The sequence below is a fragment of the Legionella stuttgartensis genome (assembly GCF_977063405.2).
Genome location: NZ_CDRUHA020000093.1, coordinates 1 through 57,671, shown reverse-complemented (window position 1 = coordinate 57,671; position 57,671 = coordinate 1). Strand labels below are relative to the sequence as shown.

Genomic DNA, 57,671 nt, shown 5'->3' with positions numbered 1-57,671 from the left:
AAAGGATCCTTCTTGGCAAAACGGAAGTTATAAAAGTTCTCCTTATGGAATCAAGGCAGTGTGGCCTTTCGTAGCGATGATGGTGGATGGAGTACCACATATGCAACATACCCTGTCTAATGCAAAACAAACGACCAATTACATTCACTCAGCAATGGATGGGAGTACAAAACAAGATGCTAATGACATTATTTACGTTATGGAAGCATCAAGAGACTATAATCCAGAGCCCCACTTATCGACTATACAAACCAAAGTATTTGCACTGGATTTCACGGATGATGCTTTGGATTCACCTGAATTTTATCGAATGCCTCAATTAATTAAAAAAGTAAAACAGGGTCAATGGATTCTGCAAAAAGGAACAGCTGACTCGCATGGCCATTTCACTCTGCTTTACCCGGAATTATGGGTAAATCAAGCAAAGCGTTTTGTGCAATGGATTAATCAGGGTCAAACGCCAAACTCTGTCGAGTAGCCACCCCGCATTGTTATTAGAGGGCTGAATCAAAAGGTTAAACCTCGAATACACCGAACGCCGCTGGGATCACCTTTATTGCCTTGGACTTGTGTGCTGATGTCGCCGGAAGGCTTTGTTGCTTAACGGCAGAAAACTCCAAAAACCTAAAGTGTCATGATTTTATTACTGCACTATAACATCAATATGACTCGATTATCAGTGAGCAGGGTGTAAAACTATCAGGTGGCCAGCAGCAACGTATTGCAATTGCAAGGGCTATTTTAAAAAAAAGCCCCGATTCTATTGTTTGATGAGGCAACTTCCGCATTAGATTCGGCCACAGAACTTGCAATACAGGAGGCATTGAATACTTTGTTGGTTGATAAGACCGCTTTAATGGTTAGATTCCTTTTTAAGAACAAAAAAACTTTATTTTGATTTTCCCAGGATATGGTTTAAATCTAGACTCTCCTCTTCCTGATGAACAAAATACAGTACAAGTTTTTCATGATGCATCACCTAAAGTAGTTGTGTTCACAGATGGGCGACGGCCAATTAATCCTGGTAACTCTGGCGGCCCCTTATTGAACAGTGCTGGGCAGTTAGTTGGCATATACAATGATTTACTCTCCATCGGGTTCATCTGCTGGTATTGGTTTTGCTGTGCCAGCTGATGATATTGAACGTATCGTAACGCAAATTATTAAAAACGGGCGAGTGGTATGTCTGGCATAGGTATTCAAAGTGCTCCATCTACGATTGCACGTCAATTAGGTATAACTAAAGGGATCTTGATTGCAGATGTTTTACCTAATACCCCAGCTGCTGAGGCGCATTTAAGAGCTACTTATCGAGATGATTGGGGACGAATCGTAGTAGGTGATATTATCGTAGCACTTAATGGTCAACCAGTTCGTAACTATGATGCGTTATATAATATGCTTACGGAAATAAAAGTAGGGGATCAAGTCACTGTTTCCATTGTACGTGGTACTAAGCAAATGGATGTACAAATGAATACTATAGATATAGCGGGAGTTTAGGCTGTAAACGTACCCATTTTTTACAGCTTGTACACTATCTCTAAAACCGACGAGAGATCCTCGGTTTCTATGGTTTGCTCCCTAAAGGGCTATAGTCCGATCTAATAAGAACTAAGTTCGAAGTCAAAGCTTAATGTAGAAAACACTTAAAATTCGACCGTTTCTTTTGATTCATCAAATGAATCAAGGAAACCTTAATGTATTACATACTTGTTTTATCATATCAAAGAAAAGCTCCGGCCACTTAAAATTTGATTCATGGTGTATTTAGTTAATATCAATCTACATGGTATATAGGTCTAAAATAGGGTGCACAGGGATAATCGATTTAGGTCTAAATGAAACCATCACGACCCTATTTTTAGATGATCTCAAAACACGAGTCTAGGAGATGCTATGAATACCATACGAGCTGGGTCATATCAATTGTGCGCAATAAAAGGGGCTTGTGATGACGCTCAGTTGTAAATTCGTTATAAATCAATACATTGTGAAGTGTCAAATTCAATAGAACTGCCTAAAACTGCCTATTACAGCCACAGTGGAGACAAGTTTTTGTCACAGTTCAATAACTGTCTTTTTCTCGTCCATAAATGCTGCAGATTACTTTTTATGGATAAAATGGTTTGATATTAAAGGTAAAAATGCATAGGACAATCTGTCTGCTGGGCAAAGCTTTAATATATTAAAAACTAGTATAAATTATCGATGACGTCCGCGTGAGGTGTATTTCTCTTTGGCCATAGTTACTTTTAATGGACGGCCTTCCATCATTTTCCCATTCATATCTAAAGAGGATTGAGCTTCTTGTTGGGAACTAAAGGTTATAAAGCCAAAACCTTTGATGTGGCCAGTAAAGCGATCTTTGATTAAAAGAAGCTCGTCTATCTTTCCATATTTTGAAAATTCTGCTTGTAACGTTTCTTCAGTAACTCCAAAGTGTAAGTTGCCTACATAAACTTTATTTTGCCTCACCGTCGTTTCCTCAAAGTAACCACTACAAACTACAGAGAGATATAGTGGCTAAATAATATTAACTACTTAAATTAAAGAGCTATTATATTTTGTGCTTGAAGGCCTTTTGCTCCTTGTGTCACAATGAATTGTACTCGCTGACCTTCTGTGAGGGTTTTGAAGCCAGAACTTAAAATTTCTTTAAAGTGAGCAAATACATCTGGCCCGGAATCTTGCTCAATAAAACCAAACCCTTTTGATTCGTTAAACCATTTAACGATTCCGTTTACTGTTTTAGACATAAGTAATCCTTATATTTATTATAATGCCTGCATAGGCGAATTTAGCCGGAAACCGGTCAAGAATTAAAAACTACAGAGCGAGGGATTAAATGAATAAAACGACGATTTGGAGAGTATAAAATAGACATTTTCTAGCTGAGACTAGGTTACTACTCTTTAAGGTTAAAAGTCAATCTTATTTATGTTAAAGGAGTGCATAAACATTTTATTTTTATTCTTAATTGTTGTGCGCTTATACACTTTATATCGAGATAAAATGTTTACCTATACCGCAAAAATATATTTTGATGACATCAAAATTAAACGCTCCTGGGAATAATTTAGACCCTCTTTTTATTTGGTGCCAACCCAACACGATGGAGAATTTGGTAATTTCAATGGTCAAATTACTGACAACAAAACACATCTGATTGAAAAAGAATTTCGAACCAGTCCCTATTAGTGTGCTCTTAAATTACCTCAATCTTAAGGATGCTATTCCTCAACATATATAGGAATTTTTTGAGCGTTTTCTTTTACTACTTTTAAAAAAACCTGACGACTTTCTTTATCAGAGAAACTATTAATGCTAATTAATTTTTGAGTACATGATGCACAGAGATGATAGCAAAGGAATTTTCCATTTTTAGCTCGAGATTTACCTCTTAATGAAAAATCATTTTTAATTTCTAAACAATAATGGCACGTTTGGTAGCTCATAGATATCCTATAGAAATAGCTAATTGCTCCTAATGACTATGAGGTAATATAAAGAAATTGCAGGATAAAAATGAATTTCCCTTGATAGGCAATAAGAAGAAAATAGATGGAAAAAAAATATACCAATGAAGATGGTAACATTTTATTGACAAACAATATATATAATGAATATCTATAGGGACTAGGCAGTGCTTTTAGTCACTTCAGATTGGCTGATATAAAGCTCAAGAGCTATGCTTTTCAACTCAATTTTTCTTTATTATTATTTTTCCGAAGCACTGATAACTTAAAAAAATCTATCTCAACATAATTCCAGCTTATTGAGTTAAGATCGTCTAAGTTGTACCAGTCTTCCGCCCGTCCAGGTATTTAATTATACAATGATTAATCTGCATGAGTAGCTCAAAAATTGAATACAGAAAAACTGGTCTATCCTAATCAAAAATCAAATAAGTTTTATATCGACTTTATTGGGGTCAGTCCAAATATCATTTAATCCCCTATAACATTCTTTACTTGGGTGTAGTTGTCCTCGGTTTCTTCCAAAATTCGAAAAAATGTTTTGCTCCACTAATTTCACTCTAGCGTCCTCTTCATTATTAGCCCAAGTATCCTGGCCATTTTCAAGAAGGTTTTCATAACCACCGATATCTTTAATTATTTTTATTGTTTCCTTATCCATTACTCGTAATCTATAATGATTCATTTTTAGCTCCCTAAGGTTAATCTACTTCTCTTGTATTCTTCTATATTAGTTCATTTTTAGATGGGCTAGCACTTGATGAGCAGTTGGATAGATTTAGAAAAATAAAATTAAATGGCGCGCTCGGAGGGACTCGAACCCCCGACACCTTGGTTCGAAGCCTGATACTCAATAATAGAAAACATTATAAATCAACAACTTACGATGCATCAAATCATCGAATTACTGCCTAGAACTGCCACAAATACACTACAAACGGTCACTGTTACGGCACGATTTCGTCACTGTTGTGTCAGGCAGCGCTAGGCAGTCCCAATCAATATTTCCCTGTGCGACATACAGCCACATTAGAGTCCTATTGTTGATTATTAGTATTTTGATTAGACTGACTCTGAATGGTATAATCTCTTATTACCTGAGTTAATAAAAATACAAAACGCGTATTTGAATTTGAGAGTGGTTGCGCTATAATATGATTAACCATGCCCGTCACGCCTCTCAACGATGCGCACCACGACGGGTTATTTTTTTATGGCTGAAAAGAGTTATACGAAACCTGCACTTACTGTTAGTCAACAGCTGGAGTTTTTAATTTCTCAGGGTTTGCAGATTGAGGATCAAAAACTAGCTATTCGTGCATTGGAAACAGTAAGTTATTATCGCTTATCATCCTATCTTTTGCCTTTTAAGCAATCCCACAATGCAAAGAACCCTCGCCAATTTAAAGAAAACGCTACATTTGAACAAGTTTGGCAGCTTTATCAATTTGACAGAGAGCTAAGGTTACTTGTTGCTGATGCAATTGAAAAAATAGAGGTGGCATTTCGAGCGGCATTAACCAATGTGACAAGTATCCGATTTAATCCTTTTTGGTATGTAGAACGAAATTATTTTAAGGCTAAAGCTGGTGCAAATAGAGAAAGAGATTTTTTTGATGATTATCTAAAAACAATTAAAACGATTAGTACCAATAAGCAGGAACTATTTATTCAACATTATCATAAGAATTATGATAAACCATATTTTCCACCAATTTGGATGATGGTTGAGGCACTCTCCTTTGGTGTCTGTTCTAAGATGTTTAATAATATCCAGTCGAAAGATGTGCGTAATGAGATTGCTTCTTTTTTAGGTCAGCATACAACTGTAATTGAATCTTGGATAAAAAGTTTAACCTATACAAGGAACCTCTGTGCTCATCATTCAAGATTATGGAATAGATGGCTTGTTATTCCTCCGCTAATACCTAAGAATGCGCCTATTAAAACCCATATTGATGGTAACTATCGTTTTCAATTAATCGCTTTTATCATAGATCAATTATTAGAAACAATTGCACCTGAATCTAATTGGAAAATAAAGCTCTTTGAGCTATTTGAAAGAAATGAGCAGTTTCCAGGAATTGAAATGGGATTTATAAATAATTGGCGGGATGATCCAATATGGCATTGTTGAATAAATCAAAATTAGGCAACATTTCACCTAACCGGATTGGTTTTACTTCACTTTCACAGAGAATGGCATACCCAGTGAAGTGATTCGGTTTAAAGCACGCGTAGCAATCCCACCTTCTGTTTTTTGCTGAGGTAATTCCCTTGCTTTCATGGCTGTCCCCATGACTTTTTTGTAACGCAAAATAGCCAACTCTATATGGCTGCGCAAACCATAATTGTTTTTCTTTTGCCATACCATACACCCCACGTCCTGCAAAAGGCAAAAATGATCGTCGCGCTGAGTGTTCGCTTTCCAGCTAATCACGGCAACTGATGGAGGAGGAATGACGTTCTTTGCATCGGGCTGTTTCGTCAGTATAGCCTCATTAAAAGCAAAGCTTGTTTCTTTAATTGCTTTTCCAGGAGAATTATGAAATTCAGCATTATCTACAATCAAGCTCTTGTCTGTTCCTTGAAATCGACCCGCTTGAATCCATGCATCTGGAAATATTTTGGCTCTGTCCTTACCAAATAATATTAACCCTGAAACTGTAGGTACTTTTTTGCCTTGATAATCCATTAAGATAACGACCGTTTCTAGATCTTTCTTATTGATCTTCCTAATTTTTTCGAATTGCTCTAAAGCAGCTCTGAAGTCTATCGCTTCGGAGTTCAATGCAGTTAAGGGTTGCTCATCAAAAGTTTGATTGCTGACTATGCGATTTAACTCTTTAATCATTTCTGTGTCAGCTTTTCTATTTGTGGTTCCAGCACGAATATATACTCCTTCTTCTGGTCCTGATTTTTTTATAATAATGATGTCTAGTCTAGCTTGGGAAGACACGAACAATTAAAAGATAAATATCCCGCCATAGAATAGTATCTATTTCGGGAAAAATGTGTGGGGCAATTGATCGCTAATAAGAATGGCAACTTTTTCTCTGATGTTTTTTGTTCTAAAATAAAAACGTAGATACCAAAAAGCTTGTCCATTGAGTCAATTGGTATTTCGAGATCTCTGGATCTTCCAGTTCAACCGCTGTAAATCGACGTTCTATAAAGTCAAGAATAAAAACTTGAGGATTGAATCTTAGGGTGGTTTGTATTTGGGGCAAAATATAATTTGGATTTTCTATTAAGGAGGTGGTTTTTAAGCCACCCCTTAGAATAATTTATGCTGCACTACGTCCTTTATGGGTATCAACGACAGGAAAGTCGATGTCCGTCTTGAATGCTTCGTTGAAGTAGTTAGTGAAAGTGTTCATCGCTACATGCGCTAAAATTTCAACCATTTCTTCATCACTAAATCCAGCTTCACGGACAGTCTTGATGTCGAACTCACTCACCCCACCACGACGTTCAATCAGTTGAGTAGCAAAATTGAGAGCCACTTGTGTTTTCTTATCAGACGATTTTCCTGAGAGGTTTTCTTTAAGTTCATCTTTATTAATCCCTGCTTTTTCTCCAAGATAGGTATGAGCGGATGCGCAGTAGTTACAGCCATTATAACCTGCTGAGACCAATGCGATTTGTTCGCGTAGTTTAGGGTTAAGAGCACCTTTGCTAAGAGAGGTCATAATCCCAATGTAGGCTTCCAGTGCCGCTGGTGAGTTGGCAAATGTGCTGAATAGATTTAATTCAGTGCCCATAGCTTTTTTTGTGCCTTCTAGTAGCTCTTTGGCTTTGCCTTGTGCGTTAGCGATAGAGATTTTTTTAATACGTTGCACGATACTTCTCCTTATTTTTGGATAGATTGGAATACGACAGTATCCTCTTGCCCTTTATATTTGTAGCAGACCATATAACTTACGTCAAGGAAATTGACAGTTGTTCGGAATTCTGTTGTTCGGAATTCTGACTATACTTAAGATTAGAGCATTAATCAGTGAGAAACCACCATGAAGCGTATTATCAAAGGTTTGTTATTTTTTTTCATGAGTGTTGCCTCTTTGACAGCCTATGCAGAACAAGCCTATAAACGACCTTCAGATGCTGTCATCAAACAAAAATTATCAACAATTCAATATAATGTTACTCAACAACAGGGTACAGAATCCCCGTTTAATAATGCTTATTGGAATAATGAAGAGCAGGGTATTTATGTTGATGTTGTTACCGGTGAACCATTATTTATTTCGCTCGATAAATATGACTCTAAGACTGGCTGGCCGAGTTTTACCAAACCGCTAGAACCTGGAAACATAATATATAAAGATGATAGCAGCATGTTTACTAGTCGGACTGAAGTGATTTCCAAACATGGAAAATCACATTTGGGGCATGTTTTTGATGACGGCCCTCCGCCCACCAATAAACGTTTTTGCATGAATTCTGCGGCGCTGGAATTTATTCCAGTCAAGGATCTGCAGAAAAGAGGTTATGGTAAGTATTTGCCACTATTCAAAAATGCAGGAAAATAACGTGAAGTAATATGCCAAGTTTATGGCTCACAACAAGATTTGCCTTTGATAAACAGAGCTTAGGCAGTTGAGTGGTTTTGCCTGGTTTTTGCAATTTATCAATTAATCAGCTACCTTTAAGCTGGATAATATTATCAACAGGGAGCTTAAAATGGACAAGCGAAGTTTAATTATAGCAGCTGCAGCCGCGGCTTTATTTACCTCTGGCGTAAATGCAGCAGCAAGCCAAGAGACTAACTCAGGTAGTAATACTACTATGATGAAGTCAGAAAAAAACAGTTGTAAGGGGCATAATAGCTGTAAAGGCACTAACAAATGTAAAGGGACTAATAATTGTAAGGGTACAAATAAGTGTAAAACTAGCCATAATAGTTGTAAAGGCACTAATAAATGCAAGGGCACTAACAGTTGTAAGGGTACGAACAGCTGCAAAGGTAGTAGCAATTGTAAAAGCAACCACAAATGTAAATCATAATCTGTATTGATATAACTATTGATGTCTTGAATGAGGCATCAATACTCATAGGAACTACCGCCAGGATGGTACAATCGATGGAGAAGAGTCAAGAGGTTCGCATACCCTATCCACCTCTAGGTATGGGGCTTGGTCTTAGAACAGAACATTATCAATATATTTTAGAACATGTACCAACAATCGATTGGTTTGAAATTCTTACGGAAAATTACTTGGTTGATGGAGGAAATCCACTTTATTATTTAGATAAGATTCGCGAACATTATCCTATGGTTATGCATGGGGTTTCTTTATCAATCGGAAGTTCAGATCCACTAAATAGTGACTACTTAAGCAAAGTTAAAAAACTAGCTGACCGAATAGAGCCAAAATGGATTTCCGATCACTTGTGCTGGACTGGTGTACATCAACGAAATATGCATGATCTATTACCCCTTCCTTATACTGAGAAAATGATTAGCCATATTGTTGAACGGGTCAAAAGTGTACAAGATTTCTATCAACGGCAACTAGTATTAGAAAACGTTTCCAGCTATATCACTTATAAACAATCTGAAATGACTGAGTGGGAGTTTTTATCTGAAATAGCCAATCGAGCAGATTGTTTCATTTTATTGGATATTAATAATATCTATGTAAGCGCTTTTAATCATGGTTTTGATTCAGAAACTTATCTAAACCATATTCCAGTAAACCGGGTCCAACAATTTCATTTAGCAGGCCATATGAATTGTGGTGAATATATTATTGATACACACGATCACCCAGTTATCAAAGAAGTCTGGGAGCTATATGCTAAAGCGATTAACCGATTTGGTGATATTTCAACCATGATTGAACGAGATGACCATATTCCAACATTTGAAGAACTATGGCAGGAATTAGACTATGCAAAAAAAATCAAGCAAACAAGCTTGTCCAAAGCAAAAGTGAGCTTAGTGCATGAAACCATCTGATGATCTCTATATATTATTACAAAACTCTATTTTGAGCGATGAACCGCTTATTGAACCCTATTTACAACTGCCACCAAAAGGTTGTATTGCTGACAGAATAGCGATATACACTGATGGATTTTATAGCAGGCTTGAAGAAACACTATTAAGTGATTATCAAACGTTAGCAGTATTAATGGGTCAAGATGAGTTCAGTCAAATGTGTCAAGATTATGTGGGATTATACCCCTCATACAGCTATTCTCTTAATTTTTTTGGTCAACACCTAAGTAAATTTCTGTCTGAAAAACCACCCTATAATAAAAGGCCGCATTTAGGAGAAATTGCATCCTACGAATGGGCTGAAGCGCAGGCGTTTACAGCAGCTGACGCAACGCTACTTACAACAACGGAGTTACATCTTGTGCCTGGAAGCGAATGGCCTGACATGAAATTTTATCTTCATCCATCTTGTCATTTATTATCAATGCATTGGAACAGTTTTGACCTCATTAAAGCATCAAGAAATGGTTACAAGCATCCTCCTCGTCCTAAAAAAATGGCTCATTCACAATCTTTAGTCATTTGGCGCCGCCAACTTCAAATAAGATATTATCTACTGGATAAGTTAGAGCTAAATATGTTAAAGGCAATCCAAAACAAGGCTTCTTTCATAGAAATTTGTGAACAATTAATCTATGAAATGAAGGATGAGAAAGCGGCAAGCTATTTGGTAAAAAAATTGTATGTTTGGCTTGAGGAACAATTGTTTGTCCATCAATTGAATCCTTTTGTCTAAAACACTATTATGCCTCGTTTCTAGTCATTCATTAAAATCATTGGTTTTTTCTATCTGTATTTCTTTTTCTTAATGGAGGTAATAAGTAAATTATTTGCTCTAAAAGTAAAAAAGGACCATACTCAATTGGACAGCACAGAGAATTTATTTCGTGCTCCTACAAGGAAGGATACATGGACAAATCCTCAAAACCATCAGGCAAGCGCTCCATAAAAGCTGAAATGATTTAATTCAACTATTAATGCTTTTCTACTAATGGTCGCCAGGCTGCCTAAATGTGTGTAATTAAAAGTAGCATTGGATGGTTTATTATAAACAAGAGCCGCAATTTTTTTGCAACAAAAGCGCCGCTTTGTTTTGCGGCAGGTGCAAGTCCAGGGAAAGTTTTTCCGTGCCACTTCAATGTAAAAAGATTTAAATATGGTTAACACTTTTATAAGGATAGCAGCGATGAAAAAACTTAACTCATTGTATATAGCGCAATTAATATTTATTTTTATGATGCCAGTTCTTGCCTGGGCTTCAGATATTTCCTACAGTTTGGTGGGTATTCAGGGGTATGATCCTGTGTCTTATTTTCAACAAGGTGGGCCTGTACGTGGTAGCGGAAACTACACGGAATATTATGAAGGTGTGAGTTATATTTTTTCTAATCAAGAGAACAAAAAAACATTTCTTGCAAATCCTGAAAAATATCTTCCCGCTTATGGAGGATATTGCGCGTATGGCGTATCCGTTGGGAGCAAAATAGTGAGTGATCCTTTAGCTTGGAGAATTGTGGATGGAACACTGTATCTAAATTTAAACAGCAAAACACAAGATGTTTGGGCAAAAAATATACCTGGCAACATAAAGAAGGCAAATATTAATTGGCCAAAAATTAAAGGCATCGACCCTAAAGACTTATAATAAGTTGCACTGTTTTAATATAATCCTCCTCCCCACTTAGTTTGCATCCGGATTTGTTTTGCGGTTCGAATTAAGAAGTTTGGAAGGGGAAATGATGTAATGAGTATGTATTCATTAAGTAAAGATTCGGGAAATTGTGGTGATTAATACAGACTCTATAGCCTTTAAACAGACTACCGTCAGCGGTAAGCCAGTAATCGTGGCTGGGAAAGCCTTGACATCTTTTAATATTCACCTAAACTTTTCATTAAAACGTTGAGCTTAATATATCGATAATATCATGTTCATTAGCTGAAGAAGGAATATGAAAGAAAAAAAAAGGAGTAAAACAAGTAAATACCTTAGTAATTTAGTTTTAATTCTTGCTCTCTCCATGATGGTTAGCTCAGCTGTGATTTCATATTTCTTTATCAGACAAAATGAGCTGCTTATATCTTCTTTGAAAATGCAAGCGCAGAACAAACAAATTCTCATTAAAGATGTATGGAACAATATAGTAAAAAAAGAAACCAGAGCTGATATCGCGATACTTCTGTCTGTTTTACCTGTAAAAGATGAGGTCGAAGTTCAGGTCATTAAAAAAGACTATTTGAGAGACTTTTCTGAGTTAACAGGAACATCAAGTACAGCGGATATTGTCAAAGAGGTTAAAAAGGAAATTGAGCGTTATGGTGAATATATTGATAATTTATATCTTGATCAAGTGACTATTCAAAATAAAGCAACTGCAATCGAAGGTAGTAATAAATTGTATTCTGAAATAGCGTTCTTTCTACAAATATTTAGCGTTGTATTGATTATTTTAAGGAAGGATTTTACAGAATAATAATAGTCTCAACGATGGATCTTAATCCCAAGTTACTCCTTAACATGAAAATTTATAAACTTGTTTAACCTTGACAGCGAATTGATCGGTGCTACATTTAAAGGATAACATATCGGATAGTCCTGAAATAATATGATTATTTTCCAATACCATGTTATGTAACTGTTATATTAATAAAGGAGCATTAAAATGATAAAAAGCGGAATTTTTACAGCAGTTGCAGCAGCGATAACTTTAACAACTAGTGTTGCATTTGCTGAAGGTGAAATGGAGAAATGTAGCGTTGTTAAAGATGGCAAGGGATTAATTAAGGAAAACAAAGCAGATTGCAAAGGTTCTTCCCACTCCTGTGCTGGACAAAATAAAGCAGGTGATTCTGAATCGTGGATCTTAGTACCAAAAGGTCAATGTGATAAAATAAATGCGGGTGATTTTAGCGCTGTTGGGCAAGACATTAAAGATAAAATAGAAGTTGCAAATTAATCGATTCGTATATTATGACTTTGAACCCGCTAATAGGTATTGGACTTCGGTACCCTCATTACACACAAGTTCTAGAGGAGCGACCTTCGATTGGCTGGTTTGAAGTTCATAGCGAAAATTTCTTCTCCAACCGCGGAAATGAGATAAAAGCTCTTTTAAATATTTCCGAATATTATCCGATAAGCCTTCATGGTGTTGGGCTATCTTTGGGTTCATCCGATGGTATCTCCAAAGTCCATTTGGATCGTCTATCGAATCTTGTTCATCAGGTGCAGCCTAAATTTGTTTCTGAGCATCTTTCATGGGGACATGTTGGTGGCATACACATGCCTGATTTACTTCCAGTGCCTTATACAGAAGAAAGTTTTAACACCTTTAAGCGTAGTATATCGATAGCACAGGATTTTTTAAAACGAGAAATTCTTATTGAGAACCCATCTTCCTATATAGAATATAAGTCATCCAGGCTCCATGAATCCGATTTTTTGGTGGAGCTTTGCAATCAAACAGGTGCCAAGATTCTGCTCGATGTGAATAACCTATTCATCTCATCCTGGAATCACGGATGGAATACCAAAGAGTACATTGATTCTATTCCATTTAATTTAGTAAAAGAAATTCATATTGCTGGTCATTCCATAAAAGAATTGTCAAACGATAGTACTCTGCGTATAGATACTCACAATAATTATGTGTGTGATGAGGTGTGGGCTCTATACGATTATACTGTTCAAAGATTTGGCCCTATACCAACTTTACTTGAATGGGATGCAGACATCCCTTCTCTCAATATTTTAATTGAGGAAGCTTCAAAATGCGAGTCATACCTCTCGTCTTACAAAGTTAATAGGGGGGTAGCAAATGCATGAATTACTTAAGTTACAACAGTCTTTTTATCGAAATGTCTTTAAAAAAGACGATGATTTAAGTTTTATAAGCTCGGATTTCTCCCAAGAACGGCTAGATGTTTATCGTCAGACTATTTTTGAAAATATGATCAATGCTTTGAGGATTACTTATCCAGGCGTTTGGAAATTAATCGGCAATGAGTGTGCCAATAGTGTTGCCTATACTTATTGCAAAAAGGATAAGTACTTACCAAAGACAGGCTGGCTTGATGATTTTGGTGGAGATTTCCCTGACTTTCTATCCACATTACAGCAACTGTCTGAGTTGCCCTATTTAAGTGATTATGCCCACTATGAATGGCTCAAACATTTGGCGTATGGGGCTGTAGACTCTAAGTCCATTTCTCCTCAAGATTTAATGACCATCCCCGAAGAGGAAATAGATCATATCAAACTGAATTTTTGTCCTTCAGTTTGTATTTTTCAGTCCAAATACCCGTTGTTTGATATTCATGATACCATTGAGAATTGTAGTTCAAAAGCAATTACCCTTAAGACAGAAGCAGCTTATGGTGTTATTGGCTGTAAGGAAAACGAAATACATACCTATTGGATTGCCGAAGATCAGTGGCATTTCATAAAGAAATTATTTGAAGGTGCAAAGCTTTTAGAGAGCGTCCAGTATGCACAAACAATCAATCAAAATTTTGACTTAACTTCAGCAGTTGCTTTTGTGTTACAGGAGCAGCTGGTCGACAATATCATTAAAACCGGAGGCAATAATGCTCAATAATTCGGTAGAGACTTCTATAAATAAGCCGTTCATTTCTAAAATCATTCAGATTTATCTATTAGTTACAAAGGTTTTGGAGAAAATTGCCCTTCCTGTGCTTGTTTTATTCATGCGCTTTTGGATGGCTAAAATCTTCTGGTATTCTGGCATGACTAAAATATCAAACTGGCAGTCGACCGTCTTCTTGTTTAGGGAAGAGTATAAAGTTCCTTTTGTGCCTCCAGAAATTACTGCTTGTCTTGCAACCTCTTTTGAGCTCGCTTGCCCTGTACTTCTTATCTTTGGGTTTGCAACAAGACTTGCAACATTGCCTTTACTGGCTATGACCGCTGTCATTCAGTTTACCTATCTCGATTTAATAGACCATCGTTACTGGGCTATGCTGCTTGCTTTGATTTTATTTTATGGCCCGGGTTCACTATCTCTTGACCACTTAATTTCTAAGAAATTTGGATTATTGGCATCTTCGCGTGGCGATGTTGCCTAAATCAAATTTGGTGTGCATAATGCTTCTGAGTATAATAAGTCCAGCGATCTCAATAATTCTTTTTCTAATAGATTGCCCGCTCAGAAAAAGTAAATACTTTGAACAGATTTATGCAGGGTAAAAAAATAATTGTTTTATCACCCGAGTTTATAAAGTATTAAACTAATGTTTAACACCGCAAGGAAAAAAGTGCAGAAAACGTCAGAACCATTCCCCGCACACGAAATTTGAAATGCTTTTTATTATAAATAAAAGCATAAGCATGAAGAATTCTTCCCAGAATAAAAAATAATGCCAAGATGAATAGAATTACCCAATGGGCTTGATTTGCTTCAGCGCAAAGCATCAATATCAATGCAACCCGTATTTAGGGTATGCGTTCGGGGAAATACGGGTTGAATTATCTGATAAAGCCAAAAGGGTGTTTGCCGAGGAAGCAGAAAATGTGTTTATGACCCATGAGCTTCTTGGTCAAGGTTTAGAAAGCAGGGTAAATTACCCTGAGAATACAATCGGATTAAATTATGGAAGAGATATATAATTCATTTAACTCTAGTGAATTTTATTTTCAACAAGTTAATATGGTGATAAGGGAATCACCTGGTTGTAGGATTATCAAAGTACGAATCAATTTGAAAATCGTTATTGGGAGTTATTGAAAAAAAGTGGCTTAACTGGGGTGTACAAATTTGCTTGATTACATCACTAGGCATTTAACCCCAAAAGGACGCTCACATTGCCTTTCCCTTTTTTCTTAGCCTGATAGAGTGCTAAATCTGCTCTAGCAATTAAATCGTCAATATTCGTATCCTTTTTATCTACTAATGTTGCACCGATGCTTACACTGGTTTTGATGTCTTGATTATTTGATATGGCAGTTATAATTGAATCCGCTTTAATTTTTAATGCATCGCTATCTACTCCATGAACCAGTACTATAAACTCATCTCCACCGAATCGACATAAATAATCTGTCTGTCGAATATTACTGAGACATATAGATGAAATTAACTTTAACTGTTCATCACCCTCTAAATGCCCAAATGTATCATTAATATGTTTAAAGCTATCAACATCAATGACCATAATCGCAAAGTTTAGGTTGCTCCTGAGATGATTAGCAAAAGATACAGCAGCAACATCATAAAAGCGATTTCGATTAATTGCGCCTGTGAGATGATCTTTATTTGCAAGTTCGTATAAGTTATTCTGCGAGATTTTTTGTTGGGTAATATCTCTCTCTATCGCACCAAAATAGGAAACTTCGCCCTTATCATCGAATAGTGGAACTACTGAAAAATCCAACCAATATTCTCGGCCATCTTTAGTATAGTTAAGAAGTTCAACACGAACAGGCTTTTTAAGAACCAGTGATCTTTTTATGCGTCTTAGCGTATTTTTATCAGTATTTGAGCCCTGCAGTATGCGAGGCGTTTGACCAATCGCTTCTTCTTTAGTAAAGCCAGTTAGATTCTCAAAAGCTTTATTTACATACTGAATTATAGGGTTGTCTATATTGTTATCTGTAATTAGAACAACGTCACTTGTTGAGTCTAAAAGTTTTGCTTTATATTGGTTTAGATCGTCCATAGAAATTTGTTGTCCATATGTTTTCACGGCTCTTCCGTATTTTTAATGTAATGTTATTATGCATAGATTTCGAAGCCTTGTGTAATCCTCCCTTATAATTGGACCAGTCAAAATTAAAGTTCTCCGGGTATAATGATGACCCGAGGAGAATTAGATGAAGAAATCGAGATATAACGAAAGCCAGATAATCAGTATTTTGAAAGCGGTAGAGACAGGCAGACTAGTAAAGGATGTTTGCCGGGAATACGGTATTTCCGATGCAACGTATTACAATTGGAAGGCAAAGTACGGTGGAATGGAAGCTTCAGACATCAAACGAATGAAGGATTTGGAAGAAGAAAATCGGCGCCTGAAACAGATGTTTGCCAACCTCAGTTTAGAGCATACGATTCTCAAAGATATTATCGAAAAAAAGCTTTAAAGCCAGCCGAAAAGCGAGAGCTCGTGGATTATGCAATAACATACCATCAGGCAAGTTTACGCACAGCCTGCAATGTAGTTGGTCTTAGCCGAAGTTCTTATAAATATGAGCCTGATCTCACTCGTGATCAGGTTGTCATTGCAGCTCTGCAGCGGTTGGCTGAAGACTATCCTTCCTACGGATTTCAGATGATGTTTGACAAATTAAGGCAGGAAGGTTTGGCCTGGAATCATAAACGCGTTTATCGAATTTACCGGAGCTTAAAACTGAATTTGCGTCGCAAGGGTAAAAAAAGGCTACCGAGCCGCAATCCAGAAAGATTAGCTGTTCCAGATACATTAAACCAGACATGGTCAGCTGATTTCATGTCTGATTCATTGATGACAGGCAGACGCTTTCGAACATTCAACGTTGTTGACGATTTTAATCGGGAATTGCTGGGGATCGCCATCGATTTAAATATCCCATCAAAGCGAGTCATTCGTGAACTGGATCAAATTGCTGGGTTAAGAGGTTACCCCAAGAAATTGCGACTGGATAACGGTCCTGAATTTATTTCAACCGCGATGGCTGAATGGGCGGAGCAACATGGTATCAAACTTGAGTTCATCCAGCCGGGAAAGCCTACGCAAAATTCTTATATAGAACGGTTCAACCGGACTTACCGAACGGAAGTCTTGAATATGTACGCATTCAGAAATTTAACGGAGGTAAAAGAAATCACACAAACATGGATAAAGGAGTACAACGAGGAACGGCCGCATAAGGCTTTAAACAGCATGACGCCTGTTCAATACCGATTAAGCAAACACCCGGAAACCTCTAGTTTAGCTTGGCACTAAAAAGGGTGGGTTTACACTTGCAAATCGAGGAGTAATCCCAAGGACAAAGCGCATGCCTGTCTTTAATTACTAAAAGTACTAAAAAATAAAATATGCTTGGAAGGATCATCAAACTATCGCTTTTCAAGAGAGCAGCACAAGCTCACCAGAATGACTATTTTAAAAATTCATCTAAATATCTAAGTGTCAATAACTCATGTTTAAAATTGGTTATTGAGATGCCTCAATCTTCAAAAAAATTTTAGATAGAACGTAAACGTTCGTGGAAATACGGGTTGCATGGAAAGGAACAATTAGTTTAATCCTGTCAGGTTAAAAGGCAAGAGAGCCTTATAGTCCTCCGCTGTTCTACAAGAGCTGATATTTTCAAAAAGAATTTTCAAGTAATGGAAGGGATTGAGCCCATTAGCTTTACCCGTTGCAATGAGGCTATAGAATAATGCACTGGCATGGGCACCTCTTGGACTACCCGACATCATCCAATTTTTTCTGCCCAAAGCAAAGGGCCTGATGAGGTTTTCTATGAGATTATTATCAATCTCAAGGGAACCATCCAAAAGATAAGCGGTGAGCTCACCCCATCTGCCATACATATAATCGAGAGCTTTGCCCAGTTCCGATTGGGGGGCTGTTGTTTTGATGGTTTTATCCAACCAGCTTTTCAGTTCGTCAAGAATCGGCTTTGCCTGCTGCAAGCGAAGCTCATATCGTTGCTGATGAGAATAGTGATTGTTACGGGCATTCTGCTCAATAAGGTAGAGTTTCTTAATGTAGGCTACAGCCTGATACGACTTCCCCGTGGTTTTAGCCAGTTTTACAAGCTTAGCAAAAGGCCTCCTGGCGTGAGCCAAACACCCCAAATGGATAATATCCGGGTGGTCATCCACCCAATCATAGCCCTTATACCCATCAGTTTGCAGATAGCCCTTAAAATCCTTAAGTATTTGTTTGGGCCACTGCGCTTGCCTTGTTTGCTGGTAATCAAAAAGAACTACTTTTTTATCGGGCCGGTGGTTACGATAGACCCACATATAACTGGTGCTGGTATTCTTTCGATTCGGCTCATCCATGACGTGCATAGTGGTTTCATCTGCTTGTAGATAGTTCGATGTAATAAGTTCCCCATGAAGCGCTTGTCCCATGGGTTCACACACCTCGTATGCCGCCATTATCCAGCCACATACGGTGTTTCTTGGCATCTCAATCCCTAATCGAGCCCATATTTTCTCCTGGCGATACAAAGGTAAATGGTCTTCGTATTTACTAACGATGGCATGAGCTACAAGACTTGGAGTAGCCATGCTTTTAGGAAGGAATAACGAAGGCATAGGGGCAATAGTGACTGCCTCATCACAACGATTGCAGGCATATTTAAGGCGAACATGGGCAATGACAGAAAGACGCGCTGGAACATACTCTAACTGCTCGGTAACTGCTTCCCCAATACGTTGCTTCATACACCCACAGACGCAGAATTTTTCTTCTTCTGTAATATCGTGCTCGATTACTTCACGAGGTAAATGCGCAGGTATTGGGCGTCTGACTGGCTTCTTCCGGGTGTAGGTTACCGTAATGGTATTTTCCTCTTCTGGAAGCTCAGTGCTCTCAACCGAATCCGCTTCATCAAATTGCAATTCGCCTTGCCCTATATGGGCTTCTGATGAGCGACCAAAGGGTTGCTGTTTGGCCAGGCGCAATTGCTCAAGAAGATGATGGTATTTCTCTTTCCATTCCTGGGCTTCTTGCTTTAAGACTTGATTTTCATCTTGAAGTGGGACGAGAATCGCTTGAAATTCTGAAGAAAAAATAGAGTGGTCAGGAGTCATTTTCATGGTGGAATTATACCATATCCACCATGATGTTCTGAGCTTTTTTTAATGAAAATCGCGATAAATTACAGGCTCTTCTCCTTGATGAAACGTGTATTTATTAGAAGCTATCAGCCAATTTAAATGGTCTTTTGTTAACTCAATATGGCTACGAGGGAAAATGAATTGTCCTTTCTCTAGCCTACGGTACCATAAAGTAAAACTACACGCCTCATAGTACAGGGCTTTGAGTTTGGAGCCACAGCGACTACGAAATAAAAATAAATGCCCTGGCTCCAGTTCCATGCCGAATACTTCTTTGACCAAAATCGCCAGCGTATTAATCGACTTCCTCATATCAGTAATGCCGCAATATAAATGAACCTGTACTTCTTCTGGAATCAGCATAGCAACCTCAATTGATTCAGTAAGGAGGAAAAATCTCGGCTCTTGATATCTATTTGTACTTCACAGCAAATCTGATTGGGAAATTGGATAATAATAGATTGGCTCGTTACAGGTTCTGGGGAAACAGACTCATTTTTACTAATAAGTACTGGTTCAAAATCACCGGGTTTCTCAGAACTATTTTGCACTGTAGTTTTATTGCTCCTTGCGCCAAACTTTTTACGCCATTGATACTTGAATTTTGCAATAGGAATGCCTTGTTCGCTGCAGAATTCTTCTTGCGATAACCCACTTCGCTCATATCCTTTAAATAGACGCTCCCAGTATTCTTCTTTTGATTTCATTTCTAGCTCCTCTTTTTGAGAGGCTTAGTTTAGAAAATTTTAAATTCTGCGGTAGGTGTATTTCCTCGAACAGTTACTATTACCTTCGTATGACGATCGATGTGTTTCCCGATATAAAGTTGAAAATGGAGACTAGGTACCCAGGAATAATCCCTGATTTGCAAGGCGATAACGATGAAACCAACTGATTTTGCAGAATATCTTACTGAATTTCTTACTGTTTAATTACCCAAACAAAAAAATGTAAGCAAGAACACCATTTACTCTTACAGAGACACATTGAAAATAGAAAAATATTTTCAGTCCAACAACTACCACTAATTTAAGAGAAAAATGATGACTATGAATAAAGATAATTATAATTGGATTGACTTGAGCCATTTTTATAGGCAAGTTTATAGAAACAATTCACGAGCCTTTTAAACTAATGTCTGAGATCAATTACAGTACAGTACAATATTACTTAGTACTCATTCTTACTCTTATTTATTTGTCATTGTTTGTTTTAGAAAAAAAGTGGCCTTTAAGAAAAGCAACTCGCCCATTATTGCAGCGATTAGCGATTAATTTCACCTTTACCGTCTTGGTTTATGTCATCGCAAGCCTGTTAATTAGCCCCTTAGCAAAAGTCACAGTCCTTTTCACCTTTAGCCATGATTTGGGTCTTCTCTCTATGCTTCCCTTTAATCAATGGGTACTGTTTGTACTTGGGTTTTTGTTAATGGATTTAAGCTTTTACTACTGGCATACTCTAAATCATAAACTTCCGTTATTGTGGCGATTCCATGTCGTGCATCACGCTGATCCTGACTTAGATGTTTCAACCGCTATGCGTTTTCATTGTGTGGAAATTATGTATTCGAGTCTCTTTAGGTTGGTGCAATTAGGGTTGATTGGAGTGAGTCCTTTACTCTTTTTTTGCTATGAATTTTTTTTTCAAGCACATACTTTTTTTCAACACAGCAATATCAAATTGCCTTTTCGCTTTGAACGGCTAATTAATAAAATTATCGTTACTCCAAGAATGCATGGCATTCATCATTCCAATTATCTAGATGAAACCAATAGTAATTATGGGGTTGTATTTTCATTTTGGGATAGGTTGCATCAAACAATCAAATTAGATATTCCCCAACAAGCTATCATAATTGGTGTGCCTGGCTATTCCAAGCCATCAGATAATAGTCTTATACGGTTACTTTTGATGCCAATTAAAGCTCAACGTCACTATTGGCAAATAAAAAAGGATTTTCATTTTAGCCGAAAGTCAAAAACTCCTGATAAGTAAATAGGAGAGTTATGTGAATAATGAAAAGGACATCATCTAATGAAAGTTAGTGCAATAAAATCGTGGCTTCCCCTTTTAATAATAATAGTGTTATTAGGTCTTTTTTTTGGTTTAGGCTTAAATAAATACGTAAGTTTTGCCAATTTACGAGACAATCATGAATGGCTTATAGCCATGACAAAATCACATTTTTATCTAGCCTCTTTAGTTTTTATACTAATTTATACAGTGGCCGTAGCTCTCTCTATTCCAGGTGCTATCTTTTTGACTTTAATAGGCGGCTTCTTATTTGGAATACTTTGGGGAACTTTTTTGGTGGTTCTAAGTGCCACTTTAGGTGCAACGATTCTTTTTTTTGCAGTCCAATCGTCCTTAGGCGAAGTGTTTTCCAAGCGTGCTTCAGGTTGGGTTAAGCGGATGCGTTCTGGGTTTAAAGACAATGCATTTTCTTATTTGCTCACCTTGCGACTTATCCCATTATTTCCTTTCTGGGTGATTAATATCGTTTCTGCCTTACTGGGTGTGAGCGCCTATACTTTTATCATAGCCACTTTTATAGGAATTATTCCTGGCTCTATTGTCTATGTGTCTGTTGGTAATGGATTGGGCGAACTATTTGCAGCAAGCCTTCAGCCTAATCTGGGGATTATTTTTGAACCCAAATTTATTCTACCTTTATTAGGATTAGCCGCTCTTTCTTTGATTCCTGTTTTTTACAAAAAAAAGGGTAAACAGGGTACTGAAAAAATGAAAGATAAAGATTTATTTTGTGATTTGGCCATTATTGGCGGGGGTTCTGCAGGCTTAAGTATCGCTGCAGGTTGCTCTCAATTGGGATTACAAGTGGTATTGGTTGAACCAAACAAAATGGGAGGTGATTGTTTAAATTACGGTTGCGTCCCTTCTAAAACGCTATTGAACACTGCCAAAATCTTTTATCAAACCAAACATTCGACTGTTTTAGGTATTCAGGCAAAATCGGTGAAAATTGATTTTTTGCAAGTGATGCAACAGGTGCAAAATGTGATAGCGTGTATTGCCAAAAATGATTCGGTGGAACGTTTTACCTCTCTAGGTGTTCAGGTTATTCAAGAAGCAGGACGTTTTATAGGGCCTAAACAGTTTAAATTAAAAAGGAAAATTATTCAGGCCAAACATTTTGTGATTGCTACCGGCTCATCTCCGGCCATCCCTCCTATCCAGAACTTAAACAAGGTCTCTTACTTAACTAATGAAACCATCTTTAACCTAAAAGTACAACCTGAGCATTTGATTGTTATCGGCGGAGGTCCTATAGGCTGTGAATTAGCTCAGGCTTTTGCAATGCTTGGGTCTAAAATCACCATTTTAGAAGCCTTTACTATTCTTCCTAAGGATGATGCCGATTGCGTGGCTATTATTCGAAGTCAACTTGAGTCGATGCAGATAGCACTTTATGAACACATTAAAATTGACAAAATAGAAGAGAGTGTTGATAAGACTATTAGTGTTCATTTGGAAAACCAGGACAACCCAATTACCATCACTGGGTCGCATTTGTTGGTATCAACAGGTCGTGTGGCTAATGTGGACGGGCTCGATTTGGAAAAAGCAGGCGTTCAATACACCACCAAAGGGATAAACACGAATGCCAGACTTCAAACCACTAATAAAAAAATATACGCCATAGGCGATGTGACAGGGCCTCATCAATTTACGCACATGGCTAGTTATCAAGCGGGTATTGCATTGAGAAATATTGCTTTTAAATGGCCTGCAAAAATAGATTACAAAGCGGTGCCTTGGGTGACTTATACTGAGCCCGAATTAGCCCATGTGGGCCTATTGGCGAGTGAGGCTTTAAAAGACCCCACTTTAAAAATCACAGAATTTGCCTTCGCCGAGGTGGACAGAGCCCAAGCGGAAAATAAAGTAAATGGCAAAATTAAAATCATAACCGGTAAAAAAGCTAAAATTTTGGGTGTGAGCATAGTGGGCGCTCATGCAGGTGAATTAATTTTACCTTGGGTTATAGCCGTTAAAGAAGGGAAAAATTTGCGAACTTTTACCGATGCGATTGCAGCGTATCCCACTTTTAGTGAAATTAGTAAGCGAGTTGCGGGAGAGTATTATAGGCCGTTTATATTTTCTTCTAAAATTCGAACTTTTGTTCGTTGGCTAAATAAATTAGGATAAATCTATGATAGAACAATACCTTAGGCCATTGTATCAACGCCTTTGTGTCAATCCAATCACTCCTGTGTTGATAGAGCGAGTGACCCCAAATCAAGTCACCTTCTTTTCTGGCGTATTGGGTCTTTTAGTAATACCCGCACTGTGGCTAAACCTACCCTATCTGGCCATTAGTTTACTATTACTGTCTGGATATTGTGATACCCTCGATGGTACTATTGCTCGTCTGACTAACCATTGCTCTGACTGGGGTAGTGTATTGGATATTATGACTGATCGCGTGGTTGAGGTGGGTGTTGTGTTTGCCTTATGGGCTATTAATCCTAATGAGCGAGGTCTTGGGTCTTTGTTAATGATGGCGAGTATACTACTTTGTATCACGAGTTTTCTTGTGGTGGGTATTTTTAAGACTAATGATTCAGAAAAAAGTTTTCATTACAGTCCAGGATTAATAGAAAGAGCTGAAGCCTTTGTTTTTTTTATAGCCATGATGCTTTGGCCAAACCACTTCCTAAGTTTAGCAATGATCTTTTCTTTGTTAGTGATAGGGACAGCGATGCACAGGCTTTATGAGTTTCATAAGCAATCTATTTAAACAGAGTTAAATACTCTTCATAGCCTTCGTTGCTCATTTGATCTTTTGGGATAAATCGCAATGCTGCCGAATTCATGCAATATCGTTCGCCGGTAGGTTTTGGGCCGTCATTAAATACATGCCCTAAATGAGATTGCGCATTTTTAGAAATCACTTCAGTTCGCACAAAAAACAAATAGTGTCTATCAGGTTTTAAAATAACATTTGCCTTATTTATGGGTTTTGTAAAACTAGGCCAACCGGTTCCCGAGTCATATTTATCCAGAGAACTAAACAGAGGTTCTCCTGAAACTATGTCCACATAAATTCCGGCTTGTTCATTATTCCAATAGGGATTATCGAAAGGTTTTTCTGTAGCAGCCTTTTGAGTCACTTGGTATTGCAAAGGCGTAAGCTGTTTTAGTTTTTCGGGTTTGTTAAATTCAGGCGTGTAGGCCATGGCAGTACTTAGCATAAACAAGCTTACAATGAAACTAACGAGACTTTTCATCCCATAACTCCTTGATTCGTGCATCACGACCACAATTGTAACGATAATATTTGTAACGAATTGGATTTTTTTGATAATAATCTTGATGATAGTCTTCTGCAGGATAAAACGTTGTAGAGGGAATTACCTCAGTATATACCTTAGGAAATCGTTTTTTTATTCCATCAATACTAGCTAAAGCTGCTTTTTTTTGATCGTCATTTAAATAGAAAAGGACACTGCGATATTGCTTACCAACATCGCAAAATTGCTGGTTTTGTACCGTTGGGTCGATATGACGCCAATAAAAATCCAGTAATTGTTTATAGGTCACTTTGTCACTATCATAGACAACACGCACAACCTCCACATAAGCAGTTTTACCCGATGAGACCAATGCATAACCAGGTTTAGGCTCAGTACCACCATCATAGCCTGAAATAGTCTCTAAAACCCCAGGAACTTTATCAAAATCGGCTTCAACACACCAAAAACAACCACCAGCAAAGATGGCTTCGGATGGTTTAGCAAAAAGTGGTTGGGATAGAAGAGCTATCAAAATAAAGAGGTAGCGCATACCTAACCTTGGAAGACAGTTTGTATTTTAAGTGTAGCAGAAAATTACTTTAAGGTTTTAGCTCAAATACTCATGTTACCCACGATCAATTTTAAGCAGCAATATTTTTAAGCCCCTGCCAGGCAATTTGGTTCGCTCTAACAATTAGTTTTGTACTTAATGGCAAAGTGATTTAATTGGGTTTTTATCTTCAGCATTTCGAGCTTGCAGTAAGCAATAATAGACGCATAAATATGATTGCACTGTGTTATGACGATTCGAGCTGGGGACTTGGTTAAGCTTGCATTTTGCTTAATTGACTTGTGATACTCTTCAATCCGCCAGGGTAAACTTCATAAAGACGTTCGGCACTACTTTGCATGTCATTTGAAACAAGATAGAGAATTCCTGTTGAGCCATTTTCGTTTTTGAAAACCTTTTTCAGGAGCCTCACGGGGAGGTCTAGGCCTTTAAGCCAGTATATCCTCTTCAAGTTCTAATGCTCTTACTTGTTGGTACCGCCCGTTTTTGGCATCGTTTTCAGATAAGGCTAATGTTAGGTTAGACTTGATTCCAATGATAAACGACTTTTGAAGGTCTTTATGGATGTGAACCATATTGGCCTTCGAGCCAAACCAGTTGTCAGCTAGCACATAATCAAACATCACCTTATTGGTAATAGCCTGTGCAATCAAGCTTTGAAATAATTGATTCTTGTTCACTGATGATTTTCTTCTGGTTTGTCTGGTTTTAATATCACAATAAGCGATATCTTTTTTAATCACCTTATATCCTATGGATACACTGAAGTCAGCGTAACGAACCATGCAAGACAAGATGTTTATCCCTTTGAGTACAGTCCCTTTAGCATGAGAGTAATACCAGCAATTCACTTCATTCTCATCAGAGTAGGGCTTCTCTTCGATGGAATCATCAAGTATCAATACTCCTCCTACTGTTTCTTGTGACCTAACTGGCTTTTTGACATAGTGCCAAAGTGATTTTGAACCAAAATGTTCAAAACGAAGAAATCGTGTTACTTTGTTATGAGCAAATGCTCCATCAACCAAATCAGATAACCCGGTAGCAGTCGCATATTTGTTTTGGAAAATTAAATAATCACAATAAAGATCAAGCATATCCATTGAATTCACTCCCTAAAATTAAGGGCAAAATTCTAATGCTTTTTATTCAAACTGCAAGTTCACGTGCGTAACATGAGTGGTTTATAAAAAATCTCAGAACTATCCGTTAACATTTCACTGGTAAATCGAATTAATTAGGCTAAATGTATTAGTATCTCCCTGTATACCTCACAACACACACAATAACGCCGATAATTATAGCGTCAGTTACTTTATCAATTTTTATATTCCCCCAATTATCATTTTCGGCCCGCAATTCAAATGGATTAAATTCTTTTGATAAGGTTAGTTGTTTATATCTACGCACGATAACCTCATTTTCTTCGTTAAGCTGTGCTGCAACTAAACTTCCTGGATGCAGTTCAGAATTGGGATCAATAATCAAAATATCATTAACTCTTAATTCAGGGTGCATACTCTCATCTTTCATTTTTAGAGCAAATGCATTTTCTCCAAGACGAGTACTAAGCTCAGAAGAAATCGGTATAAAGCTTATTTCATCTGAATTATGTTCGTTCCTAACCCTTTGAATGAATTCTTTAGGATCGCAGGCTTGTTGATGATCGAGCATTGGAACCAATGACCCTAATCCTGGAATTTTTTTTGGACGTTTCTCATCGGTTAGGCACATCAAATAAGCAGGTGAAATATCTAGTGCTCTAGCAAGTTGTTTTATTTCTTCAGGCCCTGGAGTTCTATCACCTCGCTCCCAATTGCTAATTCTTGATTGTTTAAGATCATCAGTTAACTCCTCAAGGGCCTTTCTAGTTAATCCTTTTGCTATCCGTTCTTCTTGAATTCTTTGACCAATTTTTTCTTTTATATTCATATTAACCAACCCAATTAATCCCATATTGTGAAAATATATATTGACAATGCACCGAATGGTGGTAAATTAAAATAATTATTTACACGAATCGTACGATTCTAGTAGTATTTAATAGTAAATATACCATAGAAAAAAAATAATAACGAATTTATACACGGATTGAGAGTGAATAGTGGATTTTTTAATTAATGACAAAGAACTTGCTGCTTTATGTGGGATGCCACACCTTCAGCAACTGGCTTACCTAAGAGGGATAAGGCCATATATGGATATCAAAACAGGATTAGTCGGCATAAAGCGCGGAATCAGCTATCAATCGATAGCAGAGCAACTTTATATTGAGCCGCATCAAGGCATTAAAAGCGAGAGCTATTCACGCATGCAAATACGCCGCGCCTTATCTGCTTTGGGGCGAGCAGGGCTTATTACACCACAATCCGAAGGTTTAAAATTAATTTTAAGATGCGAATTAGCTACAATGGGTTATTCCGTCCAAAATAAACTAGACCTAAACCCGACACAGCAACTAGACCCAGCTAAAAATCAGCAACGCCTTATAAACACTGGCTTATCAAAGACAGACCCACTAAAAGCCGGCATAGATAAATCTCCAAAAGCCGACACACCTCTAAAAGAAGATAATTATTATATTTTTTTATTATCACAATTCGAAAAATTTTGGGATTTGTATCCGCTAAAAAAATCAAAGCAAAAAGCATGGGAAGCATTTCAAGCGCTTAATCTCACACCTGAGTTGCCAATACAAATTTATTCGGCTTTACAACAACAAATCCAGTTTTATCAACAACAGCATAGCCAAGGCCAATGGGTTGCTGCTTGGAAATATCCTGCCAATTGGTTAGCGCAACATTGTTGGAAAGATGAAATTCAAAGTGATACGTGTCAGGAGACAAATAATGCAGTCCATGAAACAAATTATAAGAAACAACCCATTAGAGACAGCTTCTGGGAGTCATGTAAATCAGGAATTGAAGAAGAAGCCGATGACAACATCATCGACCTTAGCGCCTACCGAGGAAAGTCGCAAGCGCATTGATCGATTATTTTTGAGGTTTGCAGCTATGTACGGACAGGTTTGGCGTAGTCAATTTAAAAGCGATGAGTTTTTAGTTTTTGTTAAAGGTGAATGGCAACAAGGACTACTTGCCTATGCGGATAACATTCTTGATCTGGCAATTGATTTATGTCGAAAAAATAAGGAACTACCGCCAACCTTACCCCAATTTATTGATTTTTGTAAAAACTGTTCCAAGAGAAGTTCATTTTTTGTACCTGATGAAGCTCCCAAAAACAATAACCCTGAAGTGGCTAAAACCCAATTACTGAAAATGAAACACATTTTAAATATGAAAGTTAACTAAAAAGGAGAAGAAGATGTTGAGTTTAACTAGAAGAGTCGGTGAAAGCATTGTTATTGGAGAAGATATATTTATCACAGTTCTATGTTGTAAAGGGAATCAGGTACGCATTGGGTTTAATGCACCCAATTCAGTAGCAATCCACCGTTATGAAATTTATCAAAAAATTCAATCTGAAAAGCACGATGGTTTGGCTGATCCAACAAAGAAATTTTGCCCATCAATGCAGCAATCAATCCTCAATCACCATTAAAAAGGAGGGATAACATGTCTTTATTAAATCAGTTCAGAAGTAACGTGTTAAGCAGTATTAATGCTCACATTGGAAAGATTTTCATACTTATTTGCTTGCTAATAATGGCTCAAGGAACCTTTGCAGCGGATGCTTTATCCGCTGCAGAAGAAGTAGTTAAGGATACCTACAATGGTTCGATAAAAACCTATCTTTATGTCGGAGAAGCTGTAGCGGCTGTTGTTACCTTGATGTTTACTCGAAATATTAAAACGCTTGGCGGCGTTGGGGCGATGGCTATTTTTCTAAATGTCGTTGCAATGCTAGCAGGGGTTTAAGATGGAAGATCCGAGAAAATACAAAACACCCCAATATCTTAATGAGCCTTATCGATTGATTATTTTTACACTCGATGAGGTCATGGTAGCAGCATTAACTCTCTACGTATTTGGGGCTGTTTGTGGTTTTTTTGTTACCTCATTGATTCTAACCTGTGCGTTTCTATTCCTGATGAAACGCATGAAGGGGAATGAAGGTCCCTATTTTTATATCCACCTTTTTTATTGGTTCTTTTCTCTATCACCTAAGTTACGGGCAACACCACCGTCATGGATTAGAGCGTTTTTGGGGTAACAGATGAAAATAGAACAAAAAAAATCAGAATTAATGAAGGAAAAAAAGATTAGGGTTTTATTCATAGGTATTAGTAGTGTGCTGCTAGCTATGACATTCATGCAATCAATTACCATTGTGGCCTTATTGCATTATGCTCATAGCAAACATGAAACCCATTTCATCCCACCTAAAATATCTCAAGAATTTACACTTTCTGGAACAGGTGTTTCGGAAGGCTATTTAAGAGACATGACCAATTTCTTAACGCAACTTCGTTTTAATATCACTTCAAGTTCAGCCACTTACCAATTTAATGCGCTCTTAGGCTATGTAGCTCCCTCACTGTATGGGGACATCAGGGCGCAATTGGTTAAGGAAGTCGAACAAATTAATCACGAACATTTATCCAGCGTGTTTTATCCATCGACCTTTGAAATTGATATCAAACACTTGAGCGTAAAAGTAATGGGACAGATGAAGCGTTTTGTTGGCGCGGATTTGATGTCTGATGTACGGGAGACTTTTTTGATTAGGTATTCCTATGAGTATGGCCTGTTGAAACTAACGAATCTTGAGAAGGTGTAATCATGAAACAAATGGCAATGATATTCAGCTTAGGCTTATTAATAGCAACAGCAGAAGGTGCTCAAATAAAAACAGTCAGAAATTATGAAGATATTTTCATTAATGCCTCAATTAAAGAACCCAATAATCTGATGTTAGAGGATGATCGCATTCAGCAAATAAAAGCACCTGGCAACACCCTGGTTGATGCATGCAATGGGAAGGCGAATTGCAAATTAATTGATGATACGACGGGTATTCTTACTTTTTTGCCATCGCCTCTTTACCACACGCGAGCTTTTACTATCAATTTGCTGACTGAAAAAGGCTTTTTTTACAACGTGCGTGTAGAGCCAAAACCCATTGCTTCACAAACAATCGTTTTTAAATCCTATAAAAACCCTGTAATTCGTGCCCGTGACCCACGTACTTCAAGTTATGAAAAGGTAATGGTTGGTTTTTTAAGAGCACTGGTTAATGGGTATTTGCCAGAAGGTTTTACTCAAACAATACCTAAAAAGCCTTCGGTATATAAAGCGCAAAAAACACAGCTAAAACGCTTGTTGACGGTTAAAGGCAACCGTATGCGGGGTGAAATTTTTGAGTTAAAGAACGTAACCAATCAGCCTATTGATGCCAAGGAATCTTGGTTTAATTGGCCTGGAACCAAAGGGGTGGCGCTTGCTAAAACCCATTTAGCGCCGTTTGAAACTACTCGATTGTACAGGATTAGCTAACATGTCTATTCAACTTAAAAAACAACAACAGATCTTTTTAGGGATTGTTATCGGCGTTATAGTGTTGGTGATTGCGTGCTTTGCCTTATTGGGAAACAAGACAGTTAAATCCAGAGAGGTTGATAAACCCGCTTATAAAAAACACAGCTTAGCCAGCCCGATATCTACTGCCACTAATGAATCCCATTGGATTGAGAAAACACAAAATGCCTGGCGAGCTGAGCTTGCAAAATCAGAGCTCTTTGATAAAAGCCTCAAAGCATTAGGTGATGAAAAAGACAAGCAAAGCAAGCTCATTACTTCGCAAAAAGATGAACTATCGGAAATGAAATCAACACTTTCTGAGCTGAAGCATCAAATAGTTAAACTGCAAATGGAGCGTACTACCCCAATAAATGGGACATTAAAAACCAATGAGCCCCAAAATGGGTTATTACCCCGAGCAGATGAATCGGCAGCGAGTAACTCTATAGAGATAGATTCTGGATTTATTCAATACACAGCCAAGTTAAATAAAAAATCCAAGCCACGAATCAAAACACCCAATAATTATGTCTTCTCTAATACCTTTGCTAAAGCAGTTGTTTTACAAGGGGCTGATGCTTCAGCGGGAGTTTTAAGCCAGGCCAACCCGGACATTATGATATTTCAAATAGTCGATGATGGAGTGATGCCGAATAAATACAGGGCACCGCTTAAAGGCTGTATGGTAAGTGCTTCTGTAATTGGTGATATTTCCAGTGAGCGAGGGAAATTTCGTACCGAACGATTAAGTTGCATTCATTCCAATGGGACCAGTATCGACATCCAGGTCACGGGTATTATTGCAGATTCTAAAAACGGAATTCGTGGGCGTGCAGTATGGCGTGATGAACCGATGGTGAAAAAAGCTTTTTGGGGGAACTTCTGGGAAAGCATGGGCAATATTGGCCAGCAATATTCCACTGATTACAGCACCTCGCCTCTAGGAAGTGTATCAACCATTCAAGCAGGAAAAATTCCCCTAGCGGCTGTTTCTAGCGGCGGATCGGGTGCAGCCAAAATGTATGCACAGTACAACATCAAGCGCGCTGAAATGTACCACCCAATTATTCAATTGCCTCCAATGGTTACAGTTGATGTGACTTTTCTTAAAGGATTTTGGCTTGACGGAGGGACGGACACTAATGCCCCTGAACAACCAGAAGAAAGACAAGATTCCAAAGTGGCTTTTGAAGCTCCTGTCGAGTCTGAGACTTCTGAAGAAAAAGCTGCTAATCAATTTTTCTATAAAAACCACTCTTTCTAAGGACATATCGAACATGAAAACTCTAATTACTTTATTACTGTTGCCCTGTGTTGTTTTGACCGGCTGCGCCAAACTGAATGAGGACTTTGATTGCCCAGCCCCCAGCGGAGGATCGTGCAAACGCATGGACGAGGTTTATGACATGGTAAATGGTAAGGGCAAATCCCTGGCAGTAACCCCCAACCGAAATCCTTTAGTGATGGATGGACGACCTGGTCATCCTGTGCGATATGGAGAAGGGGTGATGCCTCTTTGGATAGCGCCTTATGAAGACACTGATGGCAATTATCATCAAGCCAATCGGGTGTACAGCGTTGTTAAAGAAGGACAGTGGATGCAGCAGTCCCAATTGGCTTCAAAATAAGGAGAGCCACTATGTTATCTACACTAAAAAAAGCGCGTCGCGCAGTTAGAAACACAAGCACTACTTTAAGTCATGCAACAGGCTCGTTACTGGAAACATTGCGAGAAGAGCTAGGCATGACTGATGCGCATCATAAAAAGCAAATAGAAGCACTGTTGGATACATATTGCTTAGCACCTTATTTGCCAGATGAGGTCTACGATTCGGAAGCCGACATTTATCCCTACAAACAAGCCTCTCATATGATGTTTGAATGTTCCACATTGATTGGTGCCAGTGAAGAAACCATGACTATTCTCACCAGTATATTAACGGATATTTTACCACCGGAAAGTTGTTTTCATGCTTTGTTTTGGGCATCGCCTAAAATTGGCCACATGATTGATGAAATGGAACATCAACGCAATCAAGGCAGTGAGGTTTTAAAAGCCCTGGCACACCGACGAGCTGAATTTTACCGCAAAGGGGTGTACAGCTCATTAACTAAAGAAAGCAATTATGTCTTGCGTGATTTTCGTTTATTTTTATGTATTTCAATTCCGCGCAAATCTATAGAAGACGATCGCTTGTTGCTTGGTAGTTTGCGCGAAGACATCAGCAACAATCTAAAGTCAGTCAATATTGTTTGTAAAGAACTGTCTGTTGAAGAAGTGATTAGCTTAAAGCGGGAGTGGCTCTTTCCAACCGACAGCTTGTATGAAGAAAAAACCAATTACGATACCAATACTGAAATTCGTTTTCAACTGACTGACATTGAAGCGAGTATGCGGGTTAAATCCAATCAAATAGAGATTGAGCGAGAAGAAGATACGAGGGTGATTAAATGCTTGTCCGTCAGGCAATATCCTAAATCCCCTGTGCAATGGCAAATGGGTGATTTATTTGGAAAAATGTTTAATACCTCTTTGCAAATAAGTTGTCCCTTTCTTTTTAGTTTTGCAATACGAATTAAAGATAAAGATAAGGTGATGGCGGCATTAGATGCCAAGTATGCTGATGAAGGTCAAAATGCCAAACAACCTTTTATTGCCAAATGGGTCAAAAATTTTAACAAAAAATACGCAGAAATTGAGGAGTTAAGAGAGCGGCTCAGTGGCGATGATTCTTTGGTTGATTCCTATTATAACGTTTTATTGTTTACAACACCTGCCAATGTCCGTCGCGATGTACGACGTGCCAAGGATGTATTTCGGGGTAACCAATTTGATTTACGCACGCCAACAGGTTTGCAGTTACAAACACTTCTAGCCTCCATGCCCTTTGCACCTGCTGAAGGTATGTTTGATGATTACAAATCATTTGGACGGATAAGACCTTTAACCAGTTTTAATACGGTTAACTTATTACCTATCCAGGGGGAATGGAAAGGGGCAGGACGATTTGCTCAGGTCTATCCACAAAGACGGGGGCAATTTACCGCTATTTATTTTTTTGACAACGTAGTCAGAAACTATAATGTCGCTATTGTAGCTCCTCCTGGAAAAGGAAAATCCTTTTTAATGAATGACTACATTCAAAGTCTGTTATCCCAGGGGGGCTTTGTTTATATCATTGATGTGGGCGGTTCATACGCTAAATCTTGTGAGATGTTGAACGGACAGCTTATTGATTTTAATCATGACACCGAAATTAGCCTAAACCTCTTTTCCACAATTGATGCACAAGCCAAAAATGATACTGCATTTAAAGATGTTCACAATCAGCTAATACAACTTGTAGGTATGATGGCAAGACCATCCGGTAACGTCAGTGATGAAGAACGAAGTCATATTGAGAAAGCCATTGAGGCGATGTGGCGACAACATCACAATGCTACAACTATTACTCTTATTGCTCATCACTTAGAAAGTAGTAACGATCCTATTTCTCAAAATATTGGGCGCCTGTTGTATAGCTATACTAAAAACGGTCGTTATGGCAGTTATTTTGAACCGCCTTGTTCGCTCGATTTTAAAAGAAATTTAGTCATTTTAGAGTTGGGTGGTCTTGATGGAAATAAGGATTTGCAGCGCATTGTATTGAAAATCTTAATGTATCAAATCACCAATGCGATGTATTACACGCCAAAGCACATTCCCAAAAGCTGCTTGATTGATGAATCCTACGAATTACTTTCAGACAATGGCACGGGTGGCAGTGCTAACTTTGTTAACGAGGGCTATAGGCGTGCGCCTAAATACGGTGGTAATTTTATTACAGTGACTCATGGCTTAGATGATTATGAAAACAATCCAACTGCCAAAATGTGTTACGACAACGCCTATTATAAAATCTTTTTAGGTGCCTCCAAAAGTACGATTGACACTTTAAAAACGAGTAATCAGTTGGATGCTTATGGCGAGCGTTTAATCCGAAGCCTTAAAATAACTAATGAATACTCTGAGTTTTTAATGATGTGTGAAGAGAATTCAACAGTGCATCGTTTGATTGTCGATCCATTTTCACGCGTCCTAAACACCACAAGAGGCCCAGAAGTAGAAGCCTTGAAACGATTAATGGCAACAGGTTTGCCATTGGCTGATGCCATTTCCAAAGTTGCCCTGGAGGTGTATGGCTATGTTTAAGGCAACTCAAGTATCTCTTTTGACCGCACTCATTACCAGCGTCTTAGTTAATGGGATTTTTTATAGTGCTTTGAGACGGCCAGATATTGCAACCGTTGATATCGTGTCAATCACCTCCCAATTTATCAAAGAGGAAGCGCAAAAAAATCATTCAAACCTTGAGAAAGAAGCAGCGATTAAAGCATTTTCGCATCATTTGGAAGCAGCGTTACAAGATTTGTCCCAATCCAAATCGTTGGTGTTATTGCCGAAGGAAGCAGTAATTAAAGGCAGCACTGATTATACAGCCACCCTCATGACGATGATCAAATTGGAGCATAAATCGTGAAGAAGCTTCTGTTGATTATTTGCATGCTCTATCTCCCTTTTGCAGAGGCTAAAGACTATGGTGTCTTTGGCAAAACCTTTGAAATTGCTGAAATAGATTTTTTAGATTACATCCAGCAAAAAATGAAGGGGATGCAGGCTAATGGGGAATGGAAGACAGTACAATCTGAGTTTAAAAAACGGGTAAAAGAACATGTGGCACGCCCAACACCTATTCGTTTGCCGAGAGCAGAAGACAATAGAACGTGGTTTTTTAATCCATCACTTGCTGTGCCTTACGATGTGAAGGACAGTCACGGCCAAGTGATTGTTAAACAAGGCACTGTAATTAACCCCCTGGATAGAGTGGGCTTGAGTAGCACTCTCCTGTTTTTTGACGGGGATGATGAGGCACAGGTTGCATGGGTTACCCAGGAATTAACGCAGCACCAAAAAGTAAAATTAATCCTCACTTCAGGCTCTGTAAAGGAAGTTGCGAATCAATTAAAGCAAGCTATTTATTTTGATTTGAATGGATTTTTGGTTTCCAAATTTCAAATAAAGCACTTGCCGGTCAGGGTTTTTCAAGCAGGGAAGCGGTTACAAATTAATGAGGTGACTGTATGAAAGCCTTTTTTGTTTTTCTTGCATTTTTAGCCTCTGGGTTGACACAAGCAGGCTCTTGTCATGGTCGTTTTGTTAATCCCATTACGGATGTCTGTTGGTCGTGTTTGTTTCCATTCAGTTTAGGGCAAGCCAATCTCGTTTCCTCCAATCATTTGCCAGACACTAAAAACCCTAAACTGCCTGTTTGTGAATGTCCAGGAAATCCTATACCACGATTTGGATTAACAATGGGTTATTGGGAGCCTGTGAATTTAGTGGATGTAACCCGAACTCCTTTTTGTCTGGTTAATTTAGGGGGGATTTCTTTAAATTTTGGCAAGTATTATCGCAAAGGTGCAGTGGAAACAGACAGTAATTTATCCAATCAATCATTTTACCACGTGCACTGGTACAAGTTCCCATTGATGTATTGGTTGAATGTGTTAACTGATGGGATTTGTGTTGAAAAAGGAGACTTTGACATTGCTTATCCGAGTGAATTGGATGTGATGTGGAATGACGATGAGCTGGGTTTCATCATTAATCCTGAGGCGGTATTGTTTGGTAGTTTACCCGCACAAGCGGCTTGCGCTGCTGATTCAAGTACCGCTTTATTGGGCAGTGCCATTGACAAACTCTTTTGGTGCGCAGGAGCTCAGGGAAGCATGTACCCTTTAACGGGGCATGTGCAAGAACATGTTGGCGGGGTTCAGGCATCAGTCTTACTGTCTGAGCGTATGAATTTTAAACTGCACCGCCAGGGATTATTGGAAGACACAGTAGGACTTGATGATTCGACAAGCAGCGCAAAATCCATTTGTCATACTCATTATTCCCCTATTTTGCCCAAATCACGCTACCGCTATCAAATGGTCAATCCTTTACCGACTACTAATGCCTGTTATCCCCTTGGGCGTGCTACGACCCTATGGGAGGCAGGGCACGAATATCCGTTTAAGGGCGAGGATTTTGGGTATCTGATCTGGCGCAAACGCAATTGTTGTGCCTTTTAACGATTAGGAGTTGTGATGAAAACAATACGAATGAACACTTCTTTCTTGGTTGCATTATTTTTGTTGTCATTTCCTGCACTTGCAGAAGATGAAACCTATATTGCGTCTATTGAGGCGAATACAAAAAATCGCGCCAATGCTTTTACAAATGAAATAAAACAAATCAGTAAGTCTCTTGAGACTTCAGAAAAATCGGGTCAAATTGCAGAATTTACCGGCGAGATGCATCAAGTCATAAAAACACAGGAGCCCATTGTAACCCACTTAAAAAAAGTCAGTCAGGTACTCGTGTTCTTATCGTTTTCAATGCCAGAAAAAAGTCTACAAGCTTGGCTTTTACAATGTAAACAAAGTGGAGCAACACCTGTGATTCGGGGACTAATTCATAATTCGTTTAAAGAAACGATGACGGCTATTCAAACGCTCAGTAAAAAAACAGGAATTGGGATGCAGCTTGATCCTATTCTTTTTATAACCTTTGATATCACTATGGTTCCTGCAGTGGTTTATGTGAAAGACACCCCTGCTTGTCCTGCCAATATGGATTGCAAACCGGTGAATTACGACAGTCTTTATGGTGATGTGTCGCTGGATTACGCCTTAGAAAAAATGAGGGGCGATGAGCAGTCAGAAGACCCCGTGTTGGATCAAATGATTCTTCGGTTAAGAGGGGGGTTAATCTGATGAAAGGCTTCGTTTTAGTTTTTTTAATCCTTTGTTCACAGGTTTTTGCACTTGATTTGAATCAGGCGTATCAAGAAGGCGTTCAGACCGGAACAAGCCATACCAATCAATCCATTGATTTATTAAAAGCACTGGATCTGAGCCAGTTTCCTGGCTATCAAGCCAATCTGCCGCAAGAACATTATTATAGTGGCGTCACGCAGGCAAGCTCAGGTCTTGAAGCCGATTCGCAAACTGCCGTAGCTCAGAATGATGCAGGAAAGGCAGTAGGCGAAAGTTTTAATCATCGCCCCTTGTATCAAGTAAATCCTGCCTCGGAATCAATGCAAAGGTTAAATCAAATCGCCGAAAATGGAGATGCGATTATGCACGGCCAAAATACCGATAAAACCACCTGCTCTTTAAAGCCCAAAGAATGCCATTACTCATGGCAGGAAAAAACATGCCTGTCTAGCAAGGTATTAGGTGTATTGCATTGTGCAAGGCACTTACGGTTGGATGTCTCACCCTACAAAACAGAAAGTTACAGTCTGTACCTGCGAAAAGGAGGTATGAGAAGGACGCCTTTTAAAGTCTTAGTTAATCTGGCACAAACAGATACCTGTCAACAGGGTAAAACGCCTTGCTATACAATTTATAAAGATTTAGCGATAGCGCCTGCGATTATATTGCCTGCTAATTGTGCCATGGTGAAAGTAAGTTTTGTCGATGAAAAAGGAATGGTGGTTGTTGAGCAAACGGCTACTTGCACCAATCCCACCCTATCAATTTCTGTGGGCAATTGTCGATTTGGTCGCTGCACAGTGCCCTATTTTCACTCCGTTTCGATGACAGTTGAAATTTATGAAAGCAAAGAGTATTGGGACGACCAATGCCAACATTTGCAAAACAAAGAAAAAGAGGGGTTGTGTCATATTACTGAGCCTCTAACATGCACTGAGCGTAATCAAACACGAGTTATTGGTGATGTTTCATTTACTCGCCCTTGCTGGAAAGAAAGAGCTTCCTACACCTGTGGTGGCAGTCAGGAGCAAAATACCTGCGATGACTTGGTGAATCAAGGATGTGAGCAGACTGCTTCGACTTGTGTGAAAGAAGAAGCAGGACGTTGCACAACACATCAGCAAACGTATCAATGCCCGATAAACCAATGTACTGACAACCAACTGTTGTGTGGTGAGGATGCTTTTTGTTTGGATGGTAATTGTGCGAAACATGAACTAACCCCAGCCAATGAAGAAGATTTTAAAAAAGCAATGTCCACCTTATCCGCCGCCTCGGAAGCCTCAAAAGACTTTGATGGCAATGCCAATTTTATTTTCAAAGGTCAATTGCTTGAATGTTCAACAACAATGCTCCATTTTAAAAATTGTTGCAGTGATAAGGGGTGGGGTCTGGATCTTGAGCTGGCACAGTGTAGTGATGCTGAGAAAAAACTGGGAAAAGCTCGAGAAAACAAACTGGTAGTACCTACAGGTGAATATTGTTTTAAACGCAAAAAACTCCCTATTGGCTCAGTCTGTGTCGATCACCACCAGACTTACTGTGTCTTCCAATCTAAATTAGCCCGTATGGTTCAAGTACAAGGAAGACGTGACCAGTTACATATTGGTTTTGGCCAAAATAAATACTCTAATTGTTCAGGTATTACGCCTGAGCAAATGCAATTAATTCACTTCGAATCCATTGATTTTTCAGAATTTTATGAAGAGGTAAAAAATAAACAAAAACAACCGGATTACCAACAAACTGCCAATGGAATAAGCCAGCGCCTTAATCAATTTTACAATCAAGGAGACATCAATGGCTAGATGGTTTTTTGTTTTGTTGGTTAGCGTGAGTCCTTTTTTGTACGCCGAGCAGCCTTATCTTAATGAGCATGAGGAAGGTTGGTATTGGCATAAAGATCCCAAAGAGGAAGTCAAGAATAAACCACAAACTGAGTCAGTGGCAGCTTCACCTGTAAGTAAACCTGCCGATCCTGATAAAACATGGAAATTGATTGGTACTAGGGTGCAACAGGCTCGTGCACAAGCTATTTTAAATCCAACTCCTAAAAATATTGCTCGGGCAAGACGATTACAACGATTGATTGTGGCACAGGCTAATCTATTTTCTGAGAAATGGATGCTCGATTTGCTAATCAATCCAGATCAAGATGAAAGTCTTATTAATCCAAGCAGTAGTGCGGCACGTGATGTTTACAACCAGCAAAACAGCATGCAAAAGGAAAAGGCGATTATTCAAATTAGTCAAACATCTGGTTTGTTGTATTTCTATGAGGGTGGTGAACCATTTAGCGAGCGTATGGCCCAAGTGGTGAGTGATTTTGCAAACAGTTATCACATGACTGTTATTCCAATTGCCATGACCAATCGCATCTCCCCGATGTTCCCTAACTCACGAGTTGATTCCGGTCAGGCAACTCAGATGGGTGTTAAACACATTCCAGCGGTTTTTGCTCTTAATCCGGTATCAAAAAAAACCATGCCAGTTGCTTATGGCTTAGTCAGCCAGTCGGAATTGAAAGAAAACATTTTAATGGCAAGCAACGCTTTTCAATCGGGAGATTACAATGCGCAATAAATTAGCTATTTTTCTAATATTAGGAACGTTATTTTCATCAAGCCTATACGCCGATATTGATAATGCACCGCTTCATGCCCTTGCCAAACATCAAGGATTTTTCTTTTTTTTCAGTTCGAGTTGTCCTCATTGTCAACGCTTTGCACCCACGCTCAAACGCTTGAGTCAACACTATGGCTTTAGCGTAGTTGCTATTTCTGTTGATGGAGGCTTTTTACCGTCCTTTCCTGATGCGGTGATGAATGAAGGACAAACGAAGGTATTTCAAGTCAGTGTTTATCCTTCTCTTTTTTTGGTTAACCCAAAGAGCCAAGTGGCGAGTCTTGTTACTGAAGGCACTATTGATGAAGGCGAACTAACCAATCGGTTACTAAAAATTAGCCAGATACATGACAAAGAGGTGCCTTTATGAAAAAAATTCTTCTGTCTTGTGGGTTAATCGGTGCACTTGGCATCGGACAAGTGTACAGCAAATCAATAGGTGAGGATTTAACTGGCTATTTTAAAGCCCTTAATATGGGAGCGAATGTCACAGAGCCTCATGCCTATCAAGCACAGCGTGCCGGTTTTTATACGGGGGGTAATTTATACGCCAGAAGCAGCGTGCGTAATCTGCAAATTATGCGCTTGAGCTGGCCTAAGGTGTCTGCAGGCTGTGGTGGCATTGATGCCACGTTAGGTGGTTTTTCTCACATCAAAGGTAAAGAGTTTGTAGATTTTACCAAAAACATATTGAACAACTCACAAGGACTTGCCTTCCAATTAGCCCTAGAGCAAGCAACACCTCTGTTAGGTAATGTGGCAACCAAATTACAAAACGTGGCTACCTGGGTGAACCAAACTAATATCAGTTCGTGTGCAACGGCTGAAAGTGCCGTACTGGGTTTAGCCCCACGCACCCGTATTGCACAGCAACATGCCTGCCAATCCATCGGTCAATCTAAAAATCTCTTTTCAGACTGGGCAGAGGCACGACAAGGCTGTGGTAAAGGCTCCAGTAATTATGATTACGACAGAGTGATTAATGAAAACAGCAGCAATGAGCAGGTAGTTGATAATACCAATGTGGCGTGGAATGCGTTAAAGAAAAACGGCTTATTTGCAGATGATATCGAATTAGCTCAACTCATGATGACCTTATCGGGCACCTTAATTCTGACTCGCGATGCAGAAGGGGTGCATGTCCAACGCCTGTCTTCCTTAGTAAGTAATAACAATTTAATCAGCGCTCTTTTACGCGGTGGCGAGGTAAAAATCTATCAATGTGATGAAAAGGTCAAATGCTTACAACCCACCTTAACCAGTAAAAACATTGATATCAGTCATGGTCTTGAATCAAAAGTTCGTGATCTGATTTTGGATATGGCAAGCAAGATTAAAGACAATGTGGAGCAAAGTGATGCCGCTAAAGGATTAATAGAATCCACCCAATATCCGGTAATGAAAATGGTCAGTGTGCAAATGGCCTTTATGAAAGACAGTGCGGTGATTGACACCACCCGTTACTCAGAAGCCATTGCCATTGATATTTTATTTCAATATTTGAATGAAAACTTACAACTCGTTAAACAAGCAGCAGGAGCTTTGCAATATCCAGAGGCCATTATGAAAGAGTTTCAAACTGATCTCACTCAGGCTCGTCGCGACTTGGTTCAAATGGAAGGTACCGCGCATCAGCGAATGAGCATGGCGATGCAGATGATTCAAGAAACTCAAACCATAGAGCAAATGCTTGTAGGAGAATTTTCATCAGAGCTCACTCAGTCTTTGAGTTGGGCTAATCAAATGAGGTGAGTGAAATGGCTGTTACGATGCAAATTTATACGATTACCGGTGGTGAGTTACTTAAGGCGTTTTATAACGCCACCGCAGCTATGTTTCACTATGATGGAATACTTGGGATTTTTAGAACAGCACTGATTATTGGTGGGGTTTGGACTGTTGGCCAATTTATTGTAAAACGTGATGTGCGCAGTATGTTCTTCTTTATTTTAAAATATGCTTTTGTTATTTCATTTATTCTAACACCTACCTGCAATTTGCAAATCCACGATAGAACTGATCCTCTGCGACCAGATTTAACGGTTGATAACGTGCCCTTAGTTTTGGGTGTTGTAGGAGGATTAAGCAGTCAGCTAAGTGATAAAATAACCCGGCTTTTTGAATTCTTCTTTCATTCACCTAACGATATGGATTACAGCCAAACAGGCATGATCATGGGTGCGAAGCTCTTTTTATCAGTAAGTAATATAAAAATAACCGATCCGTTGTTTAATGCAAACATGCAAAAGTTCATGCAGCAATGCGTGTTCTATGATGTGATGTATGGACGATATGGCTTAAAAGACATTAATCAAGCAAGAGATATTTGGGAATTGGTTAAATCCAATGCCTCTGTTGCTCGTGGGTTTATTTACGATGGTTCATTTAAATCGTGTATGGAAGCCGCTAGTTTATTAGACAGTGCCTGGAGTGGCGTGATTGAAGATGCCAAATCTAAGTATGCAGGTTTTGCTTTTGGCAATCATTCAGATGCCCTAGCTAATTTCGAAAAATACTTACCTCAAGCTTATAATCATTTAACCGCCATGTCAGGTGATGCCGCAGCACTTATTCGGCAAAATATGATGGCCAACGCCATTCGCGATGGCGTGTTTTCTATGGGCGCACGTGTGAATTCAAAAGCGGCCATAGACAGTTTTTCAGCCAGTCGAGCACAGGATAAAATACCCGCGGCACTCAGCAATATTGGACTAATGTCCGCCTATTGGTTGCCCATGTTGCAAAGTCTTTTATTTTGCATTGTTATAGGGTGTTTTATTTTTGTCTTGTTTTTTTTCCCCTTTCCCTCCGGCATTTCTTTTTTTCAATTTTACGCAACACTGTATGTCTGGCTTGCCCTATGGGCACCGATGTTTACTGTTATTAACTACATCATGACTATTTTGGCGCAGTTTTCATTGTCCTTTGTGTCAACAGGGGCGACTACTTTGGCCTACCAAACAGGCATGAATCAAGTCTATGAAAATATGGCTGCCTTGGGAGGCTACTTAGTCTTGGCGACAACCACATTGAGTTATATGTTAATCAGTCGACACGTGGGTAGTTTTGTATCACTCACGCAACAACCAACAGGTATTGTTCAAAATGCCGCCTCCTCTGCGGCAGAAGAAGCACAAATGGGAAATTACAGCTACGGAAATACCAGTTTTGCTAATCATAATGGGTTTAATAGCAGTTCTTTTCATAACGATCAAAACGCCAGAATATCATTGGGTGGTATTGAAACAAGCCTTGATAGTGGTTCAATTGCGCGAATATCGCGTGATGGCAGTGAAACACTGACGATGGCAACTGCGACCTCGCATACCCCGCTTAATATTCAATTAGGAGAAAGCACGCGATCTGCATTTTCTGAATTATCCGACAGTGCTAAAAGTGCTGGGTTCAATAAATCAATTGCTTCATCAGAGCACTATGCGGCATCACTCAGAAGCCTGGCAGAGCTTGGTGAAACGCAATCACATGGGGAACAAAGTGGGCAGGGACATCAAATATCCACTTCAGCAGGCTTTAATGCCGCGGCATCAAAAATATCCAATCTCATTGATACCTTTGCTCACGATCATAATATTTCTCGGGATGATGCGACTAAAGTTTTAAGTGCTGCCAGTATTAATTTAGGAGGATCGTTTGGTTTTGGAACTGGTTCTGCAACACCTGGCGCAAGGGGCAATATTGAGATTGGGGGAAATGTGCGTCATGAACGAGACAAATCAGAATCCCATCAAGACGCACGCTTGATGAATGAAGCGCGACGCTTTAGTGAGGAGCATCATTTTACAGATGTAGTAAATGAGGCAAGACAAGCCACCAAGGACGATCATTTCCGCACTTCTGATGATTTTAGTGGACGCTTGGCTAATAACTTTTCAGCAGGCTTTGATAAATCTATGCAGTATCGAGATGAAGCTGTGGCGAGTTTTTCCGAATCAGAGAGTTATCACCGACAAGCAACTACTTCCAGCGAGCAAACAGCATCTATTAATCTTGATGCTCAAACAGGATTTATTGATTGGTTATCACATCATCGTGCACCTAATAGTCAGGGAACCATTGGGTTGCAACAGGCAGAATGGCTAATTCGTCACGATCCTGAATTAGCTCAGTCTTATGCAAGACAATTTGTTGGTGAAAAAACCGCGCAATCAATCAGCCAATTTCAAAAAAATCATCCTATTAACGAAAGTCAGGTGCACCAAAAAAATGATGCCTTTAAAAGTCGTGTTTCTGGTAGTGCGGGGGTTGATCATGCTCTTGGTGATTATACCAATACCTTCAATGAGCGAGCAAAGAACATCAATGCAGGAGGCGTTAATAAAGATTCGGTTAGTGCCGTTGATAAGGATTTTGCACGCGCCAAGTCAGAAATGTCCAAGAATGTTGAAGGTATTGTGCAAGATGGATCGCAAGTCATGCAGGATGTCATAGTTGCCCAAGCAAACAAGGACGTTAAATGATATCTACCAGGAGCGAGTTCCATAAGGGTTTCCAGAGGTATCCATACCACTGCTTCCTGACATCGGCCGACCTGAGCTTGGGTTTATGCTCACTGAAGAGCTGTAGTTATTTGAACGATGGTAATTGGGCGACTCATGTGAGGAAAACGGCTGGTTTAGTGATGAACCACCGTAGGATCCAAAAGAAAATGCAAAGCCTAAATCTGAGAGCATCAAATCAAAGCCAAAAGAGGCACCAAGCCCAAAAGCCGCTAATGGTGACACAAGGAATAAGAGCCAATCGGTGCAATAAAAAAATAAGGAGCCTTTGTTACTTGGGAAATCACCAAAACAAAGAAATAGTAACACCACAATTAAAAGAACAAGAGAACCGATTCCCATTGATGCCAAACGCAGTTTTTTTCTTTGTTCAGGGGACAGGTCATCAAGTGAGCGAATCATCACTTGCCCTTTATAGTTCTTCTCCATTGGATTTTCTCCTTTTTATTCATTGTAGCCTGTTTTTCACTTTTTTTATATCGATTCGGAGTCAATGATGGCGGTAAATCCTACAAAATTATTTATTCGCGGCGGTCAAATCTTTTTGCACAATGTCCGCATGTTCACACAGGTAGGTAAGAAAGTAAGCCTTGCTATGCTGATAGTTTTTTTTATTTTCTTAAGTCTGGCTTTTTATTTTAATACCAGTGCGTATCAACGTTATATTGGCCAGCAATGGGTTAAAGCCCAGGCAATGACTTTAATACAGAGCAAAACCAAGCAAGTGGTTCGCATGCCAACGGGTGAATCTTATCCAGTGTATTCAGCGCAAATTGTAAAAGCTCCCATGGTCATCGGCATTGTTAATCAATTAAAACAAGCTCTACTTAAGAGCATGATAGAGGCACTATTTGCCTCTGTCATGATGTTAATTGTCATGGTTAAGTGGTTACAAAAAAGAGGGGAAAATCAAAGTAAAGCCAAGATCATTCGAGGCAGTGAGTTAGTGGATGAAAGCACATTACAAAAGCGCATCAAAAAAACCAGTAGGGTTTCTCCCTATCGTATTGGTGGGGTGTCACTGCCCTATGGTTCTGAAACCCAGCACATACAAATAGTAGGCACCACGGGCTCTGGTAAAACGGTTGCTATTCGTGATCTATTAACGACGATACAAGACAGAGGTGAGCGTGCAATTATTTATGATAAAGGGGGAACTTATTTATCCCGTTTTTATCGTGAACATCAGGATGTAATTTTAAATCCCTTAGATACAAGAGGCCATTCATGGAATGTTTGGGCGGAATGTGAAGACAAAGCCGATCTTGAAGCACTTGCTGAAGCCATCATGCCAATGCCTATCAATAACACCATGGATCCCTTTTGGATTAAAGCCGCGCGTATGATTTTCGTCTCCACTGCCAATGAGTTGAAAAATGATCCCAAACGCTCCAATCTAATGTTGTTGCAATACTTACTCACTGCAGATTTAGGTCGGATTCATCATCTACTGCGTCATACTGAATCAGAATCTCTGGTATCAGACAAAGTACAAAAGACTGCATTAAATGTAAAAACCGTAATGGCTACTTATTTAAAATCCTTATTGTATTTAAAGGATGACGGGGATATCTTTTCGATTCGGGACTGGATTTTGAATGATCAGAGCAACTCTTGTTTGTTTGTCAGTTCTGATGGGCGCAAACACCCAACCATTAGACCGCTGATTTCAGCTTGGATTAATACGGCTACCAAAGAGCTCTTAAGTTTAGCGCCAGATGATAACCGCCGTGTTTGGTTTATTTTAGATGAATTGGCAACTCTACATGCTTTACCCTTTTTAGCCGCAGTCAAGTCAGAAAGTCGCAAATTTGGTGGTTGCTTCTTATTGGGCCATCATGGTGCATCCCAGTTGCGCACTATCTATGGTAACGATGGTGCCGCGTCCCTTTCAAATTTGTGTTCGACTCGCTTGTTCCTCCGTTTACCCGAACATACTGATGCAGAACATGCTTCCCGCAATATTGGTACCTATGAAATTGAAGAGGTCAATGAATCTATTAGTTATGGTGCTAACACCATGCGTGATGGGATTTCAGTATCTCGGCAAACTAAGGAAAAGCAATTGGTTTTACCAACTCAAATTCAGGTAATCAATGATCTACAAGGGTATTTGCGAGTAAAAGGTGAATTTCCTGCAGCAAAAATAAAGCTTAATTACGTTGATTATCCTCTCATTCACGAAGAGTTTATTGCACGAGCTATTGATCCTGATCCGCTACGTCAAAAAGTGGAACAATTGGTGGATACCTATAGCGATCCTATCCTTGCCGCATCCCATGATGATGCTTTAGAGACTGCAACTTCAACAAATAAAAACCTTACGAAACCAATTGCCAGAGAAAAAAAGATTGAAGAAGAAAAAGAGCTTGTTGAGTTTTTATAAGAACAAATAAGGGGTAAGCATGTTAAGTCTTCAGCCATTAGACAGTGCTGATGGAGCAGCATCGTATTATCTGGATGTCGTCAATTATTATGAAAATGATTCTAAAAGTGTGCGCTGGTTAGGGGATGGAGCGAAAATTCTTGGGATCCACGGGCAAACAGTAGAAAAAGAACAGATGTTAGCCCTTCTTAAAGGTACATTGCCGGATGGTACTCAACTTGGTCGAATCGATAAGGACGGTATCCATCATCGTCCTGGTTTTGATATGACCCTTACTGCCCCAAAATCTTTTTCAATTTTACTTGAGAGTGGTGCTGATCCAAGGCTTGGAGAGGTGTTTGATAAGGCTGTTGAATGGTTCGTTGAAGAAATGGAAAAGGAGTTTGCCCAAGCAAGGCAACTTGTTGACGGAAAAATTGAATACATCGACACCCAAAATTTAGTAATTGCTGCTTTTCGTCAACCAAGCTCTCGCGCCAATGATCCTAATTCGCATACACACCTGGTAGTTCAAAATATGACCCACTGTCCAGATGGTAAGTGGCGTTCACTTGCCAGTGACATGGATAGTCAAAAAGGAGTGGTTGAACAAATCATGAAACACCATATTTATGGTGGGCTTAAATTTCGCAACAAATTAGCAAATTTAACCAAAGAACTTGGCTATCAGCTGGTTTCTGATGGTGATGGTTTGTGGGAAATCCAGGGTGCACCTGAGCAGGTATTAACCCATTTTTCAAAACGAAGGGAATCCATCGAAGCACTATTAGATGAAAAAGGCTGGAGTGGTGCCAAAGCATCCTCAATTGCGGCTCAAAAAACAAAATTGGATAAGGAAATCATAGATTATGATCAATGGAAAGAAGACATCATCAATGAATGCCAGGGGATGGGCTTTGATCCGCATCAATTAGTGGCCTCATCGTATAAGCCTCAGCAAAATCTGTTTCAAACTTTAAAGGAAAACATTATTGAGCGCTTTTATGGCAAGGACAACATCGAAATGAATCATGCCAGAGAGTCTGTGTATGTGGCCATTGAATCAATCAGTCAACAGCATGCGGTGTTTGAGGAAAGGGAACTTAAAAAAGAAGCGCTAAAATATGTAATCGCCAGCAATAAGATAATCGATGAAACCTTAATTAATAAAGCCATTGATGAAAACATTGCAAATCAAAACCTGTATACGGCAAGACACCCCTTCACACAAAAGCCTTTATTGACAACGCCCTGGCAACTAACACTTGAGAGCGAGGCCATCCAGCGTATTGAAAATGGTAAAGGTGCTGTTTCTGCTATTTGTTCGAAACAAAAAGTCAGTGAGTTTATAAAAGCAAAAGAACAGGAGATGGCATTTGCTTTATCCCCTTCACAGAAAAAAGCCATGACAACCTTCCTAACTTCAACAGACCGATTTATTGCCATTCAAGGGTATGCAGGAACTGGTAAAACCACGATGCTACGTTTGACTCGTGAATTAGCATCCCTTCAGGGCTATGAAATTCGTGGTATTACTGCAGGCTCGGCAGCCGCCAATGAACTGCGCCATAAAGGAGGGTTAAATGCTTCTACCTTTGCAAGAGAGTTAGGGAGATTGCAAAATCAGAAACAGGACTTAAGTAAAACCATATTTGTGGTGGACGAAGCCTCTATGTTATCTAATCCACAAGGACATAAAATCATCAAACTGGCAGAACAGTTTAATACCCAGTTAAAGATCATTGGCGATAAAGCCCAGCTTCCTTCCCCATCCAGCGGGAAATTATTCTCTGTCATTCAAGATTATGGGATTAAAACGGTTGCCATGACGGATAATCTTCGCCAGAAAGACTCAGAATTAAGGGAATCAGCAATTCATGCTGGTAGAGGTGAAATCTATGATGCCGTTGATAAGTTAACTCATGTGGAAACGCTTGATACTTATTTAAAACGGGTTGATTATATTTCAAGTAAATGGTTGTCATTAACACCAGAAGAACGCCAAAACACACTATGCTTTGCCCCAACGCACAGAAATCGCCAGGATATAACTCAGATTTTACGAAACGCTTTAATTCAAGAAGTGACACTAACCGGACAAGAGCATCTGCAACCCATATTAAAAGAACGCAATTTAACCGGAATTAAGCTCAGAAATGCAGCTTATTATAGTCAAAACGATATCATTCGTTTTAATCATACTATTCAGCGGTATAACATCAAAGCAGGAGATTATTTAACTGTTGGGCAGGTCACTAACAAAAACAAGCATAATAATATACTGATTCTTAAGCATGAAAATGGTCAAGCCATAAAATTTAAATTGTCCTCACTACCTGAATTTAGAACTGAAAACAAAGATTTGGAACGGCCTGTTGAAGTATATCGGCGAGAACAATTGAGTCTAATGGCCGGTGATCAAATTCAATGGAAACGTAATTCTGAACACAACGGTATTCGCAACTCTGAATTGGCAACCATCAGACAAATCAACAATGAGGGAATAACAATCATAACGGAAGACAATCAAACCCTACACTTACCTCACGGAGCAAAAGAACTACGCCATCTTGATCATGGCTATGTACTCACGACCTATGCTACCCAGGGAAAAGATAAAAAAAGAGGTCTTGGCCTTATTGAAAGCCAAAACCGATTTGCATCAACCATCCAAAACTATTACGTGGAAACAACCCGTGGTATTTGGGAAATGATAGTAGTCACGGACGATAAAGATCATCTGGTTAAAGCCATTACCACCAATAACAGTGACAAGTACTCCTCAATGGATATGGTTGATTCAGATACTCTGAAAGCTCATGAAGCACGTTTTAAAGAGCACAAAAACAGCATAGTCTTACAAAATGCCATTGAAAAAAAATTATCGAAAGAACAGGACTGGAAGGGCTTGGAACAGACAGTAGAAACCTATGTTCAATGCAAACAACAAGGGGAAGATCGAAAAGCGGCAAAATTAGCATTTGCCATTGTGAATGATCCCAAATTGTATCGCCTTGCCAAAGAACGCTTGGGTTTTGGTGTTAGTACCTATCGGCGTGAAGCTCTGCGTTTCCAAACCTCGAAGTTATTACATTCACTACCCAAATCAGAAAGGCAGGATTTTTCTACTGTCAGGCAGTACGTGTTTTTAAACCAACAAATCCTTAAACGAAGTCAGCATATCAATGCCCAATCGTTGGATAATGGAATTTCAAATCAGAATAAACAAGCTCTGCAACAACAGTCCGCTAAACGCAATGCAGTAGCTTTTGTAATTAGTAGGGATCTGGAGCGTTATAAACCTTATTTGCAGCATTTTTCCATCGGAGAACTAAATCGAATTGGATTGCCACAGCATGAATATGGCAAGGAATTTAAAAAAGCACAAATGCGCCTGGAATCACTTGGCAAGCAGGCAACAAGGGACTTAATACGTACCAATATTTCGCTTTATTTAAACGCACAAGGCGAAGAGAAAGAAAGGCTTGCAGTCCAAATTAAAAGAGAATCCAAGTTATCACATTCTTTTGTTTTAACCCATGCAAAAGAATTGAATCAAAAGCCTGAATCATTATGGCAATCCATACATAAAGATGCGCGTTTGCATAGCGATAAATTGTTTCGAAATGGATTAAGTGCTGAGGGAAGATTGGCGTTCGATAACATCAAAGTCTATAAAGCATTACAGCTTGAGCTTAGAGAAAATTGGTCAGCAAATTTAAAAGAAGCGGGAAACAGTGAAGGGAAGAGTAGTAATCCAAAATCTATTGAGTTACTCACCCGCCGCAATGAGTTAGCTCACGAATTGATGCAAAACAAAGCCATGCCTGAAATAGCCTCTTATTTCAAGCTGGATTTGGCAAAATTAGCAGTACAAACAGAAAAACAGCAGTATCGGGAAAACATCAAGCAATTTACGGCAAGTAAGTCTAATTTCAAAACACGTCTTGCAGTAATTAATGAGATTAAAAATGATATCACTGGCCATTATCCCTTTATTAAAGAAGCAAATATTGAATCTAAAACCCTTAGTAAATATCTACGAGTTACCGACAGAAAGGAACGATTATCTAATATTTCTTCACCTGAGAAAAAAGACTATCAATGTTTCCTGACTTACAAAAAAGCCAGTATGCAAACTTACAGGCTTTGGCAGCAGGCGCACCTTAATAAAGCTGATGGCAATGTACAAAATAACAAGCTGATATCAGCAGCAATCAGTCAGTCATCAAAACGTGATGCATTGGCTCATCAATTAAAAGGCTCAAAGTACCTTGATTCAATTTTATCCTATGAAAAAGGCAACAAAGAAAAGCTGTTAGCCCAGGCTAGCAACCACCAAATAAAATTGCGTGAAATTAAGGAGCTAAATGAAGTCGTACACACACTATCAATGCAGTTCCCTAGCGTCACAAACTCTCATTCTGCAAAAGAAATATCAGCCTGGAAAAAGAACTGGTTATCTCTTTCCAGTCATATGAAGCAAATTGAAAAGGGCATCGGTTATCAATTAGCTTTGCAAGAATATCCATTGAATGTGTCATCTGTAAATACAATTAATAAGGAATTAGAAAATAACTACGATTTTAAGCCAGAAACGATCACCCAAAAATCATTGCAATCAACCAATCCGGTCTTACAAAAAATCCAAAAATCTGCACAATTTTTGGATGCCAGAATTATTAATGAAGCTCTGATGGCCGACCCAGAAACTACCTATAAAACAATCTGGGGTGAGCCAAAAACACAAAACTCCAGAGAGTTACGTTATTCTGGTGGCTTAATTGTAAGCTTGAAAGGCAAGGACAAAGGCTTATGGCATGATTTCAGTGACGGAATAGGAGGCGCGCCGATTCAAGCGATTATGGCAAGAGATAGGCTGTCTTTTAAAGAAGCACTTGCTCAAGCTGCGTCTATGGCAGGTATTAATCAATTAGAAGAACTTTCCAAATTTCTAAAAGCACCCATTCCTAGTAAAAATGAATTACAAACATTAAGTGACCTTGAAAAGAAGAACAAAGTAATTTCAGCCAAAAGTATTTGGGGTGGTTCTATTCCTGCAAAGGGAACACTGGCCGAAAAATATCTCAAAAAACACCGAGGCATAGAGACAATTGATAAAATGGATATACGTTTCTGGCCAACTGGAACTCAATGGAAAAACTGTAATGAACAAGGATTATTGGAAGATAAAGTTAATAAAATCCCAGCATTAATCATTGCAGCAAGAAATGAAAAAAATGAGCTAACAGGTGTTCAACGAATTTACCTCGACAAGCACACCGCCAGTAAAAATAAATTCATGGACAATCCAAAGCTATCTAAAGGAATCATCGAAGGCAGTTGCGGGATTATTCAAAAAGGAATGCAAGGAGCCAGTCTTTATATTGCCGAAGGCTTTGAAACGGGAGCATCTATAGCCCTTGCGGACAGCAAAGCCACAGTATTATGTTCCCTTGGTGTGTCAAATATGAAGAACTTAATCCCAATCATCAAGAAATTCAATCCAAAGGAAGTCGTTATTGCAGGAGATAATGATGGAGAGTTCGCTAAATCACAACAAGCCATCGAAAAAACAATCGGTGCCTTTAAACAAGATAATTTAAGTGCCAGAACAGTATTTCCGGATGGATTGCAGGGGAAAGCAAAAACGGACTGGAACGATATTCATTTAAGTAAAGGGATTGCTGAAATCCAAAAACAACTAATGAAAAAGGATATAGGAGCCATTTCATCAACCGTTGATAAGTCAATTGAACTACAAAAAACAATTGCCGATTTTGTACAAATAAAGTCCATGAAGTTAAGCGGCAGCCAAATCATTTCAATTAGAGACAATGCTGCAAACATTGACAATAAAAGAGACTTAAATCAATTAGTCGCAGCTTACAACAAAAGTCAACAAGCATTAGAAAAATCTGGCTCCTTCACTCCTGAAAAAACACTGCCCACAAAAACAAGGAGTGAAATAGAAATGGAGCTTTAGATACTCCAACCATAGCATAGCGTATGCTCACACTGAAAATATCTGCCATTGATATATAATCCTATGATTACATAAAGTAACATTATGAAAAATAGGGTATTTATTTTTACTTTATTCAATATGGAGCACTATAGTGGCAGTAAAAAAAAATTAGACGATTATGTTAAATAATTGATCGGTTAATTTAAAATAGTTTGAGGTTAGTTTATTAATCTAGCAGCTGTTTGAAGCCAGCATTAATAAGCACTTGATGATGTTTACTAAAAGATTTTTCAGGTATAGCTAGCCAGAGTAGGTGACGAGGACGGGTCATAGCGACATATCCAATTTTTAAAAGTTCACTGTTGTAATCCTTTCCTTTCAGTTTATTTAACAGAGGGGCTAAGTGTTTTTCTGTCATTATATAAAGAATTGCGTCAAAGGTATCGCCCTTCACCCCATGAACAGTGTCTATATGTATTCCAGTCTGGTTACTTGGAACTATATTATTGGAAATAGGGACGTCAGTAAGACCGGCATTGTTTATAGAATTACCCAGTCTTTCAGGGCAATTGAATCCTTCAATGGAGGACAATTCTTGACATAGGATTTGAAGAGCATTTTTTAGTTTAGGGTGCCATTCACTTTTAGCTTTTAAAGCGGTGTGGGGAAGGCCGTTCTCAGGATCTTTTACAAAATTCCATAACTTTTTCCTGAACTTCTTACGGAATTCACTTTGACTGTTATTCCTATCTATTTCTTTCCACTTTTGACTAGCTTTACACAAATATAAAACAAGCTCTGTACACTGTTCATAAGCACCGAGTAAATCTTTATGACAGTCTCTTTGCAAGGCTGCTTTAGCAAACCTATGAGTAATCGTAGCCTTATAAGTACTATTATCTCCAAGCAATTTTCTGACCATTTCTCTAGATCTGGCTACAACTGCACAATTATTTATGTTTAATTTATAACTAATTATGTGTTCATTAAACTTTTGAACGGCAGAGTTAACTTCATTTATATCATATTTAATTAAAAATACTCCTTGCCACGCTTCAGAACATACATTTTCGGAAAACATATCAGCTGAACTGCCAAAAATTTTGGTTGCAGCAACTATGTCTTGATTTGATCGAATATTCTTAGAAATTTTCTTGTTATCTACGTTATGCCGTTTTGCGTGCTGATTCAAATGATCGGCATTACCAATATCAAATTTAAAAATAGCTTGGTCTGGGTCTCCTATCAACATAAGCTTAGAGCCTAATTGCTCCAAGTGACATAAAATTCGTTGTTGCCATATATTAGTATCTTGCGCCTCATCTACAATGATCTCGGGGAAGCGTCTAGCTAGAATCTTACTTAGATTAGGGATCTCATCTAAGACCTTGGTACCCCAATATCGCGCATGATCATGCGTGTATAAACCTTGTTTGCCCAAAATTATTAGTTTTTGTAGAGCTTGAGATTGATTTATAGGGTAAGAAATACCATTTTGGTGAAAATAAAATAATGGTGCGTCTCCTTCACTTATCCCTATTTTAAGCTTAGCTATACTAATAGGGATATGTCCGTAAGGTTTCTTTGGAAAAGATACATTCAATTGATCCTGATTATTGAGAAAGTTTTCGTGTCCACTAACTAACGTTGGCGGACATTCAGATCCCATGACGATATGGCCAAAATTAGAAATTAAAAATCTTGTTATAAACCCGTCTAAAGTACCAACGAAATGGGGAGATTGCGGCAAGGATGAATATCCTAATTCTTTGAACTGTTTTTCAAAGCTCTTAATGGCTATATTGGTATGTGATAGGAGAGCAATGCCTGAATATTGAGATTTCCAATTTCTAATACGATCAGCCATTCGTAGAGATACCGTAAATGTTTTGCCACTGCCGGGACAAGATATAATCGCTGCAGAGCTTGATGCGTTTTTAATAATATCTTGTTGTTCGAGGGTTGCCCCTGAAAGTACATTATTAAAATCCATCATTTTCACTCGAATGGGATATAATATTTTCAGCCGTTATAAAATTTATTGCATTAAGAATATAATCTGGAACAATAAAACTTGTATTTTCTTCCAGTAAGTTAGATAGCTCTTGCGCAAATTCGCCTTTTGATCTGCACGAATGTATAAAACTAGAAAAAAACATTTTAGTTTTTTCCAAGTTGTTTGGAGCACTCTGTAATCTTGCCTCTAGATCCTCCCCAACTCTAGGATGGCAGGTTTTAAAAGCTTTTATGAGTACTGGTAAATTTTCAGGGTAAAGTGCAAGATCATACTCAAATGTTTTCTGAGACAAAAAAACCTTTATTAAATCTGTTTCTTTAGCTTTCAGTGCTATTGCTGTTGGTGAAGAAATAACTATCTCTTGAGCGGTAGGATAGTTATCTTTTGACGGATCTGAGTCTGTAATAACAGCGCATGGTATTTGAATACCTTTCTCGGAGAGAATAGAAAGGAAGGCATCAAAATTCAACCCTTGCACATTTACTATTGAGACCGATTTTTCTTTAAGTTCAATATCCATGGTTTTAGCAAAAAGAGATATAAGCATCGCCTCGGCAATTCCTTCAACCATGATTATTTTTTTAGCAAAAAATAGTTCAGCACGAGTTGCGTCTAAATAGCGCTCTAATTTTTTCTTATACTGATTATTTTTTAGTGACGCAATACTAAAACATTTTCCAATTCCACAAAGGCTCACAATACTATCCAACGGAGCTTGGCTAGCAAATATGGGTGAATGAGATGTAACAATTACTTGGACAGCTAAAGATTCAGGCTGTAGTTCATCCGAATTTATATTATCAGATTTATGTGCATTAATTGGGTTTGCTTGTTCTTTTAAATGTTGCAATAAAAGAACCTGTAATTGTGGGTGGAGATGGGCTTCTGGTTCTTCAATAAGAAGGGCTCGATAGGTTGCTTTATGTTCGCGTGTTAGTTGGCCAAGTACCGCAGCTGTAAAAATAACATTATTATATCCAAGCCCATTTTGCTCAACATCCATGCCCTCGATGAAAAGAGCAAGTCGCCCAAGAATTTTATTAAACTCTGTTCCAGAGAAGGACAATTCAATTTGTCGATATAAATCCTCACCGGTTATATCCTTTATTTTTTGGTTAATAGCTTCTGATGCTTTTGAAACAGGGGGTTGTACCTTTAGTTCCTCATCAACATTTTCTACAAGGCTGATTAATCTTTCTTCATCATCTTTAGATGAAAAACATTTAATGAGTCTAGCAATCTGGCTTGTGTAGCCAGGTTTTAACCCTTCTGTTGGATTTCGAAGAGGAGGAAGATATACACTAACAAGTTCTTCAAGTATTTCGCTTGATAGAGTTTGATTTTCATGTGCTCCGCACCATTTTTTGGAAATTAAACGCCTTCCATATTTACCCGGTGAAAGTCGCACAAAGAAATGTGCTTGAAATCTTTCTTCATATGGAATTAATGCTTCAATGAAAATAGCCTCTTCGTCTCTGGTTAGTCCATCAAATATATATTCCAACTCAATAGGACTATCTGGATTGCCTGTACAGATATCTAGATCAGTAAGATTTAGATTTTGCTGATCAATACTGGGTAATAGAGCACGTAACGCATCTATTACAGTGCTTTTTCCGATATTATTTTCACCTACAATGATATTCAAACCCATTCGAAAATTTATTTCGCAAGAGGACATAGAACGAAAATTTTTAATACTAAGCTTTGCAAGATACATTCCAATGCCCGTCCTTATGATATTGAATAGCTTGAAGGAATAGCTGTAACTAAATCTATCGGACAATTGGGAGAATTCTTTAATGAGTAGGGGGAAGGTAAATGTATTAAATTGAGCGCTAATGATTTGTTGAAAACACTATCTTTTGTTGCTATGCGTTGGGATTTGTTATTTCTGAGTGCCCCATCAGTGCCCCTCAGAGGTATTCAATTTGGCAAATTACATGTAACTACTTGATTTTGTTGGTGGGCCCACTAGGATTTGAACCTAGGACCAACGGATTATGAGGAATATGTTAAAAGTCTAAGGGCAAGATAAAGGCTATAGTGATTCCTGTTGAATACCTTTTAATTTATTAAATTTGTTTAAGGTATCTTTAGTTATTTGAACGATTTTATCATCATCAAAATTAAATTTATCAACGGCAATTTCTTTGATGATGCCATTAATTTGAATAATGAGTTTTTGGCAATACTCTTCAATGTTTGTAGTCTTCTGCTCATCTTTATTATCAGACTTACTGTTCATCACCATCAGTCCAATTTCAACAAGCCGTGTTGTCGTATAAGAGAGTGAATCATTCTCCTTACCGGCTATTTTAATTATTTGTTTATGAAGATTGTCAGGTAAGGTCACGGTGATTCTAGCCATAATATAACCTCTTTTGCGATTGTGTTGGTTGTCTGGCTGATGCATCCATGCACGCCACCCCTAATCACAATTAGATCATATTAGGCTATATATTTCAACTGGTTACGAGTACCAGTATGCGGATCTGCATCAGATACAACTTACAAAATATTTAAAAGTGATGCACATTTGCATACTGGTTTTTGATTGCTAATTAGCAAATATTTAGAATTTCGCATTAGATTCTTGCAAATATTACTTTATCTTGAATAAATACAATGAGTTACACATACTGCAACCAGTTGCGAAAGGTGTGGTGCGACAAGAAAAGTCGCTGTTTTGAGTTGTTAATCGGAAGAAATTCCGAAAACCATTTGTGTCGTCAGATGAACCTACGAGAGTTAATAAAGCCTCTCTGACAACGTAGTGAAACTACGG

At 38.6% G+C, this 57,671-nt stretch carries 56 protein-coding genes and 2 pseudogenes (1 of these 58 running past the window's edge); 38 read left to right on the top strand and 20 right to left on the bottom strand.

All coding sequences use genetic code 11. The features are described from left to right. The 3 genes and pseudogenes from ACWTEW_RS30500 to ACWTEW_RS30490 form a co-directional block, all read left to right on the top strand. A protein-coding gene (locus ACWTEW_RS30500; RefSeq protein ID WP_454781722.1) for an alpha/beta fold hydrolase crosses the window boundary here: on the top strand, positions 1-478 show its 3' portion. The gene continues 647 nt to the left of window position 1, outside the view; only the last 478 of its 1,125 coding nucleotides appear in the window; the start codon falls outside the window, past its left edge; its stop codon occupies positions 476-478. A gap of 194 nt (positions 479-672) precedes the next feature. Next, entirely contained in the window at positions 673-771 is a 99-nt protein-coding gene (locus tag ACWTEW_RS30495) for an ATP-binding cassette domain-containing protein (RefSeq protein ID WP_454782057.1), read from the top strand. Between the two features lie 219 nt (positions 772-990). Further along, positions 991-1,503 (top strand): annotated as a pseudogene (locus ACWTEW_RS30490) (S1C family serine protease). Between the two features lie 702 nt (positions 1,504-2,205). On the opposite strand, the gene ACWTEW_RS30485 reads toward ACWTEW_RS30490, so the two are convergent. From ACWTEW_RS30485 to ACWTEW_RS30470, 4 genes are all read right to left on the bottom strand, one after another. Further along, positions 2,206-2,478 carry an RNA recognition motif domain-containing protein gene (locus tag ACWTEW_RS30485; RefSeq protein ID WP_454781721.1) on the bottom strand — a complete coding sequence of 91 codons (273 nt, stop codon included), beginning with the start codon at positions 2,476-2,478 and terminating at the stop codon, positions 2,206-2,208. Positions 2,479-2,549: 71 nt separating this feature from the next. After that, a complete protein-coding gene (locus ACWTEW_RS30480; protein WP_454781720.1) occupies positions 2,550-2,759 on the bottom strand; it encodes a cold-shock protein in 210 nt (69 codons plus the stop codon). A 474-nt stretch (positions 2,760-3,233) separates the two neighbouring features. Next, positions 3,234-3,458 (bottom strand): hypothetical protein, encoded by a 225-nt coding sequence (locus ACWTEW_RS30475; protein ID WP_454781719.1) that lies wholly within the window; start codon positions 3,456-3,458, stop codon positions 3,234-3,236. Between the two features lie 445 nt (positions 3,459-3,903). Then, positions 3,904-4,164: a hypothetical protein gene (locus ACWTEW_RS30470; RefSeq protein ID WP_454781718.1), complete on the bottom strand. Its 261-nt coding sequence runs from the start codon at positions 4,162-4,164 to the stop codon at positions 3,904-3,906. A gap of 528 nt (positions 4,165-4,692) precedes the next feature. On the opposite strand from ACWTEW_RS30470, the gene ACWTEW_RS30465 reads away from it, so the two are divergent. Then, a complete protein-coding gene (locus ACWTEW_RS30465) occupies positions 4,693-5,616 on the top strand; it encodes an Abi family protein (RefSeq protein ID WP_165482904.1) in 924 nt (307 codons plus the stop codon). Positions 5,617-5,658: 42 nt separating this feature from the next. Here the strand turns inward: ACWTEW_RS30465 and ACWTEW_RS30460 are convergent, their stop codons facing one another. After that, the gene (locus ACWTEW_RS30460; RefSeq protein ID WP_242605416.1) at positions 5,659-6,438 is read right to left on the bottom strand and encodes a hypothetical protein; all 780 of its coding nucleotides are present in this window, start codon (positions 6,436-6,438) and stop codon (positions 5,659-5,661) included. A gap of 328 nt (positions 6,439-6,766) precedes the next feature. Next, on the bottom strand, positions 6,767-7,321 hold the full coding sequence (locus ACWTEW_RS30455; protein WP_131774959.1) for a carboxymuconolactone decarboxylase family protein: 555 nt from the start codon (positions 7,319-7,321) through the stop codon (positions 6,767-6,769). 171 nt (positions 7,322-7,492) lie between these two features. Between ACWTEW_RS30455 and msrB (ACWTEW_RS30450) the strand changes: the two genes are divergently transcribed. Continuing rightward, positions 7,493-8,014, top strand: coding sequence for a peptide-methionine (R)-S-oxide reductase MsrB (msrB, locus tag ACWTEW_RS30450; protein WP_131774958.1), 522 nt, complete (start codon positions 7,493-7,495; stop codon positions 8,012-8,014). A gap of 102 nt (positions 8,015-8,116) precedes the next feature. Here msrB (ACWTEW_RS30450) and ACWTEW_RS30445 read toward each other — a convergent pair whose 3' ends face one another. Next, entirely contained in the window at positions 8,117-8,476 is a 360-nt protein-coding gene (locus tag ACWTEW_RS30445) for a hypothetical protein (protein ID WP_265678076.1), read from the bottom strand. A 90-nt stretch (positions 8,477-8,566) separates the two neighbouring features. Between ACWTEW_RS30445 and bufB (ACWTEW_RS30440) the strand changes: the two genes are divergently transcribed. From bufB (ACWTEW_RS30440) to ACWTEW_RS30405, 8 genes are all read left to right on the top strand, one after another. Further along, positions 8,567-9,445: an MNIO family bufferin maturase gene (gene bufB / locus ACWTEW_RS30440; RefSeq protein WP_131774956.1), complete on the top strand. Its 879-nt coding sequence runs from the start codon at positions 8,567-8,569 to the stop codon at positions 9,443-9,445. Beyond that, the gene (locus tag ACWTEW_RS30435; RefSeq protein WP_131774955.1) at positions 9,432-10,223 is read left to right on the top strand and encodes an HvfC/BufC N-terminal domain-containing protein; all 792 of its coding nucleotides are present in this window, start codon (positions 9,432-9,434) and stop codon (positions 10,221-10,223) included. The genes bufB (ACWTEW_RS30440) and ACWTEW_RS30435 overlap by 14 nt, the downstream gene beginning before the upstream one ends. 450 nt (positions 10,224-10,673) lie before the next feature. Next, positions 10,674-11,132: a YHS domain-containing (seleno)protein gene (locus ACWTEW_RS30430; RefSeq protein WP_165482902.1), complete on the top strand. Its 459-nt coding sequence runs from the start codon at positions 10,674-10,676 to the stop codon at positions 11,130-11,132. Between the two features lie 304 nt (positions 11,133-11,436). Continuing rightward, positions 11,437-11,958 (top strand): hypothetical protein, encoded by a 522-nt coding sequence (locus tag ACWTEW_RS30425; RefSeq protein WP_131774953.1) that lies wholly within the window; start codon positions 11,437-11,439, stop codon positions 11,956-11,958. A 189-nt stretch (positions 11,959-12,147) separates the two neighbouring features. Continuing rightward, positions 12,148-12,441, top strand: a complete 294-nt coding sequence (gene bufA1, locus ACWTEW_RS30420) for a BufA1 family periplasmic bufferin-type metallophore (protein ID WP_061489742.1) — start codon at positions 12,148-12,150, stop codon at positions 12,439-12,441. A gap of 14 nt (positions 12,442-12,455) precedes the next feature. Further along, entirely contained in the window at positions 12,456-13,310 is an 855-nt protein-coding gene (bufB, locus tag ACWTEW_RS30415) for an MNIO family bufferin maturase (protein WP_131774952.1), read from the top strand. Next, positions 13,303-14,082 carry an HvfC/BufC N-terminal domain-containing protein gene (locus ACWTEW_RS30410; protein WP_131774951.1) on the top strand — a complete coding sequence of 260 codons (780 nt, stop codon included), beginning with the start codon at positions 13,303-13,305 and terminating at the stop codon, positions 14,080-14,082. The genes bufB (ACWTEW_RS30415) and ACWTEW_RS30410 overlap by 8 nt, the downstream gene beginning before the upstream one ends. Beyond that, a complete protein-coding gene (locus ACWTEW_RS30405; RefSeq protein WP_061489745.1) occupies positions 14,072-14,569 on the top strand; it encodes a DoxX family protein in 498 nt (165 codons plus the stop codon). The genes ACWTEW_RS30410 and ACWTEW_RS30405 overlap by 11 nt, the downstream gene beginning before the upstream one ends. A gap of 169 nt (positions 14,570-14,738) precedes the next feature. On the opposite strand, the gene ACWTEW_RS30400 is transcribed toward ACWTEW_RS30405, so the two are convergent. Together ACWTEW_RS30400 and ACWTEW_RS30395 are read right to left on the bottom strand one after the other, a co-directional pair. After that, entirely contained in the window at positions 14,739-14,918 is a 180-nt protein-coding gene (locus ACWTEW_RS30400; protein ID WP_341273503.1) for an MAPEG family protein, read from the bottom strand. A gap of 356 nt (positions 14,919-15,274) precedes the next feature. Further along, positions 15,275-16,186 carry a sensor domain-containing diguanylate cyclase gene (locus ACWTEW_RS30395; protein WP_131774949.1) on the bottom strand — a complete coding sequence of 304 codons (912 nt, stop codon included), beginning with the start codon at positions 16,184-16,186 and terminating at the stop codon, positions 15,275-15,277. A gap of 127 nt (positions 16,187-16,313) precedes the next feature. On the opposite strand from ACWTEW_RS30395, the gene ACWTEW_RS30390 reads away from it, so the two are divergent. Then, positions 16,314-17,422, top strand: a protein-coding gene (locus ACWTEW_RS30390) for an IS3 family transposase (protein WP_131774948.1) whose coding sequence is annotated in 2 segments (ribosomal slippage) — positions 16,314-16,566 and positions 16,566-17,422 — 1,110 coding nt in all. Because the reading frame shifts where the segments join, the coding sequence is not laid out codon by codon here. Positions 17,423-17,715: 293 nt separating this feature from the next. Here the strand turns inward: ACWTEW_RS30390 and tnpC are convergent. The 3 genes from tnpC to tnpA are packed head-to-tail and all read right to left on the bottom strand — an operon-like array spanning position 17,716 to position 19,982. Further along, positions 17,716-19,254, bottom strand: coding sequence for an IS66 family transposase (tnpC, locus tag ACWTEW_RS30385; RefSeq protein WP_131774947.1), 1,539 nt, complete (start codon positions 19,252-19,254; stop codon positions 17,716-17,718). A 42-nt stretch (positions 19,255-19,296) separates the two neighbouring features. Next, a complete protein-coding gene (tnpB, locus tag ACWTEW_RS30380) occupies positions 19,297-19,638 on the bottom strand; it encodes an IS66 family insertion sequence element accessory protein TnpB (RefSeq protein WP_131774946.1) in 342 nt (113 codons plus the stop codon). Beyond that, positions 19,632-19,982, bottom strand: a complete 351-nt coding sequence (gene tnpA, locus ACWTEW_RS30375; protein WP_131774945.1) for an IS66 family insertion sequence element accessory protein TnpA — start codon at positions 19,980-19,982, stop codon at positions 19,632-19,634. Before tnpA ends, tnpB begins: the two co-directional genes overlap by 7 nt. Before the next feature lie 427 nt (positions 19,983-20,409). On the opposite strand from tnpA, the gene ACWTEW_RS30370 reads away from it, so the two are divergent. Genes ACWTEW_RS30370 through ACWTEW_RS30360 form a run of 3 tightly spaced genes read left to right on the top strand, consistent with a single transcriptional unit; the run spans position 20,410 to position 24,037 of the window. After that, positions 20,410-21,270, top strand: a complete 861-nt coding sequence (locus ACWTEW_RS30370) for a sterol desaturase family protein (RefSeq protein ID WP_131774944.1) — start codon at positions 20,410-20,412, stop codon at positions 21,268-21,270. A gap of 39 nt (positions 21,271-21,309) precedes the next feature. Then, positions 21,310-23,445: an FAD-dependent oxidoreductase gene (locus ACWTEW_RS30365; protein ID WP_131774943.1), complete on the top strand. Its 2,136-nt coding sequence runs from the start codon at positions 21,310-21,312 to the stop codon at positions 23,443-23,445. Positions 23,446-23,449: 4 nt separating this feature from the next. Then, a complete protein-coding gene (locus ACWTEW_RS30360) occupies positions 23,450-24,037 on the top strand; it encodes a CDP-alcohol phosphatidyltransferase family protein (RefSeq protein WP_131774942.1) in 588 nt (195 codons plus the stop codon). Here the strand turns inward: ACWTEW_RS30360 and msrB (ACWTEW_RS30355) are convergent. From msrB (ACWTEW_RS30355) to ACWTEW_RS30340, 4 genes and pseudogenes are all read right to left on the bottom strand, one after another. Next, positions 24,030-24,527, bottom strand: coding sequence for a peptide-methionine (R)-S-oxide reductase MsrB (gene msrB / locus ACWTEW_RS30355; protein WP_165482901.1), 498 nt, complete (start codon positions 24,525-24,527; stop codon positions 24,030-24,032). The genes ACWTEW_RS30360 and msrB (ACWTEW_RS30355) overlap by 8 nt on opposite strands. Beyond that, the gene (gene msrA / locus ACWTEW_RS30350; RefSeq protein WP_131774940.1) at positions 24,511-25,083 is read right to left on the bottom strand and encodes a peptide-methionine (S)-S-oxide reductase MsrA; all 573 of its coding nucleotides are present in this window, start codon (positions 25,081-25,083) and stop codon (positions 24,511-24,513) included. The genes msrB (ACWTEW_RS30355) and msrA overlap by 17 nt, the downstream gene beginning before the upstream one ends. A gap of 91 nt (positions 25,084-25,174) precedes the next feature. After that, positions 25,175-26,207, bottom strand: a pseudogene (locus ACWTEW_RS30345) (IS701 family transposase). A 148-nt stretch (positions 26,208-26,355) separates the two neighbouring features. Beyond that, positions 26,356-27,036, bottom strand: a complete 681-nt coding sequence (locus tag ACWTEW_RS30340; protein WP_207385675.1) for a helix-turn-helix domain-containing protein — start codon at positions 27,034-27,036, stop codon at positions 26,356-26,358. Between the two features lie 172 nt (positions 27,037-27,208). Between ACWTEW_RS30340 and ACWTEW_RS30335 the strand changes: the two genes are divergently transcribed. From ACWTEW_RS30335 to ACWTEW_RS30245, 19 genes are read left to right on the top strand one after another with little or no spacing between them, the layout of a single operon-like run. Further along, a complete protein-coding gene (locus ACWTEW_RS30335; protein WP_131774937.1) occupies positions 27,209-28,093 on the top strand; it encodes a hypothetical protein in 885 nt (294 codons plus the stop codon). Beyond that, positions 28,041-28,418: a hypothetical protein gene (locus ACWTEW_RS30330; protein ID WP_065235825.1), complete on the top strand. Its 378-nt coding sequence runs from the start codon at positions 28,041-28,043 to the stop codon at positions 28,416-28,418. Before ACWTEW_RS30335 ends, ACWTEW_RS30330 begins: the two co-directional genes overlap by 53 nt. 13 nt (positions 28,419-28,431) lie before the next feature. Further along, a complete protein-coding gene (csrA, locus tag ACWTEW_RS30325) occupies positions 28,432-28,668 on the top strand; it encodes a carbon storage regulator CsrA (protein ID WP_010947807.1) in 237 nt (78 codons plus the stop codon). Between the two features lie 14 nt (positions 28,669-28,682). Further along, positions 28,683-28,985, top strand: coding sequence for a fimbrial protein (locus ACWTEW_RS30320; protein WP_010947806.1), 303 nt, complete (start codon positions 28,683-28,685; stop codon positions 28,983-28,985). Between the two features lies 1 nt (position 28,986). Next, positions 28,987-29,280, top strand: a complete 294-nt coding sequence (gene traL / locus ACWTEW_RS30315; RefSeq protein ID WP_058491829.1) for a type IV conjugative transfer system protein TraL — start codon at positions 28,987-28,989, stop codon at positions 29,278-29,280. Between the two features lie 3 nt (positions 29,281-29,283). Then, entirely contained in the window at positions 29,284-29,847 is a 564-nt protein-coding gene (traE, locus tag ACWTEW_RS30310) for a type IV conjugative transfer system protein TraE (RefSeq protein ID WP_058491830.1), read from the top strand. 2 nt (positions 29,848-29,849) lie between these two features. Beyond that, positions 29,850-30,563, top strand: a complete 714-nt coding sequence (gene traK / locus ACWTEW_RS30305) for a type-F conjugative transfer system secretin TraK (RefSeq protein WP_131774936.1) — start codon at positions 29,850-29,852, stop codon at positions 30,561-30,563. A 1-nt stretch (position 30,564) separates the two neighbouring features. Continuing rightward, entirely contained in the window at positions 30,565-31,851 is a 1,287-nt protein-coding gene (locus tag ACWTEW_RS30300; protein ID WP_165482900.1) for a TraB/VirB10 family protein, read from the top strand. 13 nt (positions 31,852-31,864) lie between these two features. Next, positions 31,865-32,215 carry a type IV conjugative transfer system lipoprotein TraV gene (traV, locus tag ACWTEW_RS30295; RefSeq protein ID WP_058491836.1) on the top strand — a complete coding sequence of 117 codons (351 nt, stop codon included), beginning with the start codon at positions 31,865-31,867 and terminating at the stop codon, positions 32,213-32,215. An 11-nt stretch (positions 32,216-32,226) separates the two neighbouring features. Continuing rightward, positions 32,227-34,779 (top strand): type IV secretion system protein TraC, encoded by a 2,553-nt coding sequence (traC, locus tag ACWTEW_RS30290; protein WP_165482899.1) that lies wholly within the window; start codon positions 32,227-32,229, stop codon positions 34,777-34,779. Beyond that, entirely contained in the window at positions 34,766-35,107 is a 342-nt protein-coding gene (locus ACWTEW_RS30285) for a TrbI F-type domain-containing protein (RefSeq protein WP_162262290.1), read from the top strand. The genes traC and ACWTEW_RS30285 overlap by 14 nt, the downstream gene beginning before the upstream one ends. Further along, entirely contained in the window at positions 35,104-35,712 is a 609-nt protein-coding gene (traW, locus tag ACWTEW_RS30280; protein WP_131774933.1) for a type-F conjugative transfer system protein TraW, read from the top strand. The genes ACWTEW_RS30285 and traW overlap by 4 nt, the downstream gene beginning before the upstream one ends. Beyond that, entirely contained in the window at positions 35,709-36,704 is a 996-nt protein-coding gene (gene traU / locus ACWTEW_RS30275; RefSeq protein WP_131774932.1) for a conjugal transfer pilus assembly protein TraU, read from the top strand. The genes traW and traU overlap by 4 nt, the downstream gene beginning before the upstream one ends. Positions 36,705-36,719: 15 nt before the next feature. After that, positions 36,720-37,388 carry a type-F conjugative transfer system pilin assembly protein TrbC gene (gene trbC, locus ACWTEW_RS30270; protein ID WP_165482898.1) on the top strand — a complete coding sequence of 223 codons (669 nt, stop codon included), beginning with the start codon at positions 36,720-36,722 and terminating at the stop codon, positions 37,386-37,388. Then, the gene (gene traN, locus ACWTEW_RS30265) at positions 37,388-39,199 is read left to right on the top strand and encodes a type-F conjugative transfer system mating-pair stabilization protein TraN (protein ID WP_131774930.1); all 1,812 of its coding nucleotides are present in this window, start codon (positions 37,388-37,390) and stop codon (positions 39,197-39,199) included. The genes trbC and traN overlap by 1 nt, the downstream gene beginning before the upstream one ends. Further along, the gene (gene traF / locus ACWTEW_RS30260; protein WP_131774929.1) at positions 39,192-39,974 is read left to right on the top strand and encodes a type-F conjugative transfer system pilin assembly protein TraF; all 783 of its coding nucleotides are present in this window, start codon (positions 39,192-39,194) and stop codon (positions 39,972-39,974) included. The genes traN and traF overlap by 8 nt, the downstream gene beginning before the upstream one ends. Continuing rightward, positions 39,964-40,386: a type-F conjugative transfer system pilin assembly thiol-disulfide isomerase TrbB gene (gene trbB, locus ACWTEW_RS30255; protein WP_131774928.1), complete on the top strand. Its 423-nt coding sequence runs from the start codon at positions 39,964-39,966 to the stop codon at positions 40,384-40,386. Before traF ends, trbB begins: the two co-directional genes overlap by 11 nt. Beyond that, a complete protein-coding gene (locus ACWTEW_RS30250; protein WP_131774927.1) occupies positions 40,383-41,768 on the top strand; it encodes a conjugal transfer protein TraH in 1,386 nt (461 codons plus the stop codon). Before trbB ends, ACWTEW_RS30250 begins: the two co-directional genes overlap by 4 nt. Positions 41,769-41,773: 5 nt before the next feature. Beyond that, entirely contained in the window at positions 41,774-44,494 is a 2,721-nt protein-coding gene (locus tag ACWTEW_RS30245; protein ID WP_165482897.1) for a conjugal transfer protein TraG N-terminal domain-containing protein, read from the top strand. A gap of 3 nt (positions 44,495-44,497) precedes the next feature. Here ACWTEW_RS30245 and ACWTEW_RS30240 read toward each other — a convergent pair whose 3' ends face one another. Further along, positions 44,498-44,962, bottom strand: a complete 465-nt coding sequence (locus tag ACWTEW_RS30240) for a hypothetical protein (RefSeq protein ID WP_165482896.1) — start codon at positions 44,960-44,962, stop codon at positions 44,498-44,500. 64 nt (positions 44,963-45,026) lie between these two features. On the opposite strand from ACWTEW_RS30240, the gene traD reads away from it, so the two are divergent. Together traD and traI are read left to right on the top strand one after the other, a co-directional pair. Then, positions 45,027-46,919 carry a type IV conjugative transfer system coupling protein TraD gene (gene traD, locus ACWTEW_RS30235; RefSeq protein ID WP_131774924.1) on the top strand — a complete coding sequence of 631 codons (1,893 nt, stop codon included), beginning with the start codon at positions 45,027-45,029 and terminating at the stop codon, positions 46,917-46,919. A 19-nt stretch (positions 46,920-46,938) separates the two neighbouring features. Further along, positions 46,939-52,884 carry a conjugative transfer relaxase/helicase TraI gene (traI, locus tag ACWTEW_RS30230; protein WP_131774923.1) on the top strand — a complete coding sequence of 1,982 codons (5,946 nt, stop codon included), beginning with the start codon at positions 46,939-46,941 and terminating at the stop codon, positions 52,882-52,884. Between the two features lie 208 nt (positions 52,885-53,092). Here traI and ACWTEW_RS30225 read toward each other — a convergent pair whose 3' ends face one another. The 3 genes from ACWTEW_RS30225 to ACWTEW_RS30215 form a co-directional block, all read right to left on the bottom strand. Beyond that, positions 53,093-54,862: a UvrD-helicase domain-containing protein gene (locus ACWTEW_RS30225; RefSeq protein WP_131774922.1), complete on the bottom strand. Its 1,770-nt coding sequence runs from the start codon at positions 54,860-54,862 to the stop codon at positions 53,093-53,095. Beyond that, positions 54,849-56,603, bottom strand: a complete 1,755-nt coding sequence (locus tag ACWTEW_RS30220; RefSeq protein WP_131774921.1) for an ATP-dependent nuclease — start codon at positions 56,601-56,603, stop codon at positions 54,849-54,851. Before ACWTEW_RS30220 ends, ACWTEW_RS30225 begins: the two co-directional genes overlap by 14 nt. A 321-nt stretch (positions 56,604-56,924) precedes the next feature. Beyond that, the gene (locus tag ACWTEW_RS30215) at positions 56,925-57,254 is read right to left on the bottom strand and encodes a hypothetical protein (protein ID WP_223499473.1); all 330 of its coding nucleotides are present in this window, start codon (positions 57,252-57,254) and stop codon (positions 56,925-56,927) included. Positions 57,255-57,671: the final 417 nt, after the last annotated feature.

Bases quoted from the DNA above. Each gene is read 5' to 3' on its own strand.
- ACWTEW_RS30480 (WP_454781720.1), bottom strand. From the start codon at position 2,759: ATGTCTAAAACAGTAAACGGAATCGTTAAATGGTTTAACGAATCAAAA.
- ACWTEW_RS30475 (WP_454781719.1), bottom strand. From the start codon at position 3,458: ATGAGCTACCAAACGTGCCATTATTGTTTAGAAATTAAAAATGATTTT.
- ACWTEW_RS30470 (WP_454781718.1), bottom strand. From the start codon at position 4,164: ATGAATCATTATAGATTACGAGTAATGGATAAGGAAACAATAAAAATA.
- ACWTEW_RS30465 (WP_165482904.1), top strand. From the start codon at position 4,693: ATGGCTGAAAAGAGTTATACGAAACCTGCACTTACTGTTAGTCAACAG.
- msrB (WP_131774958.1), top strand. From the start codon at position 7,493: ATGAAGCGTATTATCAAAGGTTTGTTATTTTTTTTCATGAGTGTTGCC.
- bufB (WP_131774956.1), top strand. From the start codon at position 8,567: ATGGAGAAGAGTCAAGAGGTTCGCATACCCTATCCACCTCTAGGTATG.
- ACWTEW_RS30435 (WP_131774955.1), top strand. From the start codon at position 9,432: ATGAAACCATCTGATGATCTCTATATATTATTACAAAACTCTATTTTG.
- ACWTEW_RS30430 (WP_165482902.1), top strand. From the start codon at position 10,674: ATGAAAAAACTTAACTCATTGTATATAGCGCAATTAATATTTATTTTT.
- ACWTEW_RS30425 (WP_131774953.1), top strand. From the start codon at position 11,437: ATGAAAGAAAAAAAAAGGAGTAAAACAAGTAAATACCTTAGTAATTTA.
- bufA1 (WP_061489742.1), top strand. From the start codon at position 12,148: ATGATAAAAAGCGGAATTTTTACAGCAGTTGCAGCAGCGATAACTTTA.
- bufB (WP_131774952.1), top strand. From the start codon at position 12,456: ATGACTTTGAACCCGCTAATAGGTATTGGACTTCGGTACCCTCATTAC.
- ACWTEW_RS30410 (WP_131774951.1), top strand. From the start codon at position 13,303: ATGCATGAATTACTTAAGTTACAACAGTCTTTTTATCGAAATGTCTTT.
- ACWTEW_RS30405 (WP_061489745.1), top strand. From the start codon at position 14,072: ATGCTCAATAATTCGGTAGAGACTTCTATAAATAAGCCGTTCATTTCT.
- tnpC (WP_131774947.1), bottom strand. From the start codon at position 19,254: ATGAAAATGACTCCTGACCACTCTATTTTTTCTTCAGAATTTCAAGCG.
- tnpB (WP_131774946.1), bottom strand. From the start codon at position 19,638: ATGCTGATTCCAGAAGAAGTACAGGTTCATTTATATTGCGGCATTACT.
- tnpA (WP_131774945.1), bottom strand. From the start codon at position 19,982: ATGAAATCAAAAGAAGAATACTGGGAGCGTCTATTTAAAGGATATGAG.
- ACWTEW_RS30370 (WP_131774944.1), top strand. From the start codon at position 20,410: ATGTCTGAGATCAATTACAGTACAGTACAATATTACTTAGTACTCATT.
- ACWTEW_RS30365 (WP_131774943.1), top strand. From the start codon at position 21,310: ATGAAAGTTAGTGCAATAAAATCGTGGCTTCCCCTTTTAATAATAATA.
- ACWTEW_RS30360 (WP_131774942.1), top strand. From the start codon at position 23,450: ATGATAGAACAATACCTTAGGCCATTGTATCAACGCCTTTGTGTCAAT.
- msrB (WP_165482901.1), bottom strand. From the start codon at position 24,527: ATGAAAAGTCTCGTTAGTTTCATTGTAAGCTTGTTTATGCTAAGTACT.
- msrA (WP_131774940.1), bottom strand. From the start codon at position 25,083: ATGCGCTACCTCTTTATTTTGATAGCTCTTCTATCCCAACCACTTTTT.
- ACWTEW_RS30340 (WP_207385675.1), bottom strand. From the start codon at position 27,036: ATGAATATAAAAGAAAAAATTGGTCAAAGAATTCAAGAAGAACGGATA.
- ACWTEW_RS30330 (WP_065235825.1), top strand. From the start codon at position 28,041: ATGACAACATCATCGACCTTAGCGCCTACCGAGGAAAGTCGCAAGCGC.
- csrA (WP_010947807.1), top strand. From the start codon at position 28,432: ATGTTGAGTTTAACTAGAAGAGTCGGTGAAAGCATTGTTATTGGAGAA.
- ACWTEW_RS30320 (WP_010947806.1), top strand. From the start codon at position 28,683: ATGTCTTTATTAAATCAGTTCAGAAGTAACGTGTTAAGCAGTATTAAT.
- traL (WP_058491829.1), top strand. From the start codon at position 28,987: ATGGAAGATCCGAGAAAATACAAAACACCCCAATATCTTAATGAGCCT.
- traE (WP_058491830.1), top strand. From the start codon at position 29,284: ATGAAAATAGAACAAAAAAAATCAGAATTAATGAAGGAAAAAAAGATT.
- traK (WP_131774936.1), top strand. From the start codon at position 29,850: ATGAAACAAATGGCAATGATATTCAGCTTAGGCTTATTAATAGCAACA.
- ACWTEW_RS30300 (WP_165482900.1), top strand. From the start codon at position 30,565: ATGTCTATTCAACTTAAAAAACAACAACAGATCTTTTTAGGGATTGTT.
- traV (WP_058491836.1), top strand. From the start codon at position 31,865: ATGAAAACTCTAATTACTTTATTACTGTTGCCCTGTGTTGTTTTGACC.
- traC (WP_165482899.1), top strand. From the start codon at position 32,227: ATGTTATCTACACTAAAAAAAGCGCGTCGCGCAGTTAGAAACACAAGC.
- ACWTEW_RS30285 (WP_162262290.1), top strand. From the start codon at position 34,766: ATGGCTATGTTTAAGGCAACTCAAGTATCTCTTTTGACCGCACTCATT.
- traU (WP_131774932.1), top strand. From the start codon at position 35,709: ATGAAAGCCTTTTTTGTTTTTCTTGCATTTTTAGCCTCTGGGTTGACA.
- trbC (WP_165482898.1), top strand. From the start codon at position 36,720: ATGAAAACAATACGAATGAACACTTCTTTCTTGGTTGCATTATTTTTG.
- traN (WP_131774930.1), top strand. From the start codon at position 37,388: ATGAAAGGCTTCGTTTTAGTTTTTTTAATCCTTTGTTCACAGGTTTTT.
- traF (WP_131774929.1), top strand. From the start codon at position 39,192: ATGGCTAGATGGTTTTTTGTTTTGTTGGTTAGCGTGAGTCCTTTTTTG.
- trbB (WP_131774928.1), top strand. From the start codon at position 39,964: ATGCGCAATAAATTAGCTATTTTTCTAATATTAGGAACGTTATTTTCA.
- ACWTEW_RS30250 (WP_131774927.1), top strand. From the start codon at position 40,383: ATGAAAAAAATTCTTCTGTCTTGTGGGTTAATCGGTGCACTTGGCATC.
- ACWTEW_RS30245 (WP_165482897.1), top strand. From the start codon at position 41,774: ATGGCTGTTACGATGCAAATTTATACGATTACCGGTGGTGAGTTACTT.
- ACWTEW_RS30240 (WP_165482896.1), bottom strand. From the start codon at position 44,962: ATGGAGAAGAACTATAAAGGGCAAGTGATGATTCGCTCACTTGATGAC.
- traD (WP_131774924.1), top strand. From the start codon at position 45,027: ATGATGGCGGTAAATCCTACAAAATTATTTATTCGCGGCGGTCAAATC.
- traI (WP_131774923.1), top strand. From the start codon at position 46,939: ATGTTAAGTCTTCAGCCATTAGACAGTGCTGATGGAGCAGCATCGTAT.
- ACWTEW_RS30225 (WP_131774922.1), bottom strand. From the start codon at position 54,862: ATGATGGATTTTAATAATGTACTTTCAGGGGCAACCCTCGAACAACAA.
- ACWTEW_RS30220 (WP_131774921.1), bottom strand. From the start codon at position 56,603: ATGTATCTTGCAAAGCTTAGTATTAAAAATTTTCGTTCTATGTCCTCT.
- ACWTEW_RS30215 (WP_223499473.1), bottom strand. From the start codon at position 57,254: ATGGCTAGAATCACCGTGACCTTACCTGACAATCTTCATAAACAAATA.